Below are 55,267 nucleotides of genomic sequence, written 5' to 3'. Positions count from 1 at the left end.
GCCGCTCTTCGGCGCGCCGCTCCTGGCCGCACCATTCCCGGCCGCACCGCTCGCCTGGGCGAGTCGTTCGGCGGGATTCAACCGCTGCATTTTGGGCCTGACCGGCCGCGCTCCGTGTGCCACGCACTCATGCTACTGGGCCGGGCTACCGGGGGCCGAGGCGAGCAGCCGGCGCAACGCCTGCCGGTCCGGCTTGCCCGAGGCCAGCACCGGGATCGCCGGCACCGCCACGACCCGTGCCGGCCTCGCCGCCTTGCCGAGCAACGATGCCGCAGCCTCACGGATCTGCGCCAGCTCGGCCGGCCGGACATGCCCGTCCGACGCCGCGGCGAGCACGACGACGGGGACCTGGCCCCACTCCGCGTCGTCGGCGTCGAGGACGACAGCCTCGGCGAGGCCGGGGAGCGTGCGCACGACCCGTTCGACCGCGTCGAGCGACACCTTTTCGCCGCCGGAGATGATGACGTTGTCCGCGCGGCCGAAGACGCGCACGAGGCCGGTCCGGGCATCCACGGAACCGAGGTCGCCGGTGCGGTACCAGCGCACCCCGTGCTCGCTGACGAAGCGCTCCGCGGTCAGCGCCGCGTCACCGAGGTACCCCTCGGCCAGCACGGCGCCGGTGATCTCGAGTTGCCCGTCGACGACCCGGACCATCGTGTCGCCGATGGGGACCCCGTCGTACACGCAGCCTCCGGCGGTCTCCGACGAGCCGTAGCTGCGCACGACCCGCAGGTCCAGTTCGGCCGCGCGGCGGAGCAGCTCCGGCGGGACCGCCTGGCCGCCGACGAGGATGGCGGTGAAGCGCCGGAGCACGGCCAGGCTGGGGCGGTCCAGGGCCGCGGCATCCATCAGCCGGGCCAGTTGCACGGGCACGAGGGAGGTGAACCGGAGGGGCTCGCCGAGCCGCCCCGCGAGCCGGATGAAGGCGGCCGGGTCGAAACCGCCCGGCGGCAGGACGAGCGGTGTGGTCTGGGCCGCGATCGAGCGCACCAGCACCTGCACCCCCGCGATGTAGTGGCCGGGCAGGGCGAGCAGCCATTGGCCCGGGCCGCCGAGGGCCACGTTCGACGCCGCGGCTCCGGCCAGCAGAGCGTCCGTGCTGAGCATCACCCGTTTCGGGGCGCCGGTCGAGCCGGACGTTTCGATCACCACGGCGACCCGGCGCGGCACGGTTCCGCTCGGCCGGGCGCCCGCGCTCCCGGGGACCGGCATCACGGCGTCGCCCTCCCCGGTGAGCGCCGACCGCAGCAGGGCCAGCAGCCTGGTGGTGTTGTCCGCCGGAACAACGATCAGCGCCCTGGTCATGCGCGCCTAGAACTGCCAGGGGTAGGGACCCCAGTCCGGCTCGCGCTTCTCGAGGAAGGCGTCGCGGCCCTCGACCGCTTCGTCCGTCCCGTAGGCCAGGCGGGTGGCCTCACCGGCGAACACCTGCTGGCCGACCAGGCCGTCGTCGACGGCATTGAACGCGAACTTGAGCATCCGGATGGCGGTGGGTGACTTGGTCAGGATTTCGCGGGCCCAGTCGAGGGCTTCCGCCTCCAGGTCCGAGTGCGGCACGACGGCGTTCACGGCGCCCATCTCGAGCGCGCGCTGCGCGGAGTATTCGCGGGCGAGGAAGAAGACCTCCCTGGCCGCCTTCTGGCCGACCTGGCGGGCGAAGTAGGCGCTGCCGTAGCCGGCGTCGAAGGAGCCCACGTCGGCATCCGTCTGCTTGAACTTGCCGTGCTCCGCGCTGGCGATGCTGAGGTCGCAGACGACGTGCAGGGAATGCCCGCCGCCGGCGGCCCAGCCGGGAATGACCGCGATGACGACCTTGGGCATGAAACGGATGAGGCGCTGCACCTCGAGGATGTGCAGCCGCCCGCCGCGCGCGGCATCGATCCCCGACGCCGTCTCGCCGTCGGCGTACTTGTAGCCGTCGCGGCCGCGGATGCGCTGGTCTCCCCCCGAGCAGAATGCCCAGCCGCCGTCTTTCGGGCTGGGTCCGTTCCCGGTCAGCAGCACGACCCCGATGCGCGGGTTCGTGCGTGCGTCCTCGAGCGCCGCGTGGAGTTCGTCGACGGTGCGCGGGCGGAAGGCGTTGCGCACCTCGGGCCGATTGAACGCCACGCGGGCGATCCGGCCGGTCACGTCGTGGTGGTAGGTCACGTCCGTGAGGGTGTCGAAGCCGGCGACATCCCGCCACTGGCCTGGGTCAAAGATTTCGGACACCTGTTCGGTCATGCAGCAAGACTACGCGGGGCTCCGGTCCTCGTCGGCGGTCCCCCATTCGGAGGACAAAGATTGGCCGCTCGGCGCGGGAATGTCAACCCCCTTGAGCGCCATTCCCGCGCGTTATCTACTTGTGTCCTTGGTACGACCCGGAGGTGTCATGAATAACGTCGCAGATGACGGTATGAACCGTCTCGAAGTCCGAATTACCGAACTCTCACCCACAGAATGGCGCATCTGCGACCGGTCGATTGCCGGCGGGGAGGCGTCGGCGGTGCTGGGATTCATCCAGCAGGTCGAGGGCGCCTTCGAAGTCACTCACCTGGGGCTTCTCCGTGAGAGAACCTATTACGCGTCATTCGAACGAGCGGCCGCGAGCTTCGCCGGACGGGTGGTGATGTCATGACGATCACCGCGCATTCCGCCCCGTCGAGCGCTCGTTACGGCCGGGCCTCCACCGACGCCTTCGGCGACTACCTCCGCCGGATCGGCAAGGGCGCCCTGCTCACCGCAGAAGACGAGGTGAACCTCGCCCGACGGATCGAAGTGGGCCTGTTCGCCGAGGAGAAACTCCTCAAGGGAAACATCGATGACCCGGACCTCGAACGCGAACTAGCGTGGCTCGTGCACGACGGATGCCGTTCGAAGAACCACTTCATCGAAGCGAACCTGCGCCTGGTCGTGAGCATCGCGAAGCACTACTCCGGCCGCGGAGTGCCGATCATGGACCTGGTCCAGGACGGGAACATCGGGCTCGTTCGGGCGGTCGAGAAGTTCGACTTCATGACCGGGTACAAGTTCTCGACCTACGCCACCTGGTGGATCCGCCAGGCCATCCACCGCGGCATGGCGGACAAGTCCCGGATGATCCGGATCCCGGTGCACACCGCGGAGAAGCTGAACAAGATCAAGCGGATTCGCCGCGACCTGACGAGCACGCTCGACCGCGACCCCACCGTGCGCGAACTCGCCGAGGCCACCCAGATTCCGGCCCGCGATGTGGCTCGACTGCTGCAATACGACAACGAACCCATTTCCCTGCACGCTCCCGTCGGGGACGGCATCGGGGACATCTCCGAGTTGATCATCGACGACGACCTGCCCCAGCCGGATGAATACGCCACCATCGCCCTGCGGGCGGCGGACATCACGTTCTACCTGGACGCACTGCCACCCCGGGAACGCGCCATCCTCCAGGCCCGGTTCGGTCTCGACGGCGACGCCCCCAGAACCCTCGACCAGATCGCGCTGATCCAGGGCGTGACCCGGGAACGGGTCCGGCAGATCGAAAAGCGCGCACTGGCCCTCCTGCATGTGCCGCGCCTGGAGCGCTACCTGAGGGATTGAGTACCCCCCGAACTGAGCATGGTGGGCGCGCCTCGAACCGAGGTACTCTCACAAGACCGGGGAACGGGGAGCGGTGCAATGGGCAAGCTGACATACGATTCGACGCTCACGGCTGACTTTGACGATCGAATACTCGCGCACATCCAGGTCGTGATCGGCGCCAAGCTGCGCCGCGGAGAGTCCTTCTACTTCACGTGGCGGGACGACCCGCAGGGCGGCGGCGGCCGGAGCACCATCTGGCTGAATCCGGGCATCCCGATCGCCTACAAGTACTTCGGCGCCCGAACCCCGAGCCTCAACCGGGAATGGATCGAAGCGCTCATGTTCACCGCCAATTCCTCCGGTGGGCTGCAGATCGTTCCCGAGCCGCATCCGACGCCGACCACGCTGACGAAGGGGACGCCGTGAACCGGATCGACATCGTCTACGGGGGCCGGCCGTACTCCCTCGGCGGGCGCACCGTCGCGTCGGTCCAGGAAGAACTGGCCACGGCGCTGGCGGCGGGCCGGCCGTACTGGCTGCGCGTGAACAGCGGCGAAGGCCGCATCGAGGATGCCTACCTGCTGATTGCGCCCGGGATTTCCGTCGTCCTGGTCAACACGAAGCCGAACGGCAACGGCGCGGACGTCGGGCCCGAGCCGGACAACGCGTTCATGCGGGATGTTCTCTGACCTGACCGGGCCGAGGCTGACGGTCTCCGTCGCGCTCGAGTGCCAGACTGGGGGGATGCTGCCCTCACTGGACGAGTTGCTCGGTACCGCGCGCGTTGTCGCCCTGCCCCTGGTCACGCGGTTCCGGGGGCTGGAGAGCCGCGAGGCCCTGCTCCTGAAGGGCCCGCACGGCTGGACGGAGTTCTCGCCGTTCGCCGAATACGACGATGCCGAATCCGCGGCCTGGCTGCGGGCAGCCATCGATTTCGGCTGGCACGAAACGCCCGCGCTGCTGCGCACGAGCGTCCCGGTGAACGCCACGGTGCCCGCGGTCGAACCCGAGGCCGTGGCCGGGGTCCTGGCCCGCTTTCCCGGCTGCCGCACCGCGAAGGTCAAGGTCGCCGATCCGGGCCGCACCCTGGCCGAGGACGTGGCGCGGGTGCGCGCCGTGCGCGCGGCACTCGGGCCGGAGGGGCGCATCCGCGTCGACGCGAACGGGCTCTGGAATGTGGACGAGGCCGAGCACGCCATGCACGCCCTGGCCGGGTTCGACCTCGAGTATGTGGAGCAGCCCTGCGCGACCGTCGAGGAGCTGGCCGAGATCCGGGTCCGCACGCGGTACATGGGGGTGCCGATCGCCGCCGACGAGAGCGTGCGCCGCGCCGATGACCCGCTCGCGGTGGCCCGGGCCAATGCGGCGGACATCCTGGTGGTGAAGGCCCAGCCGCTCGGCGGCATCCGTGCGGCGCTGTCGATCACCCGCGAAGCCGGGCTGCCCGTCGTCGTCTCGAGCGCGCTGGACACCTCGATCGGGATCTCGATGGGCGCGCACCTCGCCGCTGCCATCCCCGACCTGTCGTTCGACTGCGGCCTCGGAACGGCCGCGCTGCTGGCCGCGGATGTCACGAACGAGCCGCTCATCCCGGTCCAGGGTCGCGTTGCCGTGCGCCGGGTCACTCCCGATCCGGCGCTGCTCGAGCGCCACGCGGCGGCCGCGGACCGTCGCGACTGGTGGCTGGACCGCCTGGCCCGCACCCACGCGCTCCTCGCTGGTTAGGCGATCTCGCAGCCCCCACCCGGCTCAACTGAGTTGCGGAGAAAGTACCTTCCCGAGCGAAATGAAGGTACTTTCTCCGCAACTCAGCGGCATCCTGATTGGGCTTGTGAGATCGTCTACAGGCCGGAGTAGGCGTGCAGGCCCTTGAAGAAGACGTTCACGATGCCGAAGTTGAACAAGACGGCGCTGAAACCGATGATCGCCAGCCACGCCGACCGGGAACCGCGCCATCCGCGGGTCGCCCTGGCGTGGATATACCCGGCGTAGATGGTCCAGATGATGAAGGTCCAGACCTCCTTGGTGTCCCAGCCCCAGTACCGGCCCCAGGCCTTCTCGGCCCAGATCGAGCCGGCCATCAGGGTGAAGGTCCAGAGGATGAACCCGATGATGTTGACCCGGTAGGCGAGGTTCTCCAGGGTCACCGAGGAGGGCAGCGTTGCGACGAAGCGCAGCCGGGCCGCCCGGGCGTCGGCCGCAAGGCTCTCCCGCTTGAACTGCAGCAGCTGGACGACGCTCAGGGCGAAGCCGAGAGCGAAGAAACCGGTGGCCAGCGAGGCGACGAACACGTGGATGACCAGCCACGCGGACTGGAGCGCCGGCGGCAGCGGCGCGACCTCGACGTAGAACGTGAGGGCCGCGACTCCGAGCAGGATGAGCACGAGGCCGGTGACGAAGGTGCCGAGGAAGCGCAGGTCGGCCCGGGTCAGCACGATCAGGAAGACCGTGACGATGAGGAGGGTTCCGGTCATCGCGAATTCGTACATGTTCGCCCACGGGACCCGGCCGGCGGCCAGGCCGCGCAGCACGTCGGCGGCCAGGTGCAGCGCCCAGGCGAGCACGGTCAGCGAGACGCCGACCCGGAGGCTGGACGAGCGGCCGTACGGCGTGGCCGCGTCGTTGGCGATGCGCGTGCTGATCCGGGTCAGGGTGGTTGTGCCCCCGGATGCCGCCCCGGCGGCGCCTCGGGCTTCGGGCGACGAAAGCTCGTCAGCCTGGACCGCGCCGACGGCGGAGGAGCGCCGGGCCAGGTCGATCGAGAAAGCGATGAATGCGAGCGCGTAGACGCCCATGGCGGAGTACAGGCTCAGGATCGAGAGCTCATTGAGATTCACTAGGCCAGCCTAAGTCTGTTCAGGGGCGGGGGCGAGCGGCGCGGACGCGGGCGAGGTCAGCCGGGCGCTGTGGCGGTCGGCCAGTGCGGCCACCGCGGCTTCGAGGGCCGGATCGTCGCCGCGGGCGAGTCCGGCGTACTCGAGGCGCACCGAGCCGTCGTCCTGCCGGACCGCCTTCACCCAGACGCGGCGGCGCGGCACGAACAGGGAGGTGAGCAGGCCGAGCAGCACGAGCACCGCGAACAGGAGCACCCAGCCCTGGGTGGGGTCGTGGTGGATGTCGAAGGAGGCGAACCGCAGGACGGAGCCGGAGAAGTCGCCCTTCTTCGCGCCCGGGTTGGCGTCCTCGAAGGTGACCGAGCCGAGTCCGCCCGGAAGCTGCTGGGTCTCGCCTGGCTTGAGCTCGAGCGGCTTGACCGTGGTCGTGCGCGTGGCCAGGGCATCCATCTTGTCGGTGTCGAGCGAATAGACGGATGTCGGGACGCCTTCGTCGAGGCCGAGGTCGCCGGCGTAGACGTTCAGGGTCAGCAGCGGGTATTCGAGATCCGGGAAGGAGGAAAAGTAGGCGCCGGACTGCGCCTCCGCCTGGGTCGGGTAGAAGAACCCGATCATGCCGACCTGCTTCTTCAGCCCGTCCGGAACCTTCACCACCCCGAGGGAGGTTAGGTTCGCGTCCTGGGGCAGGAACGGGATCGAGTCGGTGAACACGACCTTGCCAGCGGGGTCCTTCACGGTGATGGTCGGGGCGTAGCCGTTGCCCAGCAGGTAGACATCCGTGCCGCCGGTCCGGAGCGGAGCGTTGACCTTGACCGCGGCGGGCTCGGGGTCCTCGCCCCGCGGGGTGACCGTGACATCGGCGGTGAAGTCGAGCGGCTGACCGAAGGCCTTGAGGTTCTCGGTCTCGTAGTCGACGGTGAAGTCGTCGAGCTTCAACTTGTAGGGGTCGAGGCCGGCGTCGTCGAAGAAACGTCCGGGGTTGAAGGAGTCATAGGCCAGCAGCGAGTTCACGAAGGTCTGGCCTTCGACGAGCACGCGCTGACCACTGAAACCGAATCCGCTGCCGAATCCGACGGTGATCAGGATGCCGACCAGGGCCGAGTGGAAGACGAGGTTGCCGGTCTCGCGGAGGTAGCCGCGCTCGGCCGAGACGGAGGCCTCCCGCTCGGTGTCGAACCGGGCAACGCGGTAGCCGCTCTCCTTGAGGAGCCCGCGCGCGGAATCGATCGCGGCCGCGGGATCCGTGCCGGCGGGGGCGTCGCGGGTGGTGAACCCGGCCAGCCGGGCGAGACGGGCCGGGGTCTTCGGGGGTGTGGCTCGGAGCGCCTGCAGGTGGTGCTTCGTGCGCGGGATCACGCAGCCGATCAGGGAGACGAAGAGCAGAAGGTAGATCGCGGAGAACCAGGCCGAGGAGTACACATCGAAGGCCTGGATGGTGTCGAGGGCGGGCGCGAGGTCCGGGTTGTTCGCGAAGTACTGGGTGACGCCGTTCGGGTCGGAGCTGCGTTGCGGCACGAGCGAGCCGGGAACGGCCGCGATCGCGAGCAGCAGGAGCAGGAACAGCGCCGTGCGCATGCTCGTGAGCTGGCGCCAGAACCAGCGCAGCCAGCCCGAAGTGCCGAGCCGCGGCTGGGTGACGTCGGGGCCGGAGCGGGCCGGGCGGGAGTCGTAATGGTCAGATGGCCGGGACAAAGTTGCCAATCACCCCCTGGAGGTCGAGGAGCCAGGCGTTCCAGACGCCGCTGACCATGAGCAGGCCGATGAGAATGAGCAGGGCGCCGCCCATCAGGTTGATCACGCGAATATGCCGCTTCAGGAATGCGACCGCTCCGGTCGCCCAGTTGAGGCCGAGGGCGATCAGCAGGAACGGGATGCCGAGGCCGAGGGCGTAGAAGAGGGCCAGCAGGCCGCCCTGCCAGGGTGACCCCGAGCTCAGGCTGAGCGAGTTGATCGCGGTCAGCGTCGGCCCCGTGCACGGTGTCCAGCCGATCGCGAACACGGCGCCGAGCACCGGCGCACCGGCGAGCCCCATCCGCGGACGCCACGAGGACTTGACCGTGCGCTGCATGACGCCGAACTGGCCGATGAAAACGAGCCCGAGCAGCACGACGATGCCGCCGGCGACGCGGGTGATCAGGTCGCGGTACTGGTTGAGCCAGAATCCCGCCGCGCCGAACATGACGCCGGTGAGCACGAAAACGAGCGTGAATCCGAGGATGAAGAGGCCGACGCCGGCGAGGAGCCGGTTCCGGCCGCTGCGATCACCCCGGGCCGGCGTGCGCCCGTCGGTGAAGCCGCCGATGTAGGCGAGGTAGCCGGGCACGAGCGGGAGGATGCACGGAGACGCGAAGGAGACGAGTCCGGCCAGCACGGCAATCGGGATCGCGATGAGAAGCTGGCCGCTGAAGACGAGTTCCCCGAACGGATCACCCACGCCTACGAGTCCTCGGCGATCGTGTCGCGAATGAAGGTCTTCAGGATTGACGGCGACGACACCCGGCCGAGAATCCGCGCGGCCACGCGGCCGGAGCCGTCCAGGACCAGGGTCGTGGGCACGGCGTTGGGCGGGATGCTCCCGCTGAACGCCAGCTGCATGCTGCCGTCCTCGACGTCCATCACCGAGGGAAAGGTGATGCCGTAGGTGTCGTTGAACGCGATCGCGTTGGCGGCCCGGTCGCGCACGTTGACGCCGAGGAACGAGGCGCCCTTCCCCTCGAACTCCTGGTTCAGTTTTTGCAGGTCGGGGGCTTCGGCACGGCACGGAGCGCAGCTGGCGTACCAGAAGTTGAGGACGACGACCTGGCCGGCGTAATCGGCCGAGGACACGGCCTTGCCGTTTTCGGTGGTCCCGCTCCAGGCCACGGCGTCGCCGCGCTTGGCCGCGGGGATCTCGGTCCAGCTGCCGTCCCCGGCGATGAAGCCCTTGCTGCTGCCCTCGCGGTATTGCTCGGCGAGCGGGTCGGCGGCGCATCCGGCGAGCAGGATGGACAGTGTCGCAGCCGCAGCGAGGACGGTCAGGAAACGGGGGCGCCTCATACCGCCCCGACATCCGTGGCCAGCACCTGGAGGTGCCCGGCCGGGTTCGCGTAGCCGACCTCGACGAAGGCCTCGCCTCGCCGGGAGAGGGTCGTGATGCTCGAGAGCTCGCAGCGGCGCTTGCGCGGGTCGTGGGGCAGGCGGTCGCCGGTGAGCGCGCGATGCACCATCCAGATCGGCAGCTGGTGGCTGACGAGCACGACGTCTCCGTCTTCGACCGAGCGCCAGGCCTCGTCGACGGCGGCGAGCATCCGCCCTGCGATCGACCGGAAGGGCTCACCCCAGCTCGGGCGGAGCGGATTCGTCAGCGAGGGCCAGTTTCGCGGGTCGCGGAGCGCGCCGCCCGGGCCGGTCAGCCTGGTTCCCTCGAAGCGGTTCTTCGGCTCGATCAGGCGGTCGTCGGTGGAGACCGGCAGGTTGAACAGGGCGGCAATCGGCTCTGCCGATTCCCGCGTGCGCTGCAGCGGTGAGGAGACGACGCGTGCGACCGGGCGACCCCGGTCGACCAGGTCTGCCGCGGCTGCCTCGGCCATCTTCTGCCCCAGGGGGGAGAGGCCGAATCCCGGCAGCCTTCCATAAAGGACGCGCTCGGGGTTCAAAACCTCACCGTGCCGCACGAGATGTATCTGGCTAGCTACCACGTGTTCCAGTCTACGGAGGGCCCGGCCGCGAATTCGCCGAGAGCCGTTCGGCTAAACTTGCCACGTGAATGCGCGCGTATTGATCAAGAACCTGTCCGCCCTCGACGACGGCCCCGTTTCGGTGTCCGGGTGGGTCGAGACGGTGCGAGACCAGAAGAAGGTGCAGTTCGTCGTGCTCCGCGACGAGTCCGGCGCCGTGCAGCTGGTCAATCCGCGCAACTCGGATGCCGACGGCGTGGTCATCGCCGACGAGCCGGCCACGAGCATCTCGTCGCTCTCGCAGGGCAGCTTCGTCACCGTGACCGGCCAGCTCAAGCACGACGAGCGGGTCAAGCTCGGCGGCATCGAGATCAAGCTGGCCACGCTGGAGATCGTCACCCTCGCGATCCCGGAAACGCCGATCGCGGCCGATTCCAGCCTGGACAAGCGCATGGACTGGCGCTTCCTCGACCTGCGCAACCCGAAGCAGAACCTCATCTTCCGCATCCAGACCACCTTCGAGCACGCGCTCCGCACCTACTGGGTCGACAACGACTTCATCGAACTGCACACCCCGAAGCTGATGGCCAGCGCCAGCGAGTCCAGTGCGGAGCTGTTCGAGGTTGAGTACTTCGACACCAAGGCCTACCTCGCGCAGAGCCCGCAGTTCTTCAAGCAGATGGCGCAGTCCGCCGGCTTCGGCAAGATGTTCGAGGTGGGGCCCGCGTTCCGCGCCGACCCGTCGTTCACCAGCCGCCACGCCACCGAGTTCACCAGCATCGACTCGGAGATCAGCTGGATCGACAGCCACGAAGACGTCATGGCGCTGCACGAGGACCTGCTCGTCGCCGCATTCACGGCCGTCAAGGCGAAGCACGGCGACGAGGTCAAGACCCTCTTCGACGTCGAGGTGACCGTTCCAAGCAAGCCGTTCCCGCGCATCCCCCTCGCCGAGGCGAAGGAGATCGTCAAGCAGCACGGCTACGAGGTTCCGCGCGACGACGCCGACATGGACCCGGAGGGCGAGCGCCGGATCGCCGCGTACGTCAAGGAGACCTACGGCCACGAGTTCGTCTTCCTCACCGACTACGCGTCGAGCATCCGCCCGTTCTACCACATGCGCCACGAGGGCGACGCGGGCCTCACCAACAGCTACGACCTGATCTTCAACGGCACCGAAATCTCCACCGGAGCCCAGCGCGAGCACCGCATCGACGTGCTCGTCGAGCAGGCGAAGGAGAAGGGCCTCGACCCGGAGGAGCTCGAGACCTACCTCGACTTCTTCCGTTACGGCGTGCCGGCCCACGGCGGTTTCGGCATGGGCCTCGCCCGGGTGCTGATGCTCATGCTGCACCAGACCAGCATCCGCGAGGTCACCTACCTGTTCCGCGGCCCCACCCGCCTCGAGCCCTAACCCCCGTTCCCTCCCCCTCCCCCTTCTCCTCCCCCTTCTCCTCCCCGCGAAACCGCAGTTGTGCGCGTTATTCGGGCGTTTTAGCGCGCACAACTGCAGTCTCGCGGTGGGCTGTGGACAGGTTCGGCGCGCACGGGCGGAAGAAGGCATCATGACCGGGTGCGAAACCGAACGATCCTCCCAGAGCCGCTCCGCGGACGTGCGTTCCTCACCACGGATGTTCCCCCGGAAACCCTGGGACGAGGCCGGCTGCTCGCCCCCGACGTGCAGCGACCGTCCCGTGGCGTGCGCGCGATCGACCTCGACTTCACGGCCGTGCACGGCCGGTGCGAGGGCTACCTGCCGCGGATGCCCGCCGGCCAGGCCTTCAGCCACATCACGGCGGCGCAGCTCTACCTGATCCCGCTGCCCCCGTCCCTCGCCTACGATCAGACCCTCCACGTTGCCGTGAACGAGCGCGGCCAACCGCCTCGCGTCGTCGGCGTGGTCGGACACGCGCTCGGCGGCATCGAGTCCCGGTTCCGGGAACTCGACGGCTTCGTGGTGACCGACCCGGTATCGACGTGGTGCCAGCTGGCTACGCACCTCACGCTCTACGACCTCATTGCCGCCGGCGACTACCTCGTCTCCGGCCGGGTCACCGACGCGGGCCGCGAGCCCCCGCTGGCCACCATCGCCGAGCTGAGAGCCGGCGTGCTGCGCTGCGCCCGCCGCCGGGGCGCGAAGAACCTCAGGGAGGCAATCGCCCGGGTGCGCACCGGCGTGGATTCGCGCCCGGAGACGTGGTTGCGGCTGATCCTCGTCGATGACGGCCTGCCCGCACCTGTCGTCAACGAGGTGATTTTCGACGTCAACGGGCGGCGCCTCGGGAAACCCGACCTCGCCTACCCGTGGGCCCGCCTCCTGTTCGAGTACGAAGGCGACGGGCACCGGATAGACAAAGAGCGTTTTCGCAGGGACATCACTCGGCGCGAGATCTTCGAAACCGACCAGTGGCGCGTCATCCGGGTGGTACCCGACGATGTGTTCACGCGCCAACGGGCGTTCCTCAACCGCGTGCGGCGAGTCATCGCCCAGCAAACCTCCGCGAAACCGCAGTAGTGCGCGCTAAACGACGCGAATAACGCGCACAAGTGCGGTTTCGCGGGGGGGATGGGGCGGGGCTAGAAGGCCAGGTCGACGGCCATGCGGGCGGCGACGACGGACCGGATGTACGCGCCCACCTTCTGGTGTTCGGGGTGCGCCTGGTAGCGGGCGACCGCCTCCATGTCGTCGAAGTCGGCGATCAGAACGACGTCCCAGTTGTCGCCACCGGCGACATCAGCGCCGACGGTAAGCGAACGGATCTCGTCGACCACGCCGACCAGGGACTCCAGCCCGGCGATGATCCGGGCCGCGTGCTCGGCCTTCTCGGCCGGGTCCGTCGCTGCGAGCCGCCAAGAGACGACGTGCCGGATTCTCATCGCACCTCCAGCAGGGCCGTGCGCAGGCGCAGGGGGTCAATCCGCCAGTAGTTGTGCATCTTGCCGTTGATGAGGAGCACGGGAATCTCCTCGACGTACTGCTCGTGCAACGCGGCGTCGTCGAGGATCGAACGCTCCTCGAGCACGATTTCGGGAGCGGACGGGTGGCCGGCGATCTTCTCCACGACGCTGTCGATGAGGTCCCGAGCGTCATCGCAGAGGTGACAGCCGGGCTTGCCGATCAGGGTGAGGAGTGCGGTAGCCATGCCTCCAGCCTAGGCGGGCGAAGCTGGGAGAGTGCAGACCCGGCCGCCCCCCGCGGACGAACTAGACTCATCCGCACATGGTGACCGGACCTCCTCCCCGCGCGATCGCGTTCTTCGACGTGGACAACACGCTGCTGCGCGGCGCAAGCCTCTACTACCTCGGCGTCGGCGCCTGGCGGCGGGGCTTGATCTCCCTGCGGGACATCCTGTCATTCGGCTGGAAGCAGGCCCGGTTCCTGGCCGTGGGCGAAAACCCCGCCCACGTCAGCCGGGTCAGCGAGCGCGGACTCGAGCTCGTCATCGGTCACAATCAGGCCGCGCTCATCCGGTTCAGCAACGAAATCTTCGACACGCGGCTCGTGCAGCGCCTCTGGCCCGAGACGGTTGACGTCGCCCGGCGGCACCTGGCGGCCGGCCGAGAGGTGTGGCTGATCAGTGCGACGGCGCAGGAGCTGGCCGACGTGATCGCGACACGGCTGGGTTTCACCGGCGCGTTCGGCACCGTGCTGGAAACCGTTGACGGCGCGTTCACCGGGCGCCTGGTCGACGGCATTTGCCACGGGCAGGGCAAAGCGCGCGCGGCCGAGGCCCGCGCCGCGGCGAGCGGCGTCGACCTCGCCGACTGCTGGGCCTACTCCGACTCCCACAACGACATTCCGCTGCTTGAGCTGGTCGGTCACCCGGTGGTGGTGAATCCGGATGCCGTCCTGCACCGGTATGCCGTGGCGCGCCGCTGGCCGATGATTCGGATGAAGCCGGCGAGCATCAGGGCCGCGATCCGAGCAAGCAAAAAGCGCCAGACCCGAAGGGTCTGACGCTCACGCCAGTACGGTCAGAGACCGTCCTACTTCTTGTTGCGACGCTGGTGGCGAGTCTTACGAAGCAGCTTGCGGTGCTTCTTCTTCGCCATGCGCTTGCGTCGCTTCTTGATTACAGAACCCACACGGACCTCACAAAGTTTTGGTTGAGCCGCGGATCTGCGACCGACACGAAAACACCATTCTAACCGAAAAAAACAGGGCCTCCTACGCAGAGTCCGCGACCGGCCGTTCGATGGCCGCCCGGGCGGCGGACTCGGGCACGCGAAAGGAGCGCCCGAAGCGGATAGCGGGCAGTTCCCCGGAGTGAACGAGGCGGTAAACCGTCATCTTCGACACGCGCATCATCTCGGCGACCTCGGCCACCGTGAGGAAGCGCACCTCGGACAAGTCCTGTGCCATTCGCGTGAACCCCTCGTGATCCCGGCGAGTCGACCCTGCCAGCACCGGGTGTTACGGGTGTTACCCGAGTGCTATTTGGACACTCTAGGGGCAAGCCGAGCGGTCGTCTAGTCGCTCTTGCGCCACTTCTTCGAGGTGGCCTCCTTCACGGCGTGGCTCATCTGGAACGACGTGTCGGCGAAGGCCTTGCCGATGGCCGCGGCAAAGGCGCGCTGCTCGGACTTCAGACCGGCCTCGGCGTCGATTTCCATGGCGGTCGCATCGAAGTCGACGCTGAGGAACGGGATCAGCCAGTCCTCAATCTCTTCCAGCGGCGCGTAGTCGAGGTGGTAGTAGCGGTGCTGGCCTTCTTCGCGCACGCCCACGAGGCCGGCTTCGCGCAGGACCTTAAGGTGCTTCGAGATCGTCGGCTGGCTCAGACCAAGCTGGCTCACGATGTCCGAGACGCTCAGCTCCCCGACGCTGTCGGCCGCCTGGTTGTAGCGCTCCAGGAGAATGTGCAGGATGTCGCGCCGAGTTGAGTCCGCCACCACGTCGAAGATGTTTGCCATGAGCCAAGATTAGTCACTCGCCCTACGGGTACGATGACATATCGTCGACGGCCACAACGGAAGCGGGAGCCACAGGTGCCATTCGTCTCGTCTGAGACTCGTTTCCCAGCACCGAACTCGTCGTGGTACGGACGTGCTCGGGACCTCGTCGACGACCTGGTGCGCAAATCACCGTCGCGATTCGCGCTGCTCGTCTTCACCGCCCTGGTGCTGCTCTTCACCCTGCTGTTCTCCCTTCCGATCGCCTCGGCGAACGGGGCGATAACGCCGCTGCACGATGCTCTCTTCACCGCCGTCTCGGTGATTTGCGTCACCGGCCTCTCGACGGTTGACATGGCGACGCATTGGTCGCCGTTCGGAAACATCCTTGTCGTCGTCGGCGTCAACATCGGCGGCATCGGCGTGCTCACCCTGGCCTCGATCATGGGGATGGTCATCTCCCGTCGGCTCGGGCTCCGCGCCAAGCTCATGGCGGCGAGCGACTCGAACCCCTCCCGCATCCACGCCGGGCCGATCAACGAGAGCCAGGCTGTGCGCCTGGGCGAGGTCGGAAGCCTGCTGGCGACGGTGGCCATCAGCACCCTGGTGATCGAGGCCGTGGTCACCGCGATCCTCTTCCCGCGGATGCTGCTCGACGGAGTCCCCCTGGGCGAGGCCGCCTGGCACAGCATCTACTACTCCGCGATGGCCTTCACGAACACCGGCTTCAGCCCGAACGTCGGGGGCCTCGACCAGTTCGCGAACGACTACTGGTTTCTCGGCGGACTCATGCTCGGCGTGTTCCTCGGAAGTCTGGGCTTCCCCGTGATCTACGCCTTCGCAAACGGATGGCTCAGCCCCCGCCGCTGGTCCCTGCACGTGAAGCTGACGCTGGTGACCACATTCGCCCTCATGTTCGCCGGCATGCTCATCTACATCCTGCTCGAATTCGACAACCCGAAGACGTTCGGATCGTTGAATGCCGGAGACACGATCTTCCAGTCGCTGTTCATGTCCGTGATGACGAGGTCGGGAGGGTTCGCCACCATCACCGTGAGCGACCTGCACGGATCGAGCCTGCTGGTCAGCGACATGCTCATGTTCATCGGCGGCGGCTCGGCCTCGACCGCGGGCGGCATCAAGGTCACCACCCTGGCCATCCTCTTCCTCGCCGCTTTCGCCGAGGCACGCGGGCGTGCGCAGATGGAGGCCTTCGGCCGCCGGATCCCCGCTGACATCCTGCGCCTGGCCGTGAGCGTCGTGCTCTGGGGGGCGACCACCGTGGCGGTGTCCAGCATCCTCATCCTGCAGATCTCGAAGCAGCCCTTCGACCTGGTGCTCTTCGACGTCATCTCGGCGTTCGCGACCTGCGGCCTCTCGACCGGCCTCACCCAGGATCTGCCGCCCGCGGGCGTCTACGTGCAGGCGGCGACCATGTTCATGGGCCGGGTTGGTACAGTGACACTCGCGGCGGCGCTGGCCGCCAGCCACAGCAGGCAGCTTTTCAGGCGCCCCGAGGAGAGGCCCATCGTTGGTTGATCGCATTAAGCACGACGCCCCTGTGCTCGTCATCGGCCTCGGCCGGTTCGGGGCGGCCACGGCCGGCCAGCTCGACCGCCTCGGGCGGGAAGTGCTCGCCGTCGACGACAACGAGGCCCTCGTGCAGAAGTGGTCGGAGAGAGTCACCCACGCGGTTCAGGCGGATGCCAAGTCCATCGACGCCCTCCGGCAGATCGGCGCCCAGGACTTCTCGGTCGCGGTCTGCGCGGTCGGGTCATCCGTCGAGGCCAGCGTGCTCATTGTGGCCAACCTGGTCGACCTGAAGATCCCGCAGATCTGGGCCAAGGCGATTTCGAAGTCGCACGGCAAGATCCTCGAGCGCATCGGCGCCAACCACGTGATCTATCCGGAAGCGGAGGCCGGCGAGCGGGTCGCCCACCTCGTCTCGGGCCGGATGCTCGACTTCATCGAGTTCGACGACAACTTCGCGCTGGTCAAGATGTATCCGCCCAAGGCCATCCGCGGGCGCAACCTCACCGACTCCGGTGTGCGCAGCAAGCACAAGGTGACCGTCGTCGGGGTGAAGAGCCCCGGCCGTCCGTTCACGTACGCGACGGCGGAGACCGTTGTGACCGACGAGGACCTCATCATCGTGGCCGGCACCGAGCCGGACATCGAACGGTTCGCCGCCCTCGGCTCGTAGCGGCCGGCCGGCCGCTACGAGGCCGCCAGCTCGCGGGCCCGGGCGAGCGCGGCATCCGTTGCCGTGTCGAACAGTGACTTGAGGCCGCCCTTTTCGAGCTCCCAGACCGCCCGCTCGGTGGTGCCGTTGGGGCTGGTCACCTGGCGGCGCAGCTCTCCGGGGGTCTTGTCCGAGACCGCCAGCAGGGAGCTGGCGCCGAGGAACGTTCCGTTGACCATCGTCGCCGCTTCCTCCGGCGTGAATCCCTTGTCGATCGCCGTGGCGGTGAGCTGCTCGATCAGGTAGAACACGTAGGCGGGTCCGGATCCGGAGATGGTGCTGAGTGCGTCGAGCTTGCCTTCCGGCACCACGAGCACGTCGCCGACGGTGTCGAACAGCGCCGTGGCGAGCGCGAGGTCTTCGGCGGTCGAACGCGTGCCGGCGCTCAGCCCGGTCACCGCCTGGCCGACGATGGCCGGAGTATTGGGCATCGACCGGATGACGTGCACCGATTCGGGCAGCAGCGACTCGAAGGTGGCGATCGTCACGCCGGCCGCGACGCTGATGACGAGGGTTCCCGGCTCGAGGCTGCCGGCGATCTCGGTGAGCAGGCCCGGCACCATGGCGGGTTTGACCGCGACGACGACGATGCGGGCCCCGGCGACCGCCTTGAGGTTGGCTTCCGGGTCGACCTCGGTGGCCCAGGCCGTGACGCCCTCGGTGCCGGCCAGTTCGTCGGCCTTCGCGGTGCTGCGGTTGGTGGCACGGATGCCGCCCTGCACCGTCACGCTCGGCTTGAGGAGCCCCGCCAGGACTGCCCTGGCCATCGAACCGGCGCCGAGGAAGGCGATTGCGGGGAGCGTGGTCGAGTCTGGTGAAGTCATCCTCCGAGTCTACTTTCCGGGCCCCGTCACGTGTCGGCCGCTGGAACGGCTGGCGACCTAGGATGTTTACATGAGCGCATCCGGCGGAAACAAGGCAATCGTGGCCGCACTTCTGGCCAATCTGGGAATCGCGGTCACCAAGTTCGTGGCCTGGGCGTTCTCCGGCTCATCCTCGATGCTCGCCGAGGGCGTGCACTCCCTCGCCGACTCCGGGAACCAGGGCCTGCTGCTGCTCGGCGGACGCAAGGCGAAGAAGGATGCCACGGAGGAGCATCCGTTCGGCTACGGCCGGGAACGGTACGTGTACGCCTTCGTGGTGTCGATCGTGCTCTTCTCCATCGGCGGCGTCTTCTCCCTGTACGAGGGCGTCAACAAGCTGCAGGACCCGCATCCGCTCGAGGTGCCGTGGCTGCCGATCGTCGTTCTCATCGTCGCCATGATCCTCGAATCGTTCTCCCTGCGCACCGCGATCATCGAATCGAACCACGTGCGAGGGACCCAGACCTGGGTGCAGTTCGTGCGTCGCGCGAAGGCCCCTGAGCTCCCGGTGGTGCTGCTCGAGGACATCGCCGCCCTCCTCGGCCTCGTCCTGGCCTTCCTCGGGGTGAGCCTCACGATCCTCACCGGCAACCCCATCTGGGATGCCGTCGGCACCCTTGCCATCGGCGTGCTGCTCGTGCTGGTGGCCATCATCCTGGGCGTCGAAACCAAGAGCCTGCTGGTCGGCGAGGGCGCCGGCGCGAAGGATGCCGCCGCCATCAAGAGTGCGATCCTGGCTGGCCCGGAGACCAGGCGCATCATCCACATGAAGACGCTCTACCTCGGCCCGGACGAGCTCCTGGTCGCCGCCAAGCTGTCCTTCGACGCCGGCGGCCGATTCTCCGAGGTCGCCGGCGCCATCAATACGGTCGAAGCCCGGATCCGCCAAGCCGTCCCGGTCGCGCGGGCGATCTACCTGGAGCCGGATGTCTACGTCGACCCGAACCTCGCCAACCCTCCCACCGACGCGATCGTGATCAAAGGACTCGAGTGAGCCCCACCGCCCTGGTGCTCAGGCACGACGAGGCGATCCATCTCGGCAACCTGGAGCCGGTGCTGCGCGAGCATGGCTATGAGGTGCTCCACATCGACACGCTCCGGGACGATGTGCGCGGGATCGACGCGCTGGCCGCGGACCTCGTCGTCGTCCTGGGCGGGGACATGGGCCTCGGCGACGCCGATCGGTTCCCGGCTCTCCGCGCCGAGGTCAGGCTGCTCGCCGACAGGCTCGAGGTCGGGCGGCCCGTCTTCGGAGTGTGCCTCGGCGCCCAGCTCATGGCCAGCGCCCTCGGCTCGGCCGTCTATTCCGGCCCGACGAACGAGATCGGCTACCGCACGGTGGAGCCGACGGAGGCCGGCGCTCTCTCGCCGCTCCGGCACATTGCCGGCGTGCCCGTGATGCAATGGCACAGCGACACCTTCGACCTGCCCGACGGCGTGACCCGGCTGGCCGGGTCGCCCCAGTACGGCAATGAGGCGTTCGGGATCGGCAACTGGGCCCTGGCCGTGCAGTTCCACCCGGAGGTCACCGACGAGATGCACGAGCAATGGCTCGCGGCATCCGCTGCCGAACTGCTCGCCGAGGGCGTCGACGCCGACGACCTCCGCCGCGAGCGCGCCCGCTACTCGGCGGCCATGCAGGACGCGTCCCGCGCCATGTTCAGCGAGTGGCTCGACGGGCTGGGTCCTCGAAGAACTCCCTGAGCAGGTCCCCGCACTCCTCCGCGTCCACGTCGGGATACACCTCGACCCGGTGATTGAGTCGCCGGTCCCGCAGCACGTCGTACACCGATCCGGATGCGCCCGCCTTCTCGTCCCAGGCGCCGAAGACCACCACGGGAACCCGTGCCGCGACGATCGCACCCGCACACATCACACAGGGCTCCAGCGTCACCACGAGGGTGCATCCGGTGAGGCGCCAGTCCCCTGTCGCGGCCGCCGCCTGACGGATGGCCACGATCTCGGCGTGCGCCGTCGGGTCCTGGAGCAGTTCGCGCTCGTTGCGGCCGGTCCCGATGACCCGTCCGCCGGCATCCACGACGATCGCCCCGACCGGAACATCGCCCGTCGCCAGTGCCGTCCGGGCCTCGGCGAGGGCCAGCCGCATCCATTCAACGTACCGGCCGCTCTGCTGACCCATGCGGGACTCCTCTCAACTAGTAGATTGAGCCTATGCGAGTCCACGTTGCCGACCACCCTCTCATCACCCACAAGCTCACGGTACTCCGCGACAAGACCACCCCATCGCCCCTGTTCCGGGCTCTCGTCGAGGAACTCATGACCCTGCTCGCCTACGAGGGGACCCGAGGCGTGCGCGTCGAAGGCGTGACCGTGCAGACTCCGGTCGCCGAGGCGCGTGGAGTGCGGATCAGCGATCCCAAGCCGCTCGTCGTGCCGATCCTCCGCGCCGGGCTCGGCATGCTCGAAGGAATGGTGAAGCTGCTTCCGACCGCCGAGGTCGGCTTCCTCGGGATGGCCCGCAACGAGGAGACCCTCCAGCCGACGACCTACGCCGAGCGCCTGCCGGACGACCTCTCCGACCGCCAGTGCTTCGTTCTCGATCCGATGCTCGCCACCGGCGGATCATTGATCGCCGCGATCGACTTTCTCTTCGACCGCGGAGCCGTGGATGTCACGGCCATCTGCATCCTGGCCGCACCCGAAGGCCTGGCGGCGGTGGAGAAGGCCCTCGCCGGCCGCGAGGTGACCATCGTGCTCGGCGCCGTCGATGACCACCTCAACGAGCTCGGCTACATCGTGCCGGGCCTCGGCGACGCCGGAGATCGCCTGTACGGCCTGGTCTAACCGCGCGGCATCCTGCAGAACCTGCGACGGTCGACACGCCCTGCGGGACGAACTTCGAGAATCTTTGATCAGATTCGTTTTCGTCGAGGATTCTTTGACGAATCAGCAATTCGTGCTGGATCCTCCGAACGTCCGCGGAGCCCAATGGACGTGATGCGCGTCACATCGGGTCATCCCGCGTCACCGAGTTGACACACGGCGTCACAGTCGGCTTGACTCACCTTCATGACAACCAACGCGTTCCCCCTGACCTCCTCCGAGGCCCCTGGGACTGCCGGCATGATGATGCCCGGCAGCGACGTCGTTCTCTGTTGCCGAATGTCCCGCTGACACGCGACCCCCTCGCCGAGTTCCTGCCGAGCTGAATCCCACCGGCCGAGCGAACTCCCCCGGAGCCCTTAAGGCTTCCGCATCCCGGCCATCGGCCGCACATTTTACGAACCCATTTCACGCAACGGACGCGTCGGGTTCCCCGCATCATCATCACAAAGGACCTGTTCCATGTCACTTGCACACATCGACACCGCCCGTTCGGCCCACGTCGCCCGCCAGGACGTCGCCCCCGCTGCACCCCGCATCCGAGCAGTTCCCGACGGCACCCAGGCTCGCGGGTTCGTGCTCTACGTCGGCATCGACGAAGCAAAGGCCGCGGCCGCCGGCACCAGCCTCCACCGCATCGTCGAGGCGCTCAAGGCTCTGACGGCCGGCCTGGCCCCCACCGCCGAAACCTACGCAGCCGTCGCCATCGCCCCCGAGGGCGCCGGGGGCCGGGACGTCGACGTCGTGCGCCTCGCCCTGCAGGATCCGGCGGCGCTGGCACAGCACCGAGCCCCCGCGGATGACCCGGACCGCGCGCCGGGCGGGGTCGTCGTGGACATCTCCCGCAAGCGTGTGATCCTCGACAACGAGACCGCGTCACTCACCTACAAGGAATTCGAGCTGCTCCAGTACCTGGTGCTGCGCGAGGGCCGCACGATCGAGCGTGCGGAGTTGATCTCCTCGCTCTGGTCGGCCGCGGACGAAGAGGACGCCCCGAACGAGCGCACGATCGACGTGCACGTGCGACGTCTCCGCGCAAAGCTCGGGCGCTACGAGGACATCGTGCGCACCGTCCGCGGCGCCGGCTACCGCTTCGACCGCCACGCGGATGTATCCATCCGCCAGGCCAGCACGCCCAGCCCTGACATCTTCTGACGCTGACACCTGCTGACGCTGGGCCCGCGGCCTGCTTAACGTGATTGAGGGCCGGTCGCAGAGGTAAGCGACCGACCCTCTTCCCTTGCACCAAGAGTGTCCTGCAATCACATTTCACGCCATCCGCCACAGCAAACGTTTGACGCACTCCGAATATATAACGAATGAGTAACGAGCGCCAGACATCGTCCCGATATTCTCCGAGGAGTTTTCGCGCACAGCCTGCGCTGAGATTCCCGGCTCAGTCCCTATCCTTAGAGGTCAGGGATGGGAGTCCGCGTGGCCGATCGAGCCGTGGCAGTCAGCGCATGGGAGGCGCTGTTCCGCGCCCAGGTGGCCATCATGCGGGGGCTTGCCGAGGACTTCCCGTCCCGGGAGATCTCCTTCAATGAGTACGACGTGCTGTTCACCCTCTCGAGGCGTCCCGACTGGCGCCTCCGCCTGCGTGACCTCAACAAGAACGTGCTCCTGACCCAGCCGAGCGTGAGCCGACTCGTTGACCGCCTCGTGTCCCGCGGCTACCTGCGCAAGCTGGGAGACCCGGATGACCGTCGGGGCGCGATCGTGGAGCTGACGACGGAGGGGTTCGCACTGTTCCGCCGGGTGGCCGCCCTGCACATGGCCTCAATCGCCCATCGCATCGGCGACGCGCTCAGCGAAGACGAGCTGACCCAACTCACCGACCTGTGCGATCGGCTGAGAACCGGGAGCCCCCAGGAACGCCTCTCTCTACCCGGCGACCCGCGGCCAGGGGAGTAGCCACGGCCCTCGTGAGGCGGGCCTATCGCACCTCGGCGGCTGCCAGGGATGCCAGCGCGGCGCGAAGCTTGCCGTCCACCTCGTCGGCAATCTCCTGCATGCCCGGGCGGCCGCTCAGCTGCACCATCGTGGCGGGGTCAATGGCCTGAACGATGGTTTCGGACGCGCCCCGACCGCGGCGCACGACCACGTTGCAGGGAAGCAGGACACCCATGTCGGGGTCCGCCGTGATGGCCCGGTGCGCGAGCGGGGGATTGCACGCACCGAGGATGAGGTAGTCGCCGACCGACTCCGCCGCCTCCGCTCCCAGCTTGGCGGTGAAGGTGGCCGTGACGTCGATCTCGGTCAGGATCCCGAAGCCCTGCGCGCCCAGGGCCTCCCGCACCATCCCCACCGTTTCGACGAAGGGACGGCTGAGTGCGATCGTGTTGGCGTAAGTCATCCCGCAAGAATACACCCGGCGGATGTCCTGGGAAGAGGTGACCAGAATGTGCCCTGTGCCGATCCGGCGTCCGGGCGTACCCTTACGCCCAGGAGGTGGGTGCGATGCACGCAGCACAAGGGGACCGGATCATCATCCGCGGTAAGAATGTGGAAACGCCGGATCGCCACGGCGAAATCATCGAGGTGCGCGGGGCGGAGGGGGCGCCCCCTTATCTCGTTCGCTTCAGCGAGGGGCACGAAAGCGTCGTCTTTCCCGGCTCGGACTTCCTGATCGAGCACAAAGACTCCGAATAGTTCGTCGCCAAGTAGAGTGAGCGCAGAGGCGCCCTCGCTGACGACGGTCTCACCGGCGACGCCTCGGTCGAACCGCCCGGTTCGCATGGCTCCAGGGGGTATCGTGCGGGGACTGGCGCGGTGGGTCTGCCTTCCGATCATGAAGACCTTCGTTGCCGCGCGATCACGGGCCTACCGTGATATTCCGCGGCCCATGGATGCGCCCCAGGCCCACTCCCCCGGCACCGACAGCGATCGGATCCTCATCTTCGGCAGCGGCCCGGCGCTCGGCTGGGGCGTGCTCAGCCACGACCTCGCCCTGCCCGGCGCCCTGGCCAGGGCGCTTTCGGCCCGTTCCGGGCGGGGCGTCGACGTCGACCTGGCAGCCAGCCCGGCAACATCCCTCGGAACTGCTCCCCGCGAGCTGACGGCCCTTCGGCTCTGTCGTTTCGACGCCATCGTCATCACGCTCGGCGCTCGGGACGCCCTCAACCTGACCTCGGTGCGGGTCTGGCGCCGCGAGTTGACGGCGTTGCTGCGCCTGCTGGAACAGGAGTCCTCCCGCACCACGCACATCTTCATGCTGGGCAACCAGCCCATCCGCTCCATCCCCGTTTTCGACTCCCTGCTCGGCTCGGTGGGCGCACGGCACGCCGCGGCACTGGACCGGGTGACAGCGGAGGTCTGCCAGACCCTCCCGCGGACGACGTTCATCGCCATGACGGCCGCGGCCCGAGGTGAGCCCGGCCGCTTCCGATCGGCCACGGATTATCGCAATTGGGCCGAGCTCCTGGCCGACTCGATGGCCGCGCCCCTCGACGCCGGGCACCTCGCCCCTGGCGATGCCTCCCCCGCCCCGGAAGCTGCGCCCCAGGACGTCCGTGGGCTCGAGGAGGCGCGCCAGCGCGCCGTTGACGGGCTGGGCATCCTGGACACGGATCCCGAAGAGCGCTTCACCCGAATCGTCGCACTGGCGCAGCGCTCGTTCGGCACTCGCTGGGCGGCGTTCACCGTGACCGACCATGACCGGCAGTGGGACAAGGCCAACGTCGGTACGCTTCCCCAGGAAATCCCCCGCAGTTGTTCCTTCTCGGATGTGACGATTCGAGACCCGGGGCCGCTGGTCGTGGCCGACGCCCGGACGGACCCGCTGTTCCGCGCCAATCCGCTTGTGATCGGGGAACCTTACATCCGCTTCTACGCCGGATTCCCGGTGGAATCGGCATCCGGTGAGCGGATCGGCGCGCTGTGCGTGTTCGATCCGATGCCTCGGCCGTCCGGCGAGATCGACCTGGTGCTGCTGCGTGAGCTGGCCCTCGCCGTGCAGGGCGAGCTGAGACGCGGGGCGCTGGTCGGCTGACGCTGTCGCGTTCGCGCCAGACGTGCCCGGGCAGGAAAAAAGCCCCACTCTCCAGCAGAAACACTGGCGGGAGGGGCTTTCCGCGTGGTGCGCCCGGAGGGATTCGAACCCCCAACCTTCTAATCCGTAGTCAGATGCTCTATCCGTTGAGCTACGGGCGCGTTGGCGTGTTTTCCAGCTGAAACGCTCGAAGACAACTTAGAAACTATAACAGGAAACGGGACCCTCCCACGTCCACCGGTGGCGGGCGCCGGGCCGGGCGACCGCTGGCGGCGTGCTTCCGAGGCGCTCCCGGACCCCTATCCGGCTCCAACGGCCGGTGCAAAACTGACGACATGATGGAGAAGCGCAACACCCAGGCATCCTTCGACTACACGGGGCTCCGCGCGCTCTTCATCAACTGCACACTCAAGAAGAGCCCGGAAATCAGCAACACGCAGGGTCTCATCGGCCTGAGTGCGAACCTGATGCGGGGGCAGGGCGTCTATGTCGAGACGATCCGCGCCATCGACCATGAGATCGCGACGGGCGTTCATCCCGACATGACCGAGCACGGCTGGGCGACGGATGCCTGGCCGGCGCTCTTCGACAAGGTGCTCACCTCCGACATCCTGGTGATCGGCGGCCCGATCTGGCTCGGCGACAACGGCTCGGTCACGAAGCGGATCATCGAGCGCCTCTATGCGATGTCAGGCGAGCTGAACGACGACGGGCAATACATCTACTACGGCAAGGTCGGCGGGGCCATCATCACCGGCAACGAGGACGGCGTCAAGCACTGCGCGGCAAACGTTCTCTACAGCCTGCAGCACATCGGCTACACGATCCCGCCGGCCGCGGATGTCGGCTGGATCGGCGAGATCGGCCCCGGCCCGAACTACCTCGACCCCGGTTCGGGCGGGCCGGACAACGACTTCACCAACCGCAACACGACCTTCATGACCTGGAACCTCATGCACCTCGCCGCGATCCTCAAGGCCAACGGCGGCGTCCCCGCCTACGGCAACCTGCCGCAGGACTGGGCCAGCGGTGAACGCTTCGGCTTCGAGCCGAACCCGGAGCATCGGTAACGGCCATGCTGGTCAGAGTCGATGCCCCGTCACCGCCCCGAAGCCGCCTCGACGTGCGGGTCAGCGGCGGGGTCGTGCGCGGGACACGCGCAGGCGGCGTACTCGCCTGGCGGGGAATCCCCTACGCCGCGCCGCCGGTAGGTGAACGGAGGTTTCGCGCGCCGCAGCCGGTCGTTCCGTGGCCCGGCATCCGCGACGCCTCCCGGTTCGGAAACGTCGCGCCGCAGGCCTACAAGGGCCAGTTCCGGGGCGCCTCGCCGAAGGTGCCGTCCGGGGAAGACTGCCTGACGATCAACGTGCTGACCGCCGCGGTGATCCCCCGGAAGCGTCTGGGCATGCCGGTGATGGTGTTCATCCATGGCGGCGGCTACACGGTGGGCTCCTCACAGGACTTCACCGGCCAGGGTGAGGGCTTCGTGCGGACCGGCAGGGTCGTCTACGGCAGCTTCAACTACCGGCTGGGCGCGCTCGGCTACCTCGACTTCACCCGCTACTCGACGCTGGAACGCCCGATCGAGAGCAGCCTCGGGCTGCGTGACCAGGTGGCCGCGCTCGAATGGGTGCGCGCCAACATCCGCGGCTTCGGCGGGGACCCGAACAACGTCACACTGATCGGCGAATCGGCCGGCGGGAACGCCGTGATCACCCTGATGACGACACCGGCCGCCCGCGGCCTGTTCGCCCGCGGCATCGCCCAGAGCGCGCCATCCAACGCCGCCTACTCACGCGAGGTCACCGCCGCATGGGCGGCGGAATTCGTCGAGGAGCTGCGTGCCCTGCACCCCGGGGACGATTCCCTGGCCTCGCCGGCTGACCTGCTCACCACGGCCGACGCGGTCGACCTCGTCCGGGCCGGCCTGGTGCTGCAGATGCGCACGCCGGTCACGACCCCCGGCACGTTCTGCATGGCCCCGGTGGTGGACGGCGACTTCCTGCCCGAACGGCCCCTCGACGCGTTCCGGCACGGCCGCGCGCACCGGGTGCCGCTGATCATCGGCACCAACGACCGGGAGGGCTCCGTGTTTCGGGGCCGGCTGGACATCCTGCCGAAGTCGCCGGGTCGCATCCAGGCGATCTTCGAGCAGGCGCCGGCGAGCTCCCACGACGCGATGAGGAACGCCTACCCGGGGCTCCCGTTGAAGCGACCCGCCTCCGATTTCGGTGGGGACTACGCATTCTGGTACCCGAGCATGCTGGTGGGCGAACACCATTCGCGGGTCGCACGCGTGCACGTGTACCGGTTCGACGTGGCACCCCGGCTCATGCGCGTGCTGGGGCTCGACGCCACGCACGGCATCGAGATGTTCGCCCTGTTCGACAGCCTCAACGGGCGGTACGTGCGCACCATGACCGCTCTCGGCGGCCTCGCGCCGTACACGAGCGCGGGCGAGCGGATGCGCCGCCACTGGCTGCAGTTCGCGTGCACCGGCCGGGTCAACGACGCGTGGCCCGCTTACTCCGAGATCGAACGGCTGACGTTGATCATCGACACGGTCGATCGCGTCGAATCAGACCCGCGCGGGGAACGCCGAGCCGGCTGGCGGGAGTTCATGCCCGAGATCTAGCCGGCGACGGTGGCTCAGTCACCGATGCGCGTCCACGCGCCGCAGTCCTCAGTTTGGAATCCGACGGCCCAGGAGTCAATGCGCACGATCTGCCGCTCGTAGAAGGAGAAGTCGTTCGCGATGATCGGGTCGAAGCCGCCCTCGAAGCCGGACAGGGTCTCCCAGTAGCAGCCGTCGCCCCCGGGAGCCGAGTAAAGTCCCGGCATGATCTGGCGCGCGACCGAGAACAGCCCCACACTCGGCACCGTGGTCCTGGGGGTAAAGGTCGCGTCCTTCAAACGAATCCAGGAGCCGCAGTCCGACGTGCTGAAGCCCGCATCACTCGCGGAAATCGTCACGATGCGCTGACCGGAGCCGTAGTCGTTCGTGATGATGCTGTCGAACAAGCCGTCGAAGCCGGAGAGGCGTTCCCAGTAGCAGCCGGCAGTGGCCGCACGGGTGACATACGTTCCCGCAGACAGGCCATAGCCCATGCGGTAGGTGCCGTCACTCGGAATTGCAGTGGAAATCACGATGGCTGCCGTCGCCGCTGACACCCTCGACTTCGATGTGTAGCCCAGCTTCGAACCGCGAACGACAACCGAAATCCGCTTGCCGACATCGGGGCCAGAGGGAACATACGTCGAGGCTGTTGCGCCCGAGATGACGATGCCGTTGCGCATCCACTGATAGGTGAGCACGACAGGAGACGGACTCCAGATCCCCGGGTTCGCCGTGAGCTTCCTGGCGGTTGCAGCCACGCCGGAGATGGTGGGAGTCGGGGCGGCCGTCAGCAGCTTCTCGACCTTCAACGCGGGGCTGGTCCGGGAGGCTGTGGTGTAGCCGGACTTGCTGCCCGAGACGGTGACCGTGATCAACCGGCCGGCGTCCGCCGTGACGAGCGTGTACGTGGACGCCGTCGCGCCGGAAATACTGGCGCCGTCGCGCTTCCACCGGTACGCAAGGGTCACCGTGGCCGGCGTCCAGGATCCGGGCTTGGCGGTCAGCGTCCTTCCAACGCGGCCGGTGCCCGAGATCGAGGGAACCGGAGTCGCGGTGAGCAGCTTCTCAATCGAGGCGGCGGCGCTGGTCCGTGAGACGGGGGTGTAGCCGCTCTTGGAGCCCGTCACAACGGCCGTGACCTGGGTTCCGGCATCCGCTGTGACCAGCTTGTAGGTGCTCGTTGTCGCCCCCGGGATCGCAACACCATTCCGCTTCCATTGGTAGGCAAGGGTCACGACCGTCGGAGTCCAGGACCCCGCGGTCGCGGTGAGCACCTGGCCGACCCGGCGGGTGCCGGAAACGGTCGGCGTCGGCGTAGCCGTGAGCGGCTTCTCGATCCGCAGCGCCGCGCTCGTCCGGCTAACGGAGGTGTAGCCGGATTTGCTGCCCGCCACGGTGACCGTGATCGATCGGCCGGCGTCCGCAGCGACGACCACGTAGGTCGATGCCGTGGCTCCTGTTATGCCGGCGCCGTCGCGCTTCCACCGGTACGCGAGGGTCACCGTGGCCGGCGTCCAGGATCCCGGGTTGGCGGTCAGCGTCCTTCCAACGCGGCCGGTGCCCGAGATCGAGGGAACCGGACTCGCCGTGAGCAGCTTCTCAATCGAGGCGGCGGCGCTGGTCCGCGAGACGGTGGTGTAGCCGCTCTTGTAGCCCGTCACAACGGCCGTGACCTGGGTTCCGGCATCGACTGTGACCAGCTTGTAGGTGCTCGTTGTCGCCCCCGGGATCGCAACACCATTCCGCTTCCATTGGTAGGCAAGGGTCACGACCGTCGGAGTCCACGACCCGGCGGTCGCGGTGAGCACCTGACCGACCCGGCGCGTGCCGGAAACCGTCGGCGTCGGCGAAGCGGTGAGTGTGCTTTCCATTGTCAACGCGGCACTCGTCCGGGCCATGCTGGTGTAGCCGAGCTTCGACCCCGTCACGGTGACGGTGATTGCTTTTCCGGCATCCGTGGCCAGAACCACGTAGGTCGATGCCGTGGCCCCTGGTATCGCGACCCCGGCGCTCTTCCACTGCGTGGCCAGTGCAATCGGCTCCGGCGCCCAGGACCCCGGGCTAACCGTCAGCGTCTGGCCACTTCGCGGGGTTCCCTTGATGATGGGCGACGGCGAAGCGGTCAGGGCGCAGGCCGGAGCAGTTCCCTGAGCGACCTGTTGGAGCATGCTGCCGGTGAAGGTCGTCGTCGCTCCCAGGTCGCCGAGGGGGACCGTGGCAAGCCAGTCCAGTCGGCCGGCACCCGCGCACGCCCAGGTCACAGCATTGCCGGCGACGGTTCCCACCGTTCCAGACGAGCTGGAGACATCAAGGACAATCGCCTCGCCGTGCGCGCCCGCCAGGACAGGAAGGTCAACAGCGAGGCCGGCGAGCGCATCCGCCAGCGGCACAACCTGATCGGTCAGGGTCACGTCAGTGAGGTGGCTCAGGCCGGCGAGGGCCGTCAGGTCGGTGATGGCGTTGCCGGCGACGTTCAGGGTCATCAGGTTCGTGGCGAACTGCAGCGGACCCAGGTCGGAGATGTCCGCGCCAGGGCAATCGAGCGCTGTGAGCAGGCCCAGGTCGCCCTGCGTGACGGCGGTTCCGGCGCCGATGCCAAGTTGGTTGGCGACGCAGGCCTCCAGCCCGACATCCCCGAAGGCGACGGGATCGGTCGAGGCGCCGACCTCGGCGTACGCGGCCGCAGGCACGGTGATGGATGCCGCAACGAGCGCTCCGGCAGCGAGAATGGCGGCAAAGCGCCGTCGAGCTGAACCCCGGGTGGCATGTGTCGAGCGTTCAGTAGACAGCATTGATTCCCCCAGGTTGTTCGGACATTCCAGAAGTCCGATTCGCTCATGGCTGCCGAAATCACGCGAGCACGGCCCCACTCCCGAGTCGGAGCCTAACAACGCCCGAGGGGCTGGAGCCAGCGTCGGAGTACCCCCAAAAAGCCCGGCAATCCCCGCGCGTCTAGCCGGCGACGGTGGGTTCGGCCGACAGGTAGCTGGCCTTCCAGGCCGTGAACGTGCCCGGGCTCAGGTAGGCGGCAACGCCGTGCTGCCCGGCCCACGCCGTCGCGAGGGCCGTGTCGCGGGTCTCGAGCCAGGCGGCGCGGCCGCGGCCGTCTCCCGCGAGCGCATAGATCGTGCCGATTGCGTCCTTCGTGGAGTAGAGAGATGACATGCCGTTGTTCCTTTGCGCGATGGGGGTTTGAATGGACTGACCGGGGGAACTGACCCCGGTCATCGAGTCGTAGCCGAGGTAGACCGGGTAGGCGAACCACTGGTTCCTGGGGCGATTGAGCGTGCGGTCCTTGTTCTGCACGGTGCCGTTGCCGTACGCACCGACCGGCAGAACGGTCGGGGTGGTATTGCCCTCGATCGTGCGGATGCGTCCCCCGCCGATGTCGGTGACCAGGCCGACGTGCTGCATGGTGCCGGTGCCGCTCCAGTCCATGAACATCAGGGCGCCCGGATTGGCGACCGTGCCCGTGCGCCCGAGGGCGGCATAGGCCTTGTAGAGCGCCGTGCAGCCGAGGGCCTGCGGCGCCCCGTTGGCCCGAAGAAACCAGTTGACGAATCGATCGCACCACCCCACGGCGGTGGAGCGGCTGGACCAGCCCTCCGTCGCCGGGCAGGCCAGGGACGCCTTGCCGGTCTGGAGCCGCGCCGTCGCGACCACCGTCGCGAGGGACTGCGTTGGGGCGACCGTGGGCCAGGTCGCCGCCCAGGCCGGGTCGCCGTCGAAGAGGTTCGAGGCGACGGCGCCGAACGCGGCCATCGACAGGCCGCCGGCGACGACGGATCGGCGGGACAGGCCGCCATGGACGGAGACCATGCTGTCGCGTTCGCTCATCGTGGCCCCCTTCGCCCTGACCACTATGCCAGCAGGCGCACGGCCCGCGCTCACCCCAAAAGGGGCCGCGACGCCGTCCGTAGCTCGCCGGTTTCCGATTGACAGCTAGAGCTTTCGCTCCCCACCGAACGACCAGTGACTTCGAGGCACGCCCTCGACTACTACCCAGGTGTTCTCTCGTGAGCTTTCGCCGCACACGGACACCACAGCTTCGGTCACCGCCGATGTCAGCCGGCCCGCAAACTCATCATCCGACAAGCGGTCTTCGAAGACCTTCACAGTCACGAACGGCATTGTCTATCTCCTTCAGCATTGGGGCAATTCAGGCTCATCGTGCAGAATCGGGGGCAGCCGACCTACGACCAGATCTTCGCGACCTGCGCAGCGTGTTCGTGCCGGGCCTCGAGCGCCTGATCCATCGTGACGGCCACGAAGCGCGTCTTTGTGCCCGGCGCACACCGCGCCACAAGGTCCATGTCGGTTGAAATCACGGTGGCGACCATCGCGTAGCCTCCGCCCGACACCGCGTCGCGGTGCAGGATGATCGGCTGGGTGCCGCCCGGAATCTGGATCGAACCCACGGCATACCCGGCATCCACAATGTTCGACGGGTCCTGGCCGGCGCCGAACGGCTGTTCGCGCTCCCGCCACTGGACACCCGGGCCGCTGTAGCGCAGACCCATCCGGTCGGCAACCGGGGTCAGTGTCCACTCGGCGTTCAAGAGGTTGTCGATCCCCTCCTGGGAGAGGTGGTGGTCATAGAGACCGAGCATGACGCGCACGCTCACATCGCGCGAGAAGACCGGCCGGTCTTCCTCTGCAATCGTTGCCAAAACGGGCAACCCATTGTCAATCGGCGCACCCACAGGCAGCACGTCATTGGCGGCGAGCGCCCTGCCCTCAAATCCGCCGATTGCCCCAATCGGGTAGGTGGAGCGCGACCCGAGTACCGATGGCACGTCTATGCCGCCGTGCACCGCAATGAAGTATTTCGTGCCGCCTTGAATCACGCCGAACCGCAGCTCGTCTCCTGCCGCGAGCGCCAGGCGTGCGTACTGGGGGGCAGGCATGCCGTTGATGAACACGTCGACGGGCGCGCCCGTGACGGCAACTATGGCATCCGTCGTCGTCACAACCCTGGGGCCGATGTAGGTGCACTCGAGCACGGCCTCTGCAGGGGTATTGCCAACAAGGCGGTTACCGAGAGAGGCGGAGTACTGATCCATGGCCCCGCCCTGGGGGATCCCGTAACGGTAATAGCCGATCCGGCCCTGGTCCTGCACTGTGGTGGAGAGGCCTGGCTCTCGAATTTCAAATGCCATTGAGCGCCTCCAGAAGCGTCGCCTTGTAGCCTTCGGGGTCAGCGAGTGCCGCTGCCAGATCAAACGAAACCGGCGCCTGCCGATAGGTGAATGTGCCCGCCTCGACCTCGGCTTGAATGCGCTTGTATTCGGCCTCGTCGACTGGCTTGAACTTGACGATGTCGCCGGGCTTGAAGAAGACCATGAAGTCCGCGAAGTCTGCCAGCTCCTGACCCGGGTCGAAGATGGGAGCGGCGGCAACACCGAACATCTGGTAGCCGCCCGCGCCGCGCACCGAGTAGATGCAGCTGAAGCATCCGCCGTGACCGATCGTCAGGGCGGGGGTATCGGTGCGGGGGCTGAGGTATTTTGGCACCTCGAGCTGGTGCTCGCGGTCGACGAGCTGATAGAGGAACGGCAGACCGGCCACGAAACCAACCATGGAAACGAGCCAGGGCGATTCGTGGTGCCGCTTGATGAATTCGGCGGCGTCGGCAAGATTGTTCACTTCGGCGGCATAGTCGAGGTCGTTGCCCTCGGGTCGCTGGTGGTAGCCGGCACGAAAGCGCGCACCGGTCTCGTTCGTGTACGGGTCGTTGTACCAAACGGGAATTTCAACGATGCGGGTTTCCAGCACTTGCCTGGTGGATGCACGCACCTCTGCCTCGAGGGAACGCGCCACCTGTTCGAGCTCGGCGGGTGGGAGCGTATCCGGGTTGAAGCGGATCAGGAGTGACGCATTTGCGGGGCAGATGTCGATGACCCCGTCCAGTGCCTTCGCTTCGAGTGCGTTCGCGATGCTGTTCGAGATGAAGTTGGCCTCGAGAGACATCCCTTCCGCGATTTCAATGAAGAGGAACTCGTCGCCGCCCCACGTGTAGCGCGCCTGGGATTGTTGCGTCATGCGGGTACTCCCAACAAGTCGGGTACGGATTCGATGTAAGCGGTGTGGTGGGTGACCTGACGGAAGTCGTCGAGTGCGACGAGCGTGCGCAACAGTCCTGCGGTGGTTTTGACACCCTCGATGCGCGCCTCGCCGAGAACGCGTTCGGCGCGCGAAATCGCCAGGTCGCGGGTGGGCGCCCACACGATGATTTTGCCCAGGAGCGAGTCGTAGAAGGGTGCCACGGCGTTGCCTGCGATGAAGCCGAAGTCGACTCGCACCCCTGGACCACCTGGCAGGTGGAGGGAGGAGATCACTCCCGGGCTGGGCATGAAGTTGTTGCTGGGGTCTTCGGCGTTGATTCGGAACTCCAGCGCGTGCCCGGTGAAGGCGACGTCCTCCTGCGAGTAACCGAGCTTCTCGCCGGAGGCGATGCGCAACTGTTCGCGCACGAGGTCGATGCCCGTGATCGCCTCGGTGATGGGGTGCTCGACCTGAAGCCGTGTGTTCATCTCAATGAACGCCACTTCCTCGGTCTCGGGATCGTAGAGGAACTCGACGGTCCCGGCGCCGACGTACGAGGCCTGACGCGCAAGGTCAACAGACGAGTCCCGCATCAGCTGACGCACATGGTCCGGCAGCCCGGGCGCCGGAGCCTCTTCGAGCACTTTCTGCTGGCGGCGCTGCATGGAGCAGTCGCGGTCGCCCAGGTGCACATAGTTTTCCCCGTCACCAAAAATCTGCACCTCAACGTGACGGGCTCTCGTGACAAAGAGTTCGAAATAGACGTCTGACGAGTTGAATGCGGCGAGCGCCTCCGCCTGCGCGATTCCGACCGTGGAAACGAGGTCGGCGGGGCTTGCGACCAGGCGGATCCCCCGGCCACCACCACCGGCGGACGCCTTCACGACCAGCGGGTACCCAATTCCGGCAGCGATGCTGACAATGTCGTCGCCGTCGCGGAGCGCCCCCTCCGTGCCGCGAAGCGTGGGAACGCCGGCGTCGATTGCGGCTTGACGGGCCCGGGACTTATCGCCCATGAGTTCGATGGATTCCGGTGACGGGCCGACCCAGGTGATTCCGGCTGCGATGACCTTGCGGGCGAATGCCGCATTCTCCGAGAGGAAGCCGTAGCCGGGATGCACCGCGTCGGCGCCACTCTCAATGGCGGCTTTGAGGACGGCGTCCTGGTTGAGATAGCTGAGGCTGGCGGGCGCCGGTCCAATGACGATAACTTCGTCGGCGAGTTCGGCGGCGTATGACGTCTTGTCGGCCTCGCTGACGACGGCGACGACGACGATGCCCATTTCATGGGCGGTGCGGATGATGCGGACCGCGATCTCGCCGCGGTTGGCTACGAGCAGTTTCTTCATGAAGTAATCCCGTGATTAGGGTGCATCGTTGGCACTAGTTGGTCACGGCGATGACGTCACCGGGGTTGACCATGCCGAAGTCTTCAATTTCAAACCTTGTGAGGACGCCGGCGGTCTCGGCGCGCACCTCGCTGAACTGCTTCATGATCTCGATGAGGCCAATGGTCTGGCCCGCCTCGACGGTGTCACCTTCGTTCACGTAGGGGTCTTTGCCGGGGCCGGGCTTGCGGTAGAAAATACCGGGCAGCGGGGAGATGATGTTCTCGCTCATGTGCTCTCTTTCATTGGGAGATCTTGGGTGGCACAGGCGCTGTCGGCGCTTCGCGTGCGGTGGGTCCAGGTGGGTCCAGGTGGGTTCAGGCAGTCAGTCGCGCAGCGCCGCGCGGACTGCCTCCGCGACCTCCGGCGAGTTGGGAGTGTCCGAGTGGACACAGACGCTGCCGAAGGGAATTTCGAGCAGCGTACCGTCGACCGCGGCAACCGTGCCGTTTTCGAGCACGCGACGCACACGTGCTGAGGCTGCTCCGGGGTCGGTGTGCTCGGGGCGGCGAAGGATGATGAGTCCACCCTCCGGGTTGTAGTCCAGGTCCACATACAGCTCGCCAACAAATTCGACGCCTTCACGCTCGGCCACGCGCTGGTGCGCGCTGCCGGCGATCCCGAACACGGGCACCCCGTAGGTTTTTGCAACGTTCACGGCGCCCTGCATGAGGGCTTCGTCACGGGCGAGCATGCCGTAGAGCGAGCCGTGGGGCTTGATGTGGTTGAGGGGCATGTCGTACTTGTCGAGAAACCCAGTGAGAGCGCCGACCTGGTAGCGGATGATGGACTCAACCTCTTCGGGGTTGAGCTTCATTTCGCGGCGGCCGAAGCCGACCAGGTCGGGCAAGCCAGGGTGTGCACCGACGCGAACGCCGTGCTTCCTGGCCAGGGCCACTGTGGCATCCATCGTGTCCGGATCACCGGAGTGGAATCCGCAGGCGACGTTGGCCACGTCGATTAACGCCATGAGGGCCTCGTCGTTGCCGAAGCTGTGGAGACCGAACGCTTCACCCATGTCGGAATTAATCAGAATTTCTGAACGTCGTTGTGCAGGAAGCATAAACTCACGCTACGCCCGCACCCCGAGTCGCTCCCAGTAGGCAATTGCCCTAAGCTTTGAGCTAAATTTGTGCAGGCTTACAAAAAATGAGGTTTTGATGCGCGTTGTTGACCTTCTCCTTGAGCCTTCCCTTCAACTCCGGCTCCAGACGCCATCAACGAAGGCTCGGCTTGAGTGCGAAGTGAGCGGCTGCTCACCTACCGAACTCATGGATCCAACCCCTTACCTCGATCCCGACTCGCTCCTGCTCACCAGCGGCATCGGAATGAACTTCAGCGAAGAACGAACCTGGGATGCCTTCGTCGAGCGCCTGGCCGACGTGCCCGTTTCGGCGATCGTTTTCGCGACGGGGATGGCCCACCGGGTGCTTCCGCCAGGGCTCGTCACCGCCTGCGCCACGTACGACGTGCCGCTGCTCGAAGTCCCCTCCGTCGTGCCGCCGCTCCAGGTGGACCGGCATGTCGAAAGTGTCATGCAGGCAGAACGCCTCGTTGTCGTGAACCGCGGCTGGACCCTCGCGGACGAGTGCGCGCGGCTCGCGAACAAGGGCGCCGAAGTCGTCACCCTGCTCGCCGCAGTCTTCGACACGGTTCAAACTCCGCTCGCGGTTTACGACGCCTACGGGACGGTGATCGCCCAGTACCCGGAGATCGTGTCCTGGGCACCCGGAATCAGCAAGAAGCCCAGGGCAGGAGTACTCAACATCCCCCTCCCCATGGGGCTCAACAACCCGTGCCACCTCGCCGTACGGCAACCCGATAATGACACCCCGCTGGCATCACTTCTCGGGCCGGTCGCGTCTATCATCGCGCTGCAGCTCAATCGCTCCGTCGTCGTCGATGCGAGCCGACATCAGGAAATCAAGCTCCTCGTGACCGTTTGCGAGGCCTGGGAAGAAGCGACCCACACCGACGTCACCAAAGCATTCAACACGCTCGGGCTCGACCGGCGCTCCGAGACCACCCTCCTCGTCGCCGACATGAGCGGCGAATTCGCGTCCACGTCATGGCAGCTCCGAGTCGCATTGCATGACACCTTCCACACGGTGCGCGTTACCGAGTTCGACGGCCGACTGGTCGCCTTTGCGCAGCTGCCGCGGGAAGACTTCGACACGGTCGCCCAGCGACTCCTTCGGATCCACGCAAGACAGCCGCTCGTACTTAAAGCACCCACCACAAGCCTCTTCGAGTTGCGGCTCTCGGTCGTTCACGCGCTCGACCTTGTGCGACACATCGAGCGGCCTCAGCTCGCGCCAGACCTCGGGCTGAGCGCCGTCGTCACCGCGACCGCGGGCCGTGGGGCGCGTGAAGCCGCGCACAGGTTCCTCGCCCCGCTGGTCGAACATGACAGCAAACGCTCAAGCCAACTCCTCGACACACTGAGCACGTATCTGCGCCATAACGCCCAACCGTCCCGAACGTGCGACGCGCTGTTCATCCACCGCAACACGCTCAATTACCGGCTTCGCCAGATCGAGAACCTGCTCCGAGTGCAGCTTGACACCGTCGACGGCCAGGCCACCAGCCTGTTTGCGTTGCGCCTCGCGGGCCTGGAGACGCACTAGTCAGGAACTCCGCCGACGCGGCCGACGCGGCACGGGCGGGCGCATGAAAAAGGTGGGGCACCCCGAAGGGCGCCCCACCTGTGTGAGCCGCGGCGGCGGTTACCGCTTGACGCGGAGCGCGGTTCTGGAGGAAGTGCCGTTCCAGAGGAGCGCGTAGACAACCGCAGCAACAACCGCAGTGGTGATCGGGCCCCAGGTCGCACCCACACCGGCCAGGTCCGGGTTGATCGCCCCAAGCTGGAGCATGAGGATGCCGATGGCTGTGGCCGCGATCCAGGCGATGAGGCCCGAGTTGTTGAACGAGCGGTAGTGCGCGTCGCCGAGCATGCCATGTTCTTCATTCTTGCCACGGTTCAGCAGAATGTGCGTCAGCGCGATCGCCACCCACGCCGTGACCAGGACGCCCTGCCACGCCAGCGCGAGCAGGATGTACTGCACGATGGGCAGCAACATGAGCAGGAAGATGATCAGCGACGAGATGAGCACCCAGACCAGGTTGGGCAGCTTGACGCGGAAAACGCGCTCCCCGAATGACTTGAGGTTTGCTGCACCGAGGTAATAGTTGGCGGTGTTGATCCGGGTCTGCGAGACGAAGACGACGATCAGGCCGAGAATGCCCATCATGGAGACGAGACCGCCTGCCACGCCGGTCTCCGAGACCTCCATGCCGGGAATGGTGAAGGTGAGGAAGATGCCCACGATTGCGCTGAATCCGTAAGCGACGATGTAGAACAGCCAGCCGAAGCTCCAGCGCTGGTGGAACTTGATGTCTTTGCGCTTGCCGAGGGCCGCGTAGTCCATAGTGAACATCATCATGATCCACACGCCCATGTAGCCGGCGAAGGTGGCCAGCCAGCCGGGTCCGCCGACGGCGAGCGGCACGGCGAGGTCAGCCTGCTGCGTGAGCCAGGTGTCGGTGAATCCGTACTGCACGCCTGCCCAGATCACGGCGGCAATGAGCCCGCCCAGGTAGATGGGCAGGAGCCATCCGTTGAGCTTGTCGATGAACTTGCGTGCGCCGCCGAGGATCAGCGGCGTGGAGTAGACCACAACAATCAGGTACCACATCCACGTCGGACCGCCGAATGCCGTCTGGAAAGCGTAGGCGACGATGGATCCTTCGAAAACCGCGTAGTAGATGGCGACGAGGGCGAAGATGATCGTGGCGATGGACGAGCCGGCAGTCCCGAGGATGGTGCGCGAGAACAACGCCACGGTGGTGCGGTTGTTGATCGCGTACTTGGCGAGCACCCGGTTGATCAGACCGTAGACGAAGATCGTGAGTACGAGGCCGATAACAGCGTTGAGGGTGCCGTAGGCCATCGCCATGGCGGCCCCGATATAGACGAAGAACATCGCGCTGGCGACGCCGTACCACGCCATCGAGAGCGAGCCGCGAGTCATCTGATCTTCATCGTTGCCCTCTCTGTAGAGCGCATCCGTGGCCTCAACGGTGTCGTTGCTGCCAGTCAAATTCAAGTTCACTGTTACCTCCGATAGTGACAGGCGCGAACGGCCGGAACGTCGTTGTGGGTGGCGCTCGCATGCGACTGTCGTGTGGTGATGCCGTGCCTTGGAGCCGAGCGGTGCGCGGCCCAAGTCATTCGTGGTGAGGGAGAGTGTGAGCGCCGCGAGGCTTTCACATTCAGCAATCATGGGTAAATACTGCAGGTGCTAACAAGTGGGCATGCGCCCGAGGAATACTCGAAATATTGTGCTGTTGCACAATATCTGGGCGGGCATCCTGCACCTCGCGCTGGCTTGCGCATGCCCGGTCGGATGCCCGCCCCAGACTTCCAGGGCGTCTGCTGCGGTCAGCCCCAGTGTTGCGCCGACCGCCGTTCCATCAGCGCACGGAACTGATCGGTGGTCGTGGGAAAGAGCTCGCCCGTGCCCCAGTCGAGGATGACGCCATGGCGGCGGATCACATCGAGCATGTCGATCTCGCCCGACTTGTAGCCTTCTGCGATCACCGTGGGGTCGACTTCGAGCCACCCCTGCCGCTGCGCGGAAATTGACTCGCGCTTGGCAGCGGTGGAGGCAAAATCGATTCGGAAGTCATCGAGCTCGGCATCGATCTCATCGATCACCACACCGTAGTCCTCGGCAGCGCGACGCAGCGAGACGTAGCCGTCGATGACGTCGTCCAGCACTTCTTCCGCCGGGCGTTCAAGCGGGTCGCCGTACCCGCCGCCACCGGCGGAGGGGCGGATGAAGGAGTCCCCGGGCTGCAGGGGCACCGACGAGAAGTTTGAGCCGAGGAACCTCTCGTTGTCAGATCCGCGGTTGAGCCACACGCCGTGCGGGATCGAGGGCAACCCGCCTTCAATGCCCCAGGTGATGGAACGAGCCCGGTCGCAGGAGTAGCTCATCACTGTGGACTCAGCGTCGGTCAACGTCCCGCCCTTTTCGATGCCGCAGCCACCGCGAAAGCGACCGGGGCCACCCGAGTCGACGGCAATCTGATGCACCGAGGTGAGCACGGGCGAGAGACGCTCCTGACCTTCGAGCGGCTGCACGGCGAGGCCGGGGCCGAACACGGGTGCGGTCGCCGTCGAGCCGTCTTTGGACGCGCGGCCACCCCAGCCGCCGGCCATCCAGTCGTACCACATGAAGTAGGGCTTCTTCTCGCTGCGCGCATCGCGGCCGCCCACGAGCAGGTATTCGAGATTGAACGCACACGCCATGGCCCGCTCGGGCATGACCTGGGACCAAATTTCGAAAATGCCGTTCATCAGCTTCTCGTAGGGGCCGGAGCAGAAGCCGGTGACCGCGTAGGGCCATCCAGCGTTCACGACGGTGCCCTCGGGCCCGATGTCCGCGGTGACGGCCGCATAGAATCCCGAGTTGAGTGGCACGTCAGGAAAGAACGTCTTGGTGCCGGCGTAGATGGCTGAGAACGTTGTGCCATAGCCCGAGTTGAGGAATGTTTCAACAACCGGTGCCGAGCCGGTGAGGTCATAGTGAATGCCCTCGCCGTCCAGGGTGAGCTTGATCTTGATGGGTACGAGCCCCTCACCCTTTCCGGGATCGGCATCCATGTAGTCGACTGTTTCCCAGGTGCCACGCGGCAGCGTCTCCAGGCGGCGGCGCACGGTTCGCTCCACGTAGTCCTGTGTCTCCTTGAGCGCGGTCTTCACCGTTGCGGTGCTGTATCGGCCAATGAGGCGTTGCATTTGTCGCTCGCACACAGCGGTCGCCTCGGACTGGGCGTGCAGGTCGCCCATAGCCTGTGCAGGCGCACGCGTGTTGGAGACGAGCAATTGCGCCACATCGTGGAGAAACACGCCCTTGGACCAGACCCGCACCGGAGTTATGCGCAGGCCTTCCCCGAAGTGCTCCTTGGCGTTCACATCGAAGGAACCGGGCACGTTGCCACCGATGTCGGCCCAGTGCCCCTTGTTCTGCGCATAAGCGATCACTTCGCCATCAGCAAAGATCGGACGAATAAATGACACGTCGTTGAAGTGAGTGCCCCCCCGATATGGGTCGTTGATGGCGAAGACGTCGCCGGGGTGAATGTCCGTCCCGAATTCCTCAATCACGGCCTTGCACTGGAAGTGCAGCGTGCCGACGTGGACGGCGATGTCCCCTGAACCCTGCATCACGGTGTTGCCCTCGGCATCACACAATGCCGAGGAGAAGTCGCGCGAATAGATGACGAAGGAGTAGCAGGTGCGCAGGATCTGTTCGCTCATGAGGTCAACGCTGGTTGCGAAGGCGTTCTTGAGCACCTCGAAAGTGACCGGATCCAGCGTGGTCAGGGGGGCGGTTGCGGTTGCCGTTGCGGTGTTACCCATGGAGTATCTCCTCGAGGTGAATACGGATGTTGAGCCATTCGTCGATCTCGGCGTGTGTGTATGGCGGCACCACCGTGGTCGAGTCGAGTTGGTTGATGATGGCCGGGCCCCGGAACCTGGCCCCGGCCGGGATGGTGTCGCGGTCGTACACCGGCGTGTCCAGCCAGCCGTCGGCGCCGAAGTACACGGGATGGGTATCGATCGGCGTCCCGGGGTGGGTCGACGTGCGCGCATGCGGTCGAAACGAGGGCTTGGGTGTCTTGCCGATGGCGGCGAGGTGCAACTGGTAGATTTCCACCGGCGTGCCATCCTGTCGAAAGGCGAACTCGCGCTCGTACTGCTCGTGAAACGCCGTGATCGCCTGCTTGAGCGCTCCCTCGCCCGACCCCATCGGCACCGAGAGAGAACGCCACTGGCCCAGGTAGCGCATCGACACTTGCCGCTGCAACAGCGCGTTTTCGTCGGCGACACCCTCATGCCGCAAGCGGGCGGATGCCTCAGACTCGAGGGCGGTGAAGCTTGCCTCGAGGTCATCGGCGTCCGCGTTTGCGGCCAGCCCGGTGTACATCTGTGACAGGTCGTGACGAATGTCAACGAGCAGGCATCCCATCGCCGAAGTGACGCCGGGGTTCGGCGGCACGATGACGACAGGGATGTTCAATTCGCGGGCAACGTCAGCACCGTGCAGCGCACCCGCGCCGCCGAAGGCGAGCAGCGCAAAGTCGCGCGGGTCGTAGCCTCGACGAATCGAGATGAGACGCACCGCGTCTGCCATGTTCGCATTGGCGACCGCGACGATCGCGTGGGCTGCCTCGGCCAGTTCCAGGTTGAGTGGCTCCGCAATGAATCGGGTGATGGCCTCTGCGGACAGGCGCTTGTCGAGGCTCTTGGCGCCGCCGGCGAGCGAGGTGCCGAGCCGGCCGAGCACCACGTTGGCGTCGGTGTTTGTCGGCTGGTCGCCGCCCATGCTGTAGCAGGCGGGCCCGGGGTCCGCCCCGGCCGACTGGGGGCCGTTACGTAGTGACCCGGCAATGTCGATGTGGGCGAGCGATCCGCCGCCCGCGCCGATGGTGAGCACTTCGATCGAGGGAAAGATGATCGGGTGGCCGTACTCCACCTGCCACTCCTTGGTGATGCGCAGCTCGCCGTCAGCGATGAGGGCGATGTCCGTTGACGTGCCGCCCATGTCGAGGCTGACCGCGTTCTCGTAGCCGCACTGCTGGGCGATGTGCTTTGCGGAGATCGCCCCCGCGGCGATGCCCGAGGCGGCCAGGCGCACCGGGTACTTCTCGACCATGCGAGGGGTCATGGAGCCGCCACCCGAGTGCAACAGCAGCAAGTCGCCGGCGTAGCCGCCCTCCTTCAGATGGGTGGCGAGGCGGTTCACGTAGCCCGACACGAGCGGAGCGAGCACCGCGTTCGCGACCGCGGTATTGAACCGGTCGTATTCGAAGATCTCGGGCAGAATCTCGGCCGAGGTCGAGACAGTGGCATCCGGGATCTCCTCTTCGAGGATCTCGCGCATACGGGTCTCATGGGCCGGATTCGCGTAGGAGTTGAGGAAGCAGACGGCGATGGTTTTGGCGCCGCGCCGTTTCAGCAGGGCCGCCACCCGGCGGGCCTCCTCCTCGTCGAGCGGGGTGACCGTGCGTCCCGAGAAGTCGATACGCTCGCTCACCTCGAATCTGTCACGGCGACGAATGTAGGGACCAGAAACGTCGTTGTAGGCATCCCAGAGGTCGTCCTTGGTACCGTCGCGAATCTCGATGACGTCACGAAACCCTTTGGTGGTGACGAGGGCGGCGGCCGGAAACTTTCTTGTGATCAGAGCGTTGGTCGCCACGGTGGTGCCGTGCGAGAACAGGCTGACGTCGGACAGGTTGATCTCACCCCGTTCAACGCCGTTCATGACGGCGATCATTGGGTCATGCGGCGTTGAGGGAACCTTTGTCACCCGCATGGTCTTCGTATCTTCGTCGAAGATGCACACGTCGGTGAAGGTTCCGCCAACATCCACGGCTACGCGGAGTTGTGTCATCGGTGTTCCTCCTGGGATTTCTGGGACTGGTCAATGAATGGATTGATGACAACTGTGGGGGCACGGTTCCCGTTCGTCATTAGAAAAATCCAAACCTCGACCGGAGCACGCCTGTAGAATCTCCAAAACCCCCCGGACAACGCAGGACCGGATCTGAACTTTCTCAGATTTTTTCCTCCGCGCGGGCGAAATTCGGGCGCGGAGGAGAGGCATGGAGCAGGGAACCGGTTCAAACCCGTCGCTAGCGGACCAGGCCGCGGAGCTAACCCTCACCCTCAAAGTCACGACCCTGCTCCTGAACGCTGTGTCTATGGAGGAGCCGGTGAAGGCGCTCGTCGGACGGGTCGCCGACCTGTGTCATGGCGCGGCCGTGGTGTATGACGCCGACGGGGCAATTGTCGAAAGCTCAGGCGAGGCCCCCACCCGGCTGATCTGGAACGAGGTGGCGGCCTCGCACGCGACCGATCAGGAGTTTTCCATTGGCCGATGGCACCTGCGCACCCGCACGGTGGCCCTGCACGACGGCGTGCACGTGCTGGCCATCGGCACCCGCAGCGAGGACCTGCTGCCCCGGCTCGGTGACGTGCTGCTCGACACCGCCGAGCGCATGCTGGCAGCGGTGAATGGCATCCAGCACGGGGCGAGCCTGCGCGATCGCCGAGACAACGCGCACGTCCTGGCCACGCTGCAGGATGGGGTCCTGCCCTCGCGCGAGCACCGGCACTGGGGACGACTGGCGCAGTACAAGTTCCCGAGTTATGTTCCGCTGCGCGCGCTGGAGGCGGCGGCGCCCGGGGGCGAATCGGCGACCGAGGCGCACGTGCAACGGCTGATCGATTCGGCCAAGAGCTTCGGAGTGGCACTGCTCGTTTCGATCCGCAGGCTTGATCAAGAGACACCGGCGACCATCAGCGCGGTCATTCCCGCGGCCGGACGTGCCGAGGCGTGGCTCAATCAGGTCGCGCAGACGCTCACCGTGGGCACGTCGGCGCCCTTCGGGGCGTTAGCGGAAACCCCGGCGGCATTCCGCGAGGCCGAAATGGCGTTGGAGATCGCCCGGTCACGGGCACGCTCCTTTGCAGCCGACGCCGGCCCTGCGACGGCGACCGAGATCGTGCGCCTGGACGAAGTCGACCTCGCGACCTGGCTGCTCTCCCAGGTGGATGGACAGCAGTTGCTGGCACGCATGCGCCCGATTCTGCACGAACTGCGCGGTGCCGACACGTTGCACGCAACGCTGGTGACTTATCTGGCGTTGGATCAGAACATCACAGCCACCGCGCAGGCCATGTTCGTGCATGCCAACACGATCAGGTATCGACTCGGGAAGATCGAGGAGCTGTTCGGCGAGCCGGTCACGTCTGCGGCATTCGTGACGAACCTGTACCTGTGCCTCCAGAGTCCTGTGCTGGGGCGTCAACGTGCGCTGGGCCACCAACACGACGTCGCGGCCGGCGGGTAAGCCGGCGCGACTCGGGCAAGCGGGGCAAGTATGCTCGGCTCAACGACAACACAATCGAAGGAACCGCTATGGCCATCAGCGAGACCCAGATCGACAACGGCATCTTTCGGGTGACGAAGTGGGTGATCGAGCCCGGTGGAGCGATCCCCATGCACCGGCACGAATTCGAGTACGTCGTGGTGCCTCTCGTCAACGACACGATGTATGTCACAAACGCCGACGGGTCGGAGATTGCCGCGGAACTGCGCATCGGCCAGAGCTACACTCGCCCGGCGGGCGCGGAGCACACCGTGGCGAACCGAGGCACGGCCACGATCGTGTTCGTCGAAACCGAGAAGCTGTCCTAGCGACCCTCGACGCGCAGTTCGCAATTTAACGAACTCGGCCGTTGCACAGGCTGAATTCCCCAGTGCGGAGACGGTGGGATTTGAACCCACGGTGCCCCGTAAAGGGCACTCCACCTTAGCAGGGTGGTGCACTAAGCCGAACTATGCGACGTCTCCTTGGTGCTTGCGCTGCAAACACACGAGTTCAATCATAACCGCACCGGGGGCCTCCGGAGGAACCAGGCCCGGATGCCGCCGGCGGTCACTACTGGTTGTTGAGCGTGCGGCCGACCGAGCAGGTGAACTCGTCCGCAGTCTGGCCGGTGGCCGAGTCGGGGAGCACCGTCGCCGGGACGCTGGGCTTCGGTGCCGGCGTTGCCGACGTGCCGGGCTTCGGTGTGGCCGACGCGGTGGGCTCGGGCGTCGCCGGGGCATCCGGGTCAGCAGTTGCTCCCCGGCCGGTCGAGCCTCCCAGCTGGATCGGCTGGTCGGCGGCGATGGTCGTGAACATGTCCTCGAAGTCCGGCTGCAGGGGCTTGACGCCGCTGTCGACCTCGCCCGTGGGCACCTGCACGAAGACCACCTTGTCCAGGTCGATGTCCTTGAGCGCCAGCGCGATCGAGATCAGGGTGTCGACGTTGTTGAGGCTCGTCGACAGCTGCATGTTGGCGGTCGCCGCCTTGGCGAGCGAGTACACCTTGGTGGGGTCGGAGAGCGTCTCGGAGCTCTTGATCGTGCGGAGCAACGCGGACATGAAGACCTGCTGGTTGTTGATGCGGGTCAGGTCGCTGCCGTCGCCGATGCCGTGGCGGGTGCGCAGGAACTGGAGGGCGGCCAGGCCCTGCAAGGTGTGCTTGCCGGCCTTGAGGTAGGTGTCGGTGTGCTTGTCCTCGATGTCCTCGGCGACACAGACCTCGACGCCGCCGACCGCGGTCGACATGGCCATGACCCCGCCGAACTGCACCTCGGCCGCATAGGGAATCTTGAGCCCGGTGAGCTCCTCCACCGTGAGCACGGTGCAGGCGAGCCCGCCGTAGGTGAGGGTCGTGTTGATCTTCTGGCTGCTCATCGCGTCGTAGGTGCCGCCCTTGCCGTCGGGGCAGCCGGGGATGGGCACGTACATGTCGCGGGGAAAGCTGATCACGGAGGCGTTGCTGTGGTCCTCCGAAATGTGCAGCAGCATCGTCACGTCGTTGAGGTCGCCGGTTTCGTCCTCGCCGCCGAACACGGCGGCCTGGCCCTTGCGGCTGTCACTGCCGACGAGCAGCAGGTTCACGCCACCCTTGATCGCGCTGAACTTCGGACCGGGCTCGCCCTCGACCTCGTTCTCGAGGTGGACACCGGGCTTGACGCTGGCCACAACGTCGTAGGCCGCGATCGCGGCGACAGACACGCCACTGACCATGAGAACGGCCAGGGCCGCGGCGATGAACTTGAACACGGTCGTAACCGGGTTGGATTTCTTCAGCCGGCCGTGCCGGGCGATGGTGCTCAGCTTCGATCGCGAAGAGCGTGGACGCATCTGGTCGCTCACTCTGATCCCTTCGTTCCTGGCTGGCGGTGACACCTCGCAATGCGGAGGGCGTGGGATTCGAACCCACGAGACATTTCTGCCCACCAGTTTTCAAGACTGGCTCCATCGGCCGCTCGGACAGCCCTCCCGGTTCGCGAACGAACAAGGCCCGATTCTAGCCGATAGCGGACTCTCCAGAATGACAGGATTACCTGAAAACCGGCTGCATGCGGGTCTAGAGCGTGCCGAGCACGAGCGCGAGTCCGTCGTCGAGAACCGAGGCCGTGATCTCGCCGGCCGCCTCGATCACGTCTGCGGGGGCCTGGCCCATGGCCACGCCCCGCCCCGAAACGGATGCCCAGAGCAGCAGGTCGATATCGTTGCGTCCGTCGCCGACGGCCATCACCCGGCTGCGCGGAATCCCGAATTCCTCGCGCACCCGTTCCATCGCCGTGGCCTTGTTCACGCCGTCGGGCGCGATGTCCAGCCAGGCCGTCCAGCCAATCGCGTAGCTGACCCGGTTGAGGCCCATCTTCTCGACCACCTGGAGGAACTCCTCCATGTCGTGATCGGGCGAGATGACAACCACCCGGGTGGCGGCGTGCAGGAGTAGCTGGTCGAAGTCGACGTGTTCGCTGTCCAGGCCGATCGTGGCATCCGGGAAGGGTTCGGTGTAGCGGTAATAACCGTGCTCGTCCTCGACCGCATAGCGCGCGCCGGTCAGGTGCGAGCGGATCGAGGTGAGAACGTCGGTCGGGTCGAAGGTCTCGACCCATTCCCGGCGGTAACCGGTCGGCGCGTCCGGGTCGCGGTGCAGGGTGATCGCCCCGTTCGAGCAGACGACGAAGCGGGGTGCGATGTCGAGGCGCTCGAGCACGGGCAGGGTGGCGGAGGCGGACCGACCCGTGGCCAGCATCACCTCGTGGCCGGCCGAGGTGAGCCGCTGGATCTGCTCGAGCACGGCGTCGCTGATCGTGCCGTCCTCGTGCATGGTCGTGCCGTCGATGTCGAGGGCGACGAGCCAGCGCCCGTCGGTCACGGTCGGCTCACCGGTTCGAGCAGCTCGAGGCCGCCGAGGAAGGGCCGGAGCGCTTCGGGCACCCGCACGGATCCGTCGGCCTGCTGGTGGGTCTCGAGCAGCGCGACGATCCACCTGGTCGTGGCCAGGGTGCCGTTGAGGGTCGCGACCGGCGCGGTCTTGCCGGATTCCGTGCGGTAGCGGATGTCGAGGCGGCGGGCCTGGTAGGTGGTGCAGTTGCTCGTGCTGGTCAGTTCTCGGTAGGCGCCCTGGGTGGGCACCCACGCCTCGATGTCGAACTTGCGGGCGGCGCTCGAGCCGAGGTCCCCGGCTGCGACGTCGATGACCCGGTAGCTCAGTCCGAGGGCCTGAAGCATGTCCTCCTGCAGCGCGACGAGGCGATCGTGCTCGCCCTCGGCGTTCTCCGGGAGCACGTAGGTGAACATCTCCAGCTTGTTGAACTGGTGCACCCGGATGATGCCGCGGGTGTCCTTGCCGCCGGAGCCGGCCTCACGGCGGTAGCAGGTCGACCAGCCGGCGTAGCGGAGCGGCTCGGCCGAGAGGTCGAGGATTTCGTCCTTGTGGTAGCCGGCGAGCGCGACCTCGCTGGTGCCGGTGAGGTAGAGGTCGTCGCCGGGCAGGTAGTAGACCTCGTCGTTGTGCTCGCCGAGGAATCCGGTGCCGTCCATGATCTCCGGCCGCACCAGCGTCGGCGTGATCAGGGGGACGAAACCGGCCGCGAGCGCGTGGTCGAGCGCCATGTTCATCAGGGCGATTTCGAGGCGAGCGCCGATCCCGCGCAGGAAGTAGAAGCGCGATCCGGACACCTTCGCGCCGCGGGCCATGTCGATGGCGCCGAGCAGCTCGCCCAGCTCCAGGTGGTCGCGCGGTTCGAAGTCGAAGGTGGGGGTCTCGCCGTGGGTGCGGAGGGTGGTGAAGTTCTCCTCGCCGCCCGACGGCACGCCGTCGATGACCGGGTTGGCAATGCTGCGCACGATCGTGGTGAAGCGCGCCTCGGCATCCGCCGCGGCGGCACCGGCCGCCTTCACCTCGGCGGCCAGGCTCTGCGCTTCCGCGACGAGCGCCTTCTTCTCTTCGGGCGGGGCGGAGGCGACGCGCTTGCCGAACTGGTTCTGCGTGGCCCGCAGCGCCTCGAAGGAGGTGATCGCCGCCCGGCGGGCGGCGTCCGCGGACAGCGCAGAATCGACCGCCGCGACGGAGTCGCCGCGCGCCTCCTGCGAACGCTTGATGAGCTCAGGATTCTCGCGTAACAGCACCGGATCAATCACAGCATCGAGTCTACAAGCGCGAACCGGGGCGGCTTGCTAGCCTTGCCCCGTGACAGCCTCCGGTCCGCCCCGCATCGACCGGTATGCCGCCGTCGTCTACAACCCGATCAAGGTCGACCTGGCCAGGCTTCGGAGGAGCGTGCACGCTGCGCAGTCCGCCGCGGGCTGGGCCCCGACACTCTGGTTCGAAACGAGCGCCGAGGATTTCGGAAACGAGGCCGCCCGTCGAGCCGTGCGCCGCGGGGCATCCCTCGTGATCGCAGCCGGGGGCGACGGCACCGTGCGGGCCGTGGCCGAAGCCCTGCGCGGCTCCGAGGTGAGCCTGGCCATCGTGCCGCTCGGCACCGGCAACCTGCTCGCGCGAAACCTGCAGCTGCCCCTGGGCAGCATCGACGAGTCGGCCGCGATCGCGTTCGGGGGGATCGACAAACCGGTGGACGTCGGCGTCGCCGAGATGACCACCTTTGACGGGCGGACCATCGAGCACGCCTTCGTCGTGCTGGCCGGGGTGGGCCTGGACGCGCAGATGATCGCGAAGACCCGGCCGTCGCTGAAGAAGCAGGTCGGCTGGCTCGCGTACGTCGACGCGGGGGCACGGGTCATCCCCCGGGCCGAACCCTTCCGCATCGGCTACAGCCTCGACGGCCGTCCCGAGCGGCATGCGCACATCAGCACGATCCTCGTCGCGAACTGCGGCACCCTGACCGGGAACATGCTGTTCCTGCCCGACGCCCGGCTCGACGACGGCATCCTCGACACGGCGATCATGCAGGTCAAGGGCGTGCGCGGCTGGTTCAGGATCTGGCTGCGCGTGATGTGGGAAAACGGCGTGCTGCGCCGCTCGGCTGCGGGCCGCGAGGTGATCCGCCTGCGCGAGAAGGGGAACGAGCGCATGATGAAAACGCTCCGCGGCACCGACATCCGGATCAGGCTGGACAGCCCGCAGCCGCTCGAACTCGACGGCGACGGATTCGGGATGGTGCGGTCGGTGTTCCTCCGGTCGGACCCGCAGGCGCTGGCCGTGCGGGTGCCCGCCTGGTCCCCTCCCGTCTGACTTTCCTCCCCGCGAAACCGCAGTTGTGCGCGCTAAAACGCCCGAATAACGCGCACAACTGCGGTTTCGCGGAAGGAAAAGGGGGGTTCTTTAGGGGGAGGGGAAGGGGGTTTAGGGGAGGAGGGTGCTGAGCCAGGCGCGGGCCTCGATGAAGATCTCGTCGTCGTAGCGGGACGTGAACTCGATCGGCCGCTTGTCGGCGCGCGGGTACGAGCCGAGGAAGATCACGTTGGGGCTCGAGCGGCGCAGGCCCAGCAGGGCGTCGGCGACGCGCTCGTCGAGGATGTGGCCGTCGGCGTCGATCACGAAGCGGTAGCGCCCCAGGGCGTCGCCGATCGGCCGCGACTGGATCAGGCTGAGGTTGACCCCGCGGGTGGCGAACTGTTCGAGCATTTCGAGCAGGGCGCCCGACCTGTCCTCGGGCAATTCGACGATCACGCTCGTCTTGTCGGCGCCCGTCCTGGCCGGGAGCTCGGTCGTGCGGCTCACCAGCACGAATCGGGTGACCGCGTTGGGATTGTCGCCGATGTCCGTGGCCAGCACGTCGAGGTCGTGGTGCTTCTCGATGCCGGGCGGGGCGATGGCGGCATCCGCCTGGCTGTTGTCGAACAGGGATGCCGCGGCGGCGACGTTGCTCGACGCCGGGATGTGGCCGTGGCGCGGCAGAGTGGACTCGAGCCAGGTGCGGCACTGGGCGTAGGCGACCGGATGCGCGTTGATGACCCGCACGTCCGCGAGCGCGGTGCCGGGGCGGGCGACGAGCACGAAGTTCACCGGGACCAGGTATTCGCCGATGATCCGCAGGTTAGGGGCGCCGGCGAGGGCGTCCTGGGTGGCCGAGACACCGCCGTCGACCGAGTTCTCGATCGCGATCATCGCGGCGACGCTGCGCCCGGTGAGGACATCCGCGAGGGCCTCGCCCACGTTGTTGACGGCACGCCACGGCTTTCCCTGCGCCTCGGGCACCTGGGCCAGCGCGGCTTCCGTGAAGGTGCCGACCGGCCCCAGGAAGCTGTAGGTGACATTAGGGGACTCGGCCATGGCTCACAGCCTAGTTGCAGTGCCAAGATGGGGGCATGAATGAACGTGCGGGAACCCCGGCCCAGGACTCAGACCTCATCGACGCGGAGGCGCTCGTCAACGCGTATTACGCGCTGAAACCGGATGTCTCCATCCCGGCGCAGAGGGTCGTCTTCGGCACATCGGGCCATCGCGGCAGTTCGCTCAGCCTCGCGTTCAACGAGGACCACATCATCGCCACGACGCAGGCGATCGTCGAGTACCGAGCCGCCCAGGGCATCACCGGGCCGCTGTTCATCGGCACCGACCCGCACACGCTCAGCGCCCCCGCGTACACGACCGCCCTCGAGGTGCTCGTCGCCAACGGCGTTCGCGCCCTGGTCGACGAATTCGACGACTATGTGCCGACGCCGGCCCTCTCGCACGCCATCCTCGCCTACAACCGGGCCGGGAACGGCGACGAGGCCGACGGGATCGTCGTGACCCCCAGCCACAACCCGCCCTCCGACGGCGGCTTCAAGTACAACCCGCCGCACGGCGGCCCGGCCGGCAGCGACGCCACCTCCTGGATCGCGAACCGCGCGAACGAGCTCATCGCGGGCGGCCTGAAAGACGTCAGGATGAGCGAGCCGAGCGCGGTGGAGACCTACGACTTCCGCGGCAACTATGTCAATGACCTCGAGAACATCATCGACATGAAGGCCATCAAGGACAGCGGCATCCGGATCGGCGCCGACCCGCTCGGCGGCGCGAGCGTGGGCTACTGGGGCGCCATCCGCGACCGGTACGAGCTCAACCTGACCGTCGTGAACCCGAAGGTCGACCCGACCTGGCGGTTCATGACCCTGGATTGGGACGGCAAGATCCGGATGGACCCGTCGAGCCCCTCGGCGATGGCCTCCGTGCTGGCGCACAAGGATGATTACGACATCCTCACCGGCAACGACGCCGACGCCGACCGGCACGGGATCATCACCCCGGATGACGGGCTGATGAACCCCAACCACTTCCTGGCCGTCGCCATCGACTACCTGTACAGCCACCGCGACGGCTGGCGGGCGGACGCCCGGGTCGGCAAGACCCTCGTCTCGTCCACCATGATCGACCGCGTCGCCGGCTTCCTCGGCCGCGAACTCTGGGAGGTTCCGGTCGGCTTCAAGTGGTTCGTCCCCGGCCTGATCGACGGGTCGGTCGCGTTCGGCGGCGAGGAGAGCGCGGGAGCCAGCTTCGTGCGCTTCGACGGCACGGTCTGGACCACCGACAAGGACGGCATCCTGCTCGCCCTGCTCGCCTCGGAGATTCTCGCGGTAACCGGGAAGACGCCGAGCCAGCGCTATGCCGAACTCGCCGAGCACTTCGGTGCGCCCGCCTACGCGCGGGTGGATGCCGCGGCGACGCCGGCGCAGAAGGCCCAGCTCGGCAAGCTCGACGGCGACGCCATCACGGCCACCGAGCTGGCCGGCGAGAAGATCATCGCCAAGCTCAGCCACGCGCCCGGCAACGGCGCGGCCATCGGCGGGGTCAAGGTCGTCACCGAGAACGCCTGGTTCGCGGCCCGGCCGAGCGGCACGGAAGACGTCTACAAGATCTACGCGGAGTCGTTCCTCGGCCCGGAGCACCTGAAGCAGGTGCAGGTCGAGGCGAAGGCGATCGTCGACGCGGCGATCGCCTGATCTCGTCGAGACCCGGGCTAGGGGATGCTCCAGTAGTACGCCCGGCCGCCCGGGTGCTTCGTCGTGATCGCGTAGTCGACCGAGAGGTAGTCGCTGTCGTCGGTGTGCCCGGCGTAGTAGATCTGCACGCCCGCCGCGGTCTTCTCCACGCGGGTGACGATTCCGGTGTGGTCGCGGTCACCCGACTTGTCCCAGTCGAATTGCACGACGTCGCCGAGTTTCACCTGGTCACGCTGGGCGTCGGTCAGGGCCGTGGCCCGGCCGGAGTCGGCGAGGTAGCGCATCAGCGCGGTCGAACTCACCCAGGGCTTGGAGAAGGAAAAGCTGGAGCCGGTGCCCGCGGTGCGCCACTCGGCATCCATTTTCCAGCCGCGCGCGATCAGCGACTGGTTGGTGAAGTTGACGCAGTCGTTTCCGGTGACGACCCCATAGTCGGCGACGTTGTAGTTCTTCCAGTGCGCCAGCGCGTAGGCCAGCTGCTTCTGAACGGCGAGGTCGACCGGGACCGGCGCGTTCGGGGCGTCGGGGGTGGCTCGGGGGGTCGCGGTATCCGTCGGCACCGATGTGGCCGCCCGGCCGGCGGAGGGTGAATCCTGTGCAACCACAACCGAGGTCAGCGCTGCCGCTCCCGCGATGAGGCCGCCGACGGCGAGCGCCACGAGGCCGATCCGGATGGGCCGGGAGAGCGCCACGATATCCTCGATTCGTTGGGGGTGAGTTCACCTGGTCGGCTGCGGATGCGGGTCCGCCTTTAGGTGATACTCCAGTATGAGACCGTTCCTCCGGCGTTCGCGAGCGACTCGTCGACAGACTTGAAGTCGTTGTCCATCGTGTGGCTGGCGTAGTAGATCCGCGCGCTGCCGCCCGTCTTCTCGACGCGGGTGACGATCCCGGTGTGGTCGCGGTCGCCCGAGCTGTTCCAGTCGAACTGCACGACGTCCCCGACCTTGACCTGCGCGCGCCGGTCGTCGCCGAGCGCGGTGGCGCGGTTCGGATGTGCGGCCAGGTAGGCGGCAAAGGCCGTGGAACTGGCCCAGGCCGCGCTGTACTGGCTGGTTCCGGCGTTGAACGACCACTCGGCATCCATGGTCCAGCCGCGTGCGATCAGCGACTGGCTGGTGAAGTTGACGCAGTCGTTACCGGGGAGCCGGCCGTACTCGGCGGAGTTGTAGTCCTTCCAGTGGGCCAGCACATAGGCGGTTTGCGCGGCGACCTTCGGGTCGGGGATGTAGCGGAAGCTCAGCGGCGCGGTGGCCAGGGACGGGGTCGCGGCCGAGTGGACGGGTACGGCGACGCCGTCGGCGTCGAAGAGCTCCACCGGGACGGCTCCGAGGCGCGTCGAGGCCGGGGTGCTGAGGGTGGCCGTGTCGCTCGTGACCGAGACGACCGTGCCGGGGTTGGCGCCGAAGTTCACGCTGGCCACCTTGTTCAGGTCCGCGCCGGTCACGGTCACGACGGTGCCTCCGGCGACGGAGCCGGCAGAGGTGCCATTGGCCGCGATGATGCTGCTGCGCACGATCGGCTCCGGCTGCCAGGCCGGGGCGCTGCCCGCGGCGGCCGAGGGTCCCGGCTCGGAAACCGCACCGATCGCGCCTCCGCCGGTGGCCAGGCCGACCGACAAGGCGACGGCACTGCTGGCTGCGATGATGCTTCCGGGGAGGAGGATGTGCCGCTTCTCGAGGGGCCTCTCGGCGGAGTGGCGGGGCCGGTTGCGGGTGTCTCGGGGTGAATTCAGGCGCACAAAATCGTCTCTGTTTGGGGGGGAGGGGACCCAAAAGGTAAACATCGCCCCATGGCAAACCCCTGTGCGAAGCATCCGAAACCCATGGGTGCCGGTGCGGCGGACCCGTCGCTAGTCGTAGTCAGGCGCCGCGGGGAGTCCGAAGAATTCCTCCAGTGTGCTCACGCGGGTGCGGTGCATTTCGCCCGCCAGCTGCACCCCGATGTAGCGGAAGTGCCAGGGCTCGAACTCGTACCCGGTGATGGCGACCTTGTCGGCCGGGTAGCGCAGCAGGAACCCGTAGCGCCACGCATTCGCCGCGAGCCACCGTCCGTGCGGGGTGTCGGCGAAGCAGGCACTCAGGGCACACCGTGACGGAACCGAACTGATGTCCAGGGCCAGGCCGGTCTGGTGTTCGCTCGAGCCGGGGCGGGCGATGGCGGCGTCCGCAGACGCCTGTCCGTTCGCTCGCACCGCCCGGTCGTACACCCGGGTCTGCGCCTCGAAGCCGCGGTAGGCGCTCTGCGACTGCAGGCTGAGTCCGGTCGCCTCGGTGATGCCCGCGAACATCGCCACGGCTGCGACGGATGCCTCCTGCCGCAGCTTCGGCTCGTACACGTGAGGCACCGGGACATCCGCGAGGTCGGTCGGGGCGAAGTCCGGCGGAGTCAGCGGACGTTTCTTGTTCACGACGACCCACAGGCTGGCCGGGTCGTCGGTCGACCGGGCGCCCCGGTCGAACGTCGGCACCGCGGTCGGCGCGGCGGAGGGCGCCGGCCGCGGCGGCTGCGCCGGGGAGGTGCGGGACGCGGGG

The 55,267-nt window shown here is 67.0% G+C and carries 58 protein-coding genes and 3 tRNA genes (1 of these 61 cut by a window edge); 24 read left to right on the top strand and 37 right to left on the bottom strand.

Going from position 1 to position 55,267, the window contains the following annotated elements; genetic code table 11:
* The 3 genes in view from E3T33_RS14005 to E3T33_RS13995 are tightly spaced (at most 9 nt apart) and all read right to left on the bottom strand, a layout consistent with a single transcriptional unit that may run on beyond the window.
* Positions 1 to 123: the start of a 1,4-dihydroxy-2-naphthoate polyprenyltransferase gene (locus E3T33_RS14005; protein ID WP_241982962.1), read on the bottom strand. The gene continues 909 nt to the left of window position 1, outside the view; only the first 123 of its 1,032 coding nucleotides appear in the window; its start codon is at positions 121 to 123; the stop codon falls past the left edge of the window.
* Between the two features lie 9 nt (positions 124 to 132).
* Positions 133 to 1,305: an AMP-binding protein gene (locus tag E3T33_RS14000; RefSeq protein ID WP_166784504.1), complete on the bottom strand. Its 1,173-nt coding sequence runs from the start codon at positions 1,303 to 1,305 to the stop codon at positions 133 to 135.
* 6 nt (positions 1,306 to 1,311) lie between these two features.
* Positions 1,312 to 2,223 carry a 1,4-dihydroxy-2-naphthoyl-CoA synthase gene (locus E3T33_RS13995; protein ID WP_092323347.1) on the bottom strand — a complete coding sequence of 304 codons (912 nt, stop codon included), beginning with the start codon at positions 2,221 to 2,223 and terminating at the stop codon, positions 1,312 to 1,314.
* A 148-nt stretch (positions 2,224 to 2,371) separates the two neighbouring features.
* Here E3T33_RS13995 and E3T33_RS13990 point away from each other — a divergent pair, with 148 nt between their 5' ends.
* The 5 genes from E3T33_RS13990 (at position 2,372) to E3T33_RS13970 (ending at position 5,265) form a co-directional block, all read left to right on the top strand.
* Entirely contained in the window at positions 2,372 to 2,617 is a 246-nt protein-coding gene (locus E3T33_RS13990; RefSeq protein WP_134575576.1) for a hypothetical protein, read from the top strand.
* A complete protein-coding gene (locus E3T33_RS13985) occupies positions 2,614 to 3,558 on the top strand; it encodes a sigma-70 family RNA polymerase sigma factor (RefSeq protein WP_092323344.1) in 945 nt (314 codons plus the stop codon). Before E3T33_RS13990 ends, E3T33_RS13985 begins: the two co-directional genes overlap by 4 nt.
* 78 nt (positions 3,559 to 3,636) lie before the next feature.
* Complete coding sequence (locus tag E3T33_RS13980) at positions 3,637 to 3,966, top strand: ATP-dependent DNA ligase (RefSeq protein ID WP_092323342.1); 330 nt, start codon at positions 3,637 to 3,639, stop codon at positions 3,964 to 3,966.
* On the top strand, positions 3,963 to 4,229 hold the full coding sequence (locus tag E3T33_RS13975; RefSeq protein WP_092323340.1) for a hypothetical protein: 267 nt from the start codon (positions 3,963 to 3,965) through the stop codon (positions 4,227 to 4,229). The genes E3T33_RS13980 and E3T33_RS13975 overlap by 4 nt, the downstream gene beginning before the upstream one ends.
* A gap of 55 nt (positions 4,230 to 4,284) precedes the next feature.
* Positions 4,285 to 5,265, top strand: a complete 981-nt coding sequence (locus E3T33_RS13970) for an o-succinylbenzoate synthase (protein ID WP_092323338.1) — start codon at positions 4,285 to 4,287, stop codon at positions 5,263 to 5,265.
* 116 nt (positions 5,266 to 5,381) lie between these two features.
* Here the strand turns inward: E3T33_RS13970 and ccsB are convergent, their stop codons facing one another.
* Genes ccsB through E3T33_RS13945 form a run of 5 tightly spaced genes read right to left on the bottom strand, consistent with a single transcriptional unit; the run spans position 5,382 to position 10,051 of the window.
* Positions 5,382 to 6,335: a c-type cytochrome biogenesis protein CcsB gene (gene ccsB / locus E3T33_RS13965; protein WP_134575581.1), complete on the bottom strand. Its 954-nt coding sequence runs from the start codon at positions 6,333 to 6,335 to the stop codon at positions 5,382 to 5,384.
* A 51-nt stretch (positions 6,336 to 6,386) separates the two neighbouring features.
* Entirely contained in the window at positions 6,387 to 8,066 is a 1,680-nt protein-coding gene (locus tag E3T33_RS13960; RefSeq protein ID WP_134575574.1) for a cytochrome c biogenesis protein ResB, read from the bottom strand.
* On the bottom strand, positions 8,050 to 8,808 hold the full coding sequence (locus E3T33_RS13955; protein ID WP_092323335.1) for a cytochrome c biogenesis protein CcdA: 759 nt from the start codon (positions 8,806 to 8,808) through the stop codon (positions 8,050 to 8,052). The genes E3T33_RS13960 and E3T33_RS13955 overlap by 17 nt, the downstream gene beginning before the upstream one ends.
* Before the next feature lie 2 nt (positions 8,809 to 8,810).
* Positions 8,811 to 9,410: a TlpA disulfide reductase family protein gene (locus E3T33_RS13950; protein ID WP_092323334.1), complete on the bottom strand. Its 600-nt coding sequence runs from the start codon at positions 9,408 to 9,410 to the stop codon at positions 8,811 to 8,813.
* Positions 9,407 to 10,051, bottom strand: a complete 645-nt coding sequence (locus E3T33_RS13945) for a histidine phosphatase family protein (RefSeq protein ID WP_092323332.1) — start codon at positions 10,049 to 10,051, stop codon at positions 9,407 to 9,409. Before E3T33_RS13945 ends, E3T33_RS13950 begins: the two co-directional genes overlap by 4 nt.
* Positions 10,052 to 10,115: 64 nt before the next feature.
* Between E3T33_RS13945 and aspS the strand changes: the two genes are divergently transcribed.
* Together aspS and E3T33_RS13935 are read left to right on the top strand one after the other, a co-directional pair.
* Positions 10,116 to 11,444, top strand: a complete 1,329-nt coding sequence (aspS, locus tag E3T33_RS13940) for an aspartate--tRNA(Asn) ligase (RefSeq protein WP_166784503.1) — start codon at positions 10,116 to 10,118, stop codon at positions 11,442 to 11,444.
* Between the two features lie 159 nt (positions 11,445 to 11,603).
* On the top strand, positions 11,604 to 12,545 hold the full coding sequence (locus tag E3T33_RS13935; protein WP_134575572.1) for a hypothetical protein: 942 nt from the start codon (positions 11,604 to 11,606) through the stop codon (positions 12,543 to 12,545).
* A 62-nt stretch (positions 12,546 to 12,607) separates the two neighbouring features.
* On the opposite strand, the gene E3T33_RS13930 is transcribed toward E3T33_RS13935, so the two are convergent.
* Together E3T33_RS13930 and E3T33_RS13925 are read right to left on the bottom strand one after the other, a co-directional pair.
* Positions 12,608 to 12,907, bottom strand: coding sequence for a Dabb family protein (locus E3T33_RS13930; protein WP_134575570.1), 300 nt, complete (start codon positions 12,905 to 12,907; stop codon positions 12,608 to 12,610).
* Positions 12,904 to 13,173, bottom strand: coding sequence for a glutaredoxin family protein (locus tag E3T33_RS13925; RefSeq protein ID WP_134476227.1), 270 nt, complete (start codon positions 13,171 to 13,173; stop codon positions 12,904 to 12,906). The genes E3T33_RS13930 and E3T33_RS13925 overlap by 4 nt, the downstream gene beginning before the upstream one ends.
* Positions 13,174 to 13,250: 77 nt before the next feature.
* On the opposite strand from E3T33_RS13925, the gene E3T33_RS13920 reads away from it, so the two are divergent.
* Positions 13,251 to 13,988 carry an HAD-IB family hydrolase gene (locus E3T33_RS13920; RefSeq protein WP_134575568.1) on the top strand — a complete coding sequence of 246 codons (738 nt, stop codon included), beginning with the start codon at positions 13,251 to 13,253 and terminating at the stop codon, positions 13,986 to 13,988.
* Positions 13,989 to 14,017: 29 nt separating this feature from the next.
* On the opposite strand, the gene E3T33_RS13915 is transcribed toward E3T33_RS13920, so the two are convergent.
* The 3 genes from E3T33_RS13915 to E3T33_RS13905 form a co-directional block, all read right to left on the bottom strand.
* Positions 14,018 to 14,116 (bottom strand): AURKAIP1/COX24 domain-containing protein, encoded by a 99-nt coding sequence (locus E3T33_RS13915; protein WP_003792170.1) that lies wholly within the window; start codon positions 14,114 to 14,116, stop codon positions 14,018 to 14,020.
* Positions 14,117 to 14,198: 82 nt separating this feature from the next.
* Complete coding sequence (locus tag E3T33_RS13910; RefSeq protein ID WP_092323323.1) at positions 14,199 to 14,393, bottom strand: helix-turn-helix domain-containing protein; 195 nt, start codon at positions 14,391 to 14,393, stop codon at positions 14,199 to 14,201.
* Positions 14,394 to 14,500: 107 nt separating this feature from the next.
* Positions 14,501 to 14,944, bottom strand: a complete 444-nt coding sequence (locus E3T33_RS13905) for a metalloregulator ArsR/SmtB family transcription factor (protein ID WP_134575566.1) — start codon at positions 14,942 to 14,944, stop codon at positions 14,501 to 14,503.
* 156 nt (positions 14,945 to 15,100) lie between these two features.
* Here E3T33_RS13905 and E3T33_RS13900 point away from each other — a divergent pair, with 156 nt between their 5' ends.
* Both E3T33_RS13900 and E3T33_RS13895 read left to right on the top strand, forming a co-directional pair.
* Positions 15,101 to 16,462 (top strand): potassium transporter TrkG, encoded by a 1,362-nt coding sequence (locus E3T33_RS13900; protein ID WP_241982963.1) that lies wholly within the window; start codon positions 15,101 to 15,103, stop codon positions 16,460 to 16,462.
* Positions 16,455 to 17,126: a TrkA family potassium uptake protein gene (locus tag E3T33_RS13895; protein ID WP_092323319.1), complete on the top strand. Its 672-nt coding sequence runs from the start codon at positions 16,455 to 16,457 to the stop codon at positions 17,124 to 17,126. Before E3T33_RS13900 ends, E3T33_RS13895 begins: the two co-directional genes overlap by 8 nt.
* A 14-nt stretch (positions 17,127 to 17,140) precedes the next feature.
* On the opposite strand, the gene proC is transcribed toward E3T33_RS13895, so the two are convergent.
* Entirely contained in the window at positions 17,141 to 17,989 is an 849-nt protein-coding gene (proC, locus tag E3T33_RS13890) for a pyrroline-5-carboxylate reductase (RefSeq protein WP_134575562.1), read from the bottom strand.
* A 70-nt stretch (positions 17,990 to 18,059) separates the two neighbouring features.
* Here proC and E3T33_RS13885 point away from each other — a divergent pair, with 70 nt between their 5' ends.
* Positions 18,060 to 19,022, top strand: a complete 963-nt coding sequence (locus tag E3T33_RS13885) for a cation diffusion facilitator family transporter (RefSeq protein WP_134575560.1) — start codon at positions 18,060 to 18,062, stop codon at positions 19,020 to 19,022.
* Entirely contained in the window at positions 19,019 to 19,732 is a 714-nt protein-coding gene (locus tag E3T33_RS13880; protein WP_134575558.1) for a gamma-glutamyl-gamma-aminobutyrate hydrolase family protein, read from the top strand. Before E3T33_RS13885 ends, E3T33_RS13880 begins: the two co-directional genes overlap by 4 nt.
* On the opposite strand, the gene tadA is transcribed toward E3T33_RS13880, so the two are convergent.
* Positions 19,689 to 20,168, bottom strand: a complete 480-nt coding sequence (gene tadA, locus E3T33_RS13875; RefSeq protein ID WP_241982961.1) for a tRNA adenosine(34) deaminase TadA — start codon at positions 20,166 to 20,168, stop codon at positions 19,689 to 19,691. The genes E3T33_RS13880 and tadA overlap by 44 nt on opposite strands.
* Before the next feature lie 32 nt (positions 20,169 to 20,200).
* Between tadA and upp the strand changes: the two genes are divergently transcribed.
* From upp to E3T33_RS13860, 3 genes are all read left to right on the top strand, one after another.
* Positions 20,201 to 20,833 (top strand): uracil phosphoribosyltransferase, encoded by a 633-nt coding sequence (gene upp / locus E3T33_RS13870; RefSeq protein WP_134575556.1) that lies wholly within the window; start codon positions 20,201 to 20,203, stop codon positions 20,831 to 20,833.
* Positions 20,834 to 21,334: 501 nt separating this feature from the next.
* Complete coding sequence (locus E3T33_RS13865; RefSeq protein ID WP_092323310.1) at positions 21,335 to 22,027, top strand: winged helix-turn-helix domain-containing protein; 693 nt, start codon at positions 21,335 to 21,337, stop codon at positions 22,025 to 22,027.
* A gap of 279 nt (positions 22,028 to 22,306) precedes the next feature.
* A complete protein-coding gene (locus E3T33_RS13860; protein WP_241982960.1) occupies positions 22,307 to 22,786 on the top strand; it encodes a MarR family transcriptional regulator in 480 nt (159 codons plus the stop codon).
* A gap of 22 nt (positions 22,787 to 22,808) precedes the next feature.
* Here E3T33_RS13860 and E3T33_RS13855 read toward each other — a convergent pair whose 3' ends face one another.
* Complete coding sequence (locus E3T33_RS13855; RefSeq protein ID WP_134575552.1) at positions 22,809 to 23,228, bottom strand: DUF302 domain-containing protein; 420 nt, start codon at positions 23,226 to 23,228, stop codon at positions 22,809 to 22,811.
* A 104-nt stretch (positions 23,229 to 23,332) separates the two neighbouring features.
* Here E3T33_RS13855 and E3T33_RS13850 point away from each other — a divergent pair, with 104 nt between their 5' ends.
* Both E3T33_RS13850 and E3T33_RS13845 read left to right on the top strand, forming a co-directional pair.
* Positions 23,333 to 23,524, top strand: a complete 192-nt coding sequence (locus E3T33_RS13850; RefSeq protein ID WP_092323305.1) for a DUF1918 domain-containing protein — start codon at positions 23,333 to 23,335, stop codon at positions 23,522 to 23,524.
* 193 nt (positions 23,525 to 23,717) lie between these two features.
* Positions 23,718 to 24,863, top strand: a complete 1,146-nt coding sequence (locus tag E3T33_RS13845) for a GAF domain-containing protein (RefSeq protein ID WP_166784502.1) — start codon at positions 23,718 to 23,720, stop codon at positions 24,861 to 24,863.
* Positions 24,864 to 24,948: 85 nt separating this feature from the next.
* Here E3T33_RS13845 and E3T33_RS13840 read toward each other — a convergent pair.
* Positions 24,949 to 25,024 (bottom strand) — tRNA-Arg (locus E3T33_RS13840).
* Positions 25,025 to 25,201: 177 nt separating this feature from the next.
* Between E3T33_RS13840 and E3T33_RS13835 the strand changes: the two genes are divergently transcribed.
* Together E3T33_RS13835 and E3T33_RS13830 are read left to right on the top strand one after the other, a co-directional pair.
* A complete protein-coding gene (locus E3T33_RS13835) occupies positions 25,202 to 25,933 on the top strand; it encodes an NAD(P)H-dependent oxidoreductase (protein WP_174843292.1) in 732 nt (243 codons plus the stop codon).
* A gap of 5 nt (positions 25,934 to 25,938) precedes the next feature.
* Complete coding sequence (locus tag E3T33_RS13830) at positions 25,939 to 27,498, top strand: carboxylesterase/lipase family protein (protein WP_092323300.1); 1,560 nt, start codon at positions 25,939 to 25,941, stop codon at positions 27,496 to 27,498.
* 14 nt (positions 27,499 to 27,512) lie between these two features.
* Here the strand turns inward: E3T33_RS13830 and E3T33_RS15345 are convergent, their stop codons facing one another.
* The 8 genes from E3T33_RS15345 to pxpA all read right to left on the bottom strand — a co-directional run bounded on the left by E3T33_RS15345 (position 27,513) and on the right by pxpA (position 35,976).
* On the bottom strand, positions 27,513 to 30,170 hold the full coding sequence (locus tag E3T33_RS15345) for a hypothetical protein (RefSeq protein WP_092323299.1): 2,658 nt from the start codon (positions 30,168 to 30,170) through the stop codon (positions 27,513 to 27,515).
* A 262-nt stretch (positions 30,171 to 30,432) separates the two neighbouring features.
* Positions 30,433 to 31,317: a CHAP domain-containing protein gene (locus tag E3T33_RS13820; protein ID WP_092323298.1), complete on the bottom strand. Its 885-nt coding sequence runs from the start codon at positions 31,315 to 31,317 to the stop codon at positions 30,433 to 30,435.
* A 105-nt stretch (positions 31,318 to 31,422) separates the two neighbouring features.
* The gene (locus E3T33_RS13815) at positions 31,423 to 31,611 is read right to left on the bottom strand and encodes a tautomerase family protein (RefSeq protein WP_092323296.1); all 189 of its coding nucleotides are present in this window, start codon (positions 31,609 to 31,611) and stop codon (positions 31,423 to 31,425) included.
* A gap of 62 nt (positions 31,612 to 31,673) precedes the next feature.
* The gene (locus E3T33_RS13810; protein WP_092323295.1) at positions 31,674 to 32,639 is read right to left on the bottom strand and encodes a biotin-dependent carboxyltransferase family protein; all 966 of its coding nucleotides are present in this window, start codon (positions 32,637 to 32,639) and stop codon (positions 31,674 to 31,676) included.
* Complete coding sequence (locus E3T33_RS13805; protein WP_092323293.1) at positions 32,629 to 33,522, bottom strand: carboxyltransferase domain-containing protein; 894 nt, start codon at positions 33,520 to 33,522, stop codon at positions 32,629 to 32,631. Before E3T33_RS13805 ends, E3T33_RS13810 begins: the two co-directional genes overlap by 11 nt.
* Entirely contained in the window at positions 33,519 to 34,874 is a 1,356-nt protein-coding gene (locus E3T33_RS13800) for an acetyl-CoA carboxylase biotin carboxylase subunit (protein WP_092323292.1), read from the bottom strand. Before E3T33_RS13800 ends, E3T33_RS13805 begins: the two co-directional genes overlap by 4 nt.
* A gap of 34 nt (positions 34,875 to 34,908) precedes the next feature.
* Positions 34,909 to 35,145 carry an acetyl-CoA carboxylase gene (locus E3T33_RS13795; RefSeq protein ID WP_092323290.1) on the bottom strand — a complete coding sequence of 79 codons (237 nt, stop codon included), beginning with the start codon at positions 35,143 to 35,145 and terminating at the stop codon, positions 34,909 to 34,911.
* 93 nt (positions 35,146 to 35,238) lie between these two features.
* A complete protein-coding gene (pxpA, locus tag E3T33_RS13790; protein WP_092323289.1) occupies positions 35,239 to 35,976 on the bottom strand; it encodes a 5-oxoprolinase subunit PxpA in 738 nt (245 codons plus the stop codon).
* A gap of 97 nt (positions 35,977 to 36,073) precedes the next feature.
* Here pxpA and E3T33_RS13785 point away from each other — a divergent pair, with 97 nt between their 5' ends.
* On the top strand, positions 36,074 to 37,540 hold the full coding sequence (locus tag E3T33_RS13785) for a PucR family transcriptional regulator ligand-binding domain-containing protein (RefSeq protein WP_092323287.1): 1,467 nt from the start codon (positions 36,074 to 36,076) through the stop codon (positions 37,538 to 37,540).
* Positions 37,541 to 37,639: 99 nt separating this feature from the next.
* Here E3T33_RS13785 and E3T33_RS13780 read toward each other — a convergent pair whose 3' ends face one another.
* The 3 genes from E3T33_RS13780 to E3T33_RS13770 form a co-directional block, all read right to left on the bottom strand.
* Entirely contained in the window at positions 37,640 to 39,025 is a 1,386-nt protein-coding gene (locus tag E3T33_RS13780) for a permease (RefSeq protein WP_092323286.1), read from the bottom strand.
* A 329-nt stretch (positions 39,026 to 39,354) separates the two neighbouring features.
* On the bottom strand, positions 39,355 to 41,340 hold the full coding sequence (locus E3T33_RS13775) for a hydantoinase B/oxoprolinase family protein (RefSeq protein WP_092323284.1): 1,986 nt from the start codon (positions 41,338 to 41,340) through the stop codon (positions 39,355 to 39,357).
* Positions 41,333 to 43,378, bottom strand: coding sequence for a hydantoinase/oxoprolinase family protein (locus E3T33_RS13770; protein WP_092323282.1), 2,046 nt, complete (start codon positions 43,376 to 43,378; stop codon positions 41,333 to 41,335). Before E3T33_RS13770 ends, E3T33_RS13775 begins: the two co-directional genes overlap by 8 nt.
* Positions 43,379 to 43,589: 211 nt before the next feature.
* Between E3T33_RS13770 and E3T33_RS13765 the strand changes: the two genes are divergently transcribed.
* Together E3T33_RS13765 and E3T33_RS13760 are read left to right on the top strand one after the other, a co-directional pair.
* A complete protein-coding gene (locus E3T33_RS13765; RefSeq protein WP_092323281.1) occupies positions 43,590 to 44,840 on the top strand; it encodes a helix-turn-helix domain-containing protein in 1,251 nt (416 codons plus the stop codon).
* Positions 44,841 to 44,908: 68 nt separating this feature from the next.
* Entirely contained in the window at positions 44,909 to 45,187 is a 279-nt protein-coding gene (locus tag E3T33_RS13760) for a cupin domain-containing protein (RefSeq protein WP_092323279.1), read from the top strand.
* A gap of 65 nt (positions 45,188 to 45,252) precedes the next feature.
* Here E3T33_RS13760 and E3T33_RS13755 read toward each other — a convergent pair.
* From E3T33_RS13755 to serS, 5 genes are all read right to left on the bottom strand, one after another.
* Positions 45,253 to 45,343, bottom strand: a tRNA-Ser gene (locus E3T33_RS13755).
* 88 nt (positions 45,344 to 45,431) lie between these two features.
* The gene (locus E3T33_RS13750) at positions 45,432 to 46,700 is read right to left on the bottom strand and encodes an LCP family protein (RefSeq protein ID WP_092323277.1); all 1,269 of its coding nucleotides are present in this window, start codon (positions 46,698 to 46,700) and stop codon (positions 45,432 to 45,434) included.
* Positions 46,701 to 46,742: 42 nt separating this feature from the next.
* Positions 46,743 to 46,827 (bottom strand) — tRNA-Ser (locus E3T33_RS13745).
* An 87-nt stretch (positions 46,828 to 46,914) separates the two neighbouring features.
* Positions 46,915 to 47,718 (bottom strand): HAD family hydrolase, encoded by an 804-nt coding sequence (locus tag E3T33_RS13740; protein ID WP_198417069.1) that lies wholly within the window; start codon positions 47,716 to 47,718, stop codon positions 46,915 to 46,917.
* On the bottom strand, positions 47,715 to 48,986 hold the full coding sequence (serS, locus tag E3T33_RS13735; protein ID WP_092323276.1) for a serine--tRNA ligase: 1,272 nt from the start codon (positions 48,984 to 48,986) through the stop codon (positions 47,715 to 47,717). The genes E3T33_RS13740 and serS overlap by 4 nt, the downstream gene beginning before the upstream one ends.
* 49 nt (positions 48,987 to 49,035) lie before the next feature.
* On the opposite strand from serS, the gene E3T33_RS13730 reads away from it, so the two are divergent.
* Complete coding sequence (locus E3T33_RS13730) at positions 49,036 to 50,040, top strand: diacylglycerol kinase family protein (RefSeq protein WP_134575546.1); 1,005 nt, start codon at positions 49,036 to 49,038, stop codon at positions 50,038 to 50,040.
* 111 nt (positions 50,041 to 50,151) lie between these two features.
* Here E3T33_RS13730 and pheA read toward each other — a convergent pair whose 3' ends face one another.
* Positions 50,152 to 51,081 (bottom strand): prephenate dehydratase, encoded by a 930-nt coding sequence (pheA, locus tag E3T33_RS13725; RefSeq protein ID WP_092323272.1) that lies wholly within the window; start codon positions 51,079 to 51,081, stop codon positions 50,152 to 50,154.
* Between the two features lie 35 nt (positions 51,082 to 51,116).
* Between pheA and pgm the strand changes: the two genes are divergently transcribed.
* Entirely contained in the window at positions 51,117 to 52,733 is a 1,617-nt protein-coding gene (gene pgm, locus E3T33_RS13720) for a phosphoglucomutase (alpha-D-glucose-1,6-bisphosphate-dependent) (protein WP_092323271.1), read from the top strand.
* A gap of 17 nt (positions 52,734 to 52,750) precedes the next feature.
* Here pgm and E3T33_RS13715 read toward each other — a convergent pair whose 3' ends face one another.
* From E3T33_RS13715 to E3T33_RS13705, 3 genes are all read right to left on the bottom strand, one after another.
* Positions 52,751 to 53,425, bottom strand: coding sequence for an amidase domain-containing protein (locus E3T33_RS13715; protein WP_166784501.1), 675 nt, complete (start codon positions 53,423 to 53,425; stop codon positions 52,751 to 52,753).
* 59 nt (positions 53,426 to 53,484) lie between these two features.
* On the bottom strand, positions 53,485 to 54,474 hold the full coding sequence (locus E3T33_RS13710) for an amidase domain-containing protein (RefSeq protein ID WP_166784500.1): 990 nt from the start codon (positions 54,472 to 54,474) through the stop codon (positions 53,485 to 53,487).
* Between the two features lie 111 nt (positions 54,475 to 54,585).
* Positions 54,586 to 55,267 (bottom strand): M15 family metallopeptidase (locus E3T33_RS13705; protein WP_134575540.1); only part of this gene is annotated, 682 nt, incomplete at its 5' end.

Source organism: Cryobacterium sp. TMT1-2-1, from assembly GCF_004403955.1.
GTDB lineage: Bacteria > Actinomycetota > Actinomycetes > Actinomycetales > Microbacteriaceae > Cryobacterium > Cryobacterium psychrotolerans.
Note: the sequence above shows the minus strand (reverse complement) of the source record. Positions and strands in the feature narration are given on the sequence as shown.

Excerpts from the sequence above, each read along its gene's own strand:
- E3T33_RS13815 (WP_092323296.1), bottom strand. The coding sequence starts at position 31,611 with ATGCCGTTCGTGACTGTGAAGGTCTTCGAAGACCGCTTGTCGGATGAT.
- E3T33_RS13760 (WP_092323279.1), top strand. The coding sequence starts at position 44,909 with ATGGCCATCAGCGAGACCCAGATCGACAACGGCATCTTTCGGGTGACG.
- pgm (WP_092323271.1), top strand. The coding sequence starts at position 51,117 with ATGAATGAACGTGCGGGAACCCCGGCCCAGGACTCAGACCTCATCGAC.
- E3T33_RS13855 (WP_134575552.1), bottom strand. The coding sequence starts at position 23,228 with ATGACTTACGCCAACACGATCGCACTCAGCCGTCCCTTCGTCGAAACG.
- E3T33_RS13765 (WP_092323281.1), top strand. The coding sequence starts at position 43,590 with ATGGAGCAGGGAACCGGTTCAAACCCGTCGCTAGCGGACCAGGCCGCG.
- tadA (WP_241982961.1), bottom strand. The coding sequence starts at position 20,168 with ATGGGTCAGCAGAGCGGCCGGTACGTTGAATGGATGCGGCTGGCCCTC.
- E3T33_RS13985 (WP_092323344.1), top strand. The coding sequence starts at position 2,614 with ATGACGATCACCGCGCATTCCGCCCCGTCGAGCGCTCGTTACGGCCGG.
- E3T33_RS13785 (WP_092323287.1), top strand. The coding sequence starts at position 36,074 with ATGCGCGTTGTTGACCTTCTCCTTGAGCCTTCCCTTCAACTCCGGCTC.
- E3T33_RS13800 (WP_092323292.1), bottom strand. The coding sequence starts at position 34,874 with ATGAAGAAACTGCTCGTAGCCAACCGCGGCGAGATCGCGGTCCGCATC.
- upp (WP_134575556.1), top strand. The coding sequence starts at position 20,201 with ATGCGAGTCCACGTTGCCGACCACCCTCTCATCACCCACAAGCTCACG.
- ccsB (WP_134575581.1), bottom strand. The coding sequence starts at position 6,335 with ATGGGCGTCTACGCGCTCGCATTCATCGCTTTCTCGATCGACCTGGCC.
- E3T33_RS13885 (WP_134575560.1), top strand. The coding sequence starts at position 18,060 with ATGAGCGCATCCGGCGGAAACAAGGCAATCGTGGCCGCACTTCTGGCC.
- E3T33_RS13920 (WP_134575568.1), top strand. The coding sequence starts at position 13,251 with ATGGTGACCGGACCTCCTCCCCGCGCGATCGCGTTCTTCGACGTGGAC.
- E3T33_RS13805 (WP_092323293.1), bottom strand. The coding sequence starts at position 33,522 with ATGACGCAACAATCCCAGGCGCGCTACACGTGGGGCGGCGACGAGTTC.
- E3T33_RS13995 (WP_092323347.1), bottom strand. The coding sequence starts at position 2,223 with ATGACCGAACAGGTGTCCGAAATCTTTGACCCAGGCCAGTGGCGGGAT.
- E3T33_RS13810 (WP_092323295.1), bottom strand. The coding sequence starts at position 32,639 with ATGGCATTTGAAATTCGAGAGCCAGGCCTCTCCACCACAGTGCAGGAC.
- E3T33_RS13865 (WP_092323310.1), top strand. The coding sequence starts at position 21,335 with ATGTCACTTGCACACATCGACACCGCCCGTTCGGCCCACGTCGCCCGC.
- E3T33_RS13990 (WP_134575576.1), top strand. The coding sequence starts at position 2,372 with ATGAATAACGTCGCAGATGACGGTATGAACCGTCTCGAAGTCCGAATT.
- E3T33_RS13850 (WP_092323305.1), top strand. The coding sequence starts at position 23,333 with ATGCACGCAGCACAAGGGGACCGGATCATCATCCGCGGTAAGAATGTG.
- E3T33_RS13910 (WP_092323323.1), bottom strand. The coding sequence starts at position 14,393 with ATGGCACAGGACTTGTCCGAGGTGCGCTTCCTCACGGTGGCCGAGGTC.
- E3T33_RS13980 (WP_092323342.1), top strand. The coding sequence starts at position 3,637 with ATGGGCAAGCTGACATACGATTCGACGCTCACGGCTGACTTTGACGAT.
- E3T33_RS14000 (WP_166784504.1), bottom strand. The coding sequence starts at position 1,305 with ATGACCAGGGCGCTGATCGTTGTTCCGGCGGACAACACCACCAGGCTG.
- proC (WP_134575562.1), bottom strand. The coding sequence starts at position 17,989 with ATGACTTCACCAGACTCGACCACGCTCCCCGCAATCGCCTTCCTCGGC.
- E3T33_RS13905 (WP_134575566.1), bottom strand. The coding sequence starts at position 14,944 with ATGGCAAACATCTTCGACGTGGTGGCGGACTCAACTCGGCGCGACATC.
- E3T33_RS13835 (WP_174843292.1), top strand. The coding sequence starts at position 25,202 with ATGGAGAAGCGCAACACCCAGGCATCCTTCGACTACACGGGGCTCCGC.
- E3T33_RS13845 (WP_166784502.1), top strand. The coding sequence starts at position 23,718 with ATGGATGCGCCCCAGGCCCACTCCCCCGGCACCGACAGCGATCGGATC.
- E3T33_RS13770 (WP_092323282.1), bottom strand. The coding sequence starts at position 43,378 with ATGACACAACTCCGCGTAGCCGTGGATGTTGGCGGAACCTTCACCGAC.
- E3T33_RS13970 (WP_092323338.1), top strand. The coding sequence starts at position 4,285 with ATGCTGCCCTCACTGGACGAGTTGCTCGGTACCGCGCGCGTTGTCGCC.
- pxpA (WP_092323289.1), bottom strand. The coding sequence starts at position 35,976 with ATGCTTCCTGCACAACGACGTTCAGAAATTCTGATTAATTCCGACATG.
- E3T33_RS13950 (WP_092323334.1), bottom strand. The coding sequence starts at position 9,410 with ATGAGGCGCCCCCGTTTCCTGACCGTCCTCGCTGCGGCTGCGACACTG.
- E3T33_RS13830 (WP_092323300.1), top strand. The coding sequence starts at position 25,939 with ATGCTGGTCAGAGTCGATGCCCCGTCACCGCCCCGAAGCCGCCTCGAC.
- pheA (WP_092323272.1), bottom strand. The coding sequence starts at position 51,081 with ATGGCCGAGTCCCCTAATGTCACCTACAGCTTCCTGGGGCCGGTCGGC.
- E3T33_RS13775 (WP_092323284.1), bottom strand. The coding sequence starts at position 41,340 with ATGGGTAACACCGCAACGGCAACCGCAACCGCCCCCCTGACCACGCTG.
- E3T33_RS13925 (WP_134476227.1), bottom strand. The coding sequence starts at position 13,173 with ATGGCTACCGCACTCCTCACCCTGATCGGCAAGCCCGGCTGTCACCTC.
- E3T33_RS13795 (WP_092323290.1), bottom strand. The coding sequence starts at position 35,145 with ATGAGCGAGAACATCATCTCCCCGCTGCCCGGTATTTTCTACCGCAAG.
- E3T33_RS13930 (WP_134575570.1), bottom strand. The coding sequence starts at position 12,907 with ATGAGAATCCGGCACGTCGTCTCTTGGCGGCTCGCAGCGACGGACCCG.
- E3T33_RS13820 (WP_092323298.1), bottom strand. The coding sequence starts at position 31,317 with ATGAGCGAACGCGACAGCATGGTCTCCGTCCATGGCGGCCTGTCCCGC.